This window comes from Zwartia lucis (genome assembly GCF_965234455.1).
GTDB classification, from domain to species: Bacteria; Pseudomonadota; Gammaproteobacteria; order Burkholderiales; family Burkholderiaceae_B; genus Zwartia; species Zwartia lucis.
In genome coordinates this window covers 1-57076 of record NZ_OZ248475.1, presented here as the reverse complement: position 1 = coordinate 57076, position 57076 = coordinate 1, and the positions used below count along the sequence as shown (strand labels likewise).

General features: G+C 51.5%; 51 protein-coding genes, 1 tRNA gene and 4 pseudogenes (1 of these 56 cut by a window edge). 26 read left to right on the top strand and 30 right to left on the bottom strand.

Annotation, left to right across the window (positions count from 1 at the left end):
* Window positions 1-196: the 5' portion of an FUSC family protein gene (locus AC8GE9_RS14540; RefSeq protein WP_506677876.1), read on the bottom strand. 1994 nt of this gene lie to the left of the window's left edge; only the first 196 of its 2190 coding nucleotides appear in the window; it begins with the start codon at window positions 194-196; the stop codon falls past the left edge of the window.
* A 450-nt stretch (window positions 197-646) separates the two neighbouring features.
* On the opposite strand from AC8GE9_RS14540, the pseudogene AC8GE9_RS14535 reads away from it, so the two are divergent.
* The 5 genes and pseudogenes from AC8GE9_RS14535 to pssA form a co-directional block, all read left to right on the top strand.
* Window positions 647-2371 (top strand): annotated as a pseudogene (locus AC8GE9_RS14535) (acetolactate synthase 3 catalytic subunit); the annotation flags it as partial.
* Window positions 2372-2381: 10 nt separating this feature from the next.
* The gene (ilvN, locus tag AC8GE9_RS14530) at window positions 2382-2873 is read left to right on the top strand and encodes an acetolactate synthase small subunit (protein WP_506677875.1); all 492 of its coding nucleotides are present in this window, start codon (window positions 2382-2384) and stop codon (window positions 2871-2873) included.
* Window positions 2874-2942: 69 nt separating this feature from the next.
* On the top strand, window positions 2943-3959 hold the full coding sequence (gene ilvC / locus AC8GE9_RS14525; RefSeq protein ID WP_506677874.1) for a ketol-acid reductoisomerase: 1017 nt from the start codon (window positions 2943-2945) through the stop codon (window positions 3957-3959).
* A gap of 73 nt (window positions 3960-4032) precedes the next feature.
* Window positions 4033-4692: a phosphatidylserine decarboxylase gene (locus AC8GE9_RS14520; protein ID WP_506677873.1), complete on the top strand. Its 660-nt coding sequence runs from the start codon at window positions 4033-4035 to the stop codon at window positions 4690-4692.
* A gap of 9 nt (window positions 4693-4701) precedes the next feature.
* On the top strand, window positions 4702-5460 hold the full coding sequence (gene pssA / locus AC8GE9_RS14515) for a CDP-diacylglycerol--serine O-phosphatidyltransferase (protein ID WP_506677872.1): 759 nt from the start codon (window positions 4702-4704) through the stop codon (window positions 5458-5460).
* Between the two features lie 3 nt (window positions 5461-5463).
* Here pssA and AC8GE9_RS14510 read toward each other — a convergent pair whose 3' ends face one another.
* Window positions 5464-6036 (bottom strand): hypothetical protein, encoded by a 573-nt coding sequence (locus AC8GE9_RS14510; protein ID WP_506677871.1) that lies wholly within the window; start codon window positions 6034-6036, stop codon window positions 5464-5466.
* Window positions 6037-6199: 163 nt separating this feature from the next.
* Here AC8GE9_RS14510 and rpsO point away from each other — a divergent pair, with 163 nt between their 5' ends.
* Window positions 6200-6469: a 30S ribosomal protein S15 gene (gene rpsO / locus AC8GE9_RS14505; protein WP_290239498.1), complete on the top strand. Its 270-nt coding sequence runs from the start codon at window positions 6200-6202 to the stop codon at window positions 6467-6469.
* 100 nt (window positions 6470-6569) lie between these two features.
* Window positions 6570-8741: a polyribonucleotide nucleotidyltransferase gene (gene pnp, locus AC8GE9_RS14500; RefSeq protein WP_506677870.1), complete on the top strand. Its 2172-nt coding sequence runs from the start codon at window positions 6570-6572 to the stop codon at window positions 8739-8741.
* Between the two features lie 32 nt (window positions 8742-8773).
* On the opposite strand, the gene AC8GE9_RS14495 is transcribed toward pnp, so the two are convergent.
* Together AC8GE9_RS14495 and mdeB are read right to left on the bottom strand one after the other, a co-directional pair.
* Window positions 8774-9403: a PIN domain-containing protein gene (locus tag AC8GE9_RS14495; protein WP_506677869.1), complete on the bottom strand. Its 630-nt coding sequence runs from the start codon at window positions 9401-9403 to the stop codon at window positions 8774-8776.
* Window positions 9404-9415: 12 nt separating this feature from the next.
* Window positions 9416-12052, bottom strand: coding sequence for an alpha-ketoglutarate dehydrogenase (gene mdeB / locus AC8GE9_RS14490; protein WP_506677868.1), 2637 nt, complete (start codon window positions 12050-12052; stop codon window positions 9416-9418).
* A 134-nt stretch (window positions 12053-12186) separates the two neighbouring features.
* Between mdeB and AC8GE9_RS14485 the strand changes: the two genes are divergently transcribed.
* From AC8GE9_RS14485 to AC8GE9_RS14475, 3 genes are read left to right on the top strand one after another with little or no spacing between them, the layout of a single operon-like run.
* Window positions 12187-12663, top strand: a complete 477-nt coding sequence (locus AC8GE9_RS14485) for an Lrp/AsnC family transcriptional regulator (RefSeq protein ID WP_506677867.1) — start codon at window positions 12187-12189, stop codon at window positions 12661-12663.
* A 41-nt stretch (window positions 12664-12704) separates the two neighbouring features.
* Complete coding sequence (locus AC8GE9_RS14480; RefSeq protein ID WP_506677866.1) at window positions 12705-13241, top strand: thiamine pyrophosphate-binding protein; 537 nt, start codon at window positions 12705-12707, stop codon at window positions 13239-13241.
* A 20-nt stretch (window positions 13242-13261) separates the two neighbouring features.
* Window positions 13262-13861: a thiamine pyrophosphate-dependent enzyme gene (locus AC8GE9_RS14475; RefSeq protein ID WP_506677865.1), complete on the top strand. Its 600-nt coding sequence runs from the start codon at window positions 13262-13264 to the stop codon at window positions 13859-13861.
* Between the two features lie 46 nt (window positions 13862-13907).
* On the opposite strand, the gene AC8GE9_RS14470 is transcribed toward AC8GE9_RS14475, so the two are convergent.
* Genes AC8GE9_RS14470 through AC8GE9_RS14450 form a run of 5 tightly spaced genes read right to left on the bottom strand, consistent with a single transcriptional unit; the run spans window position 13908 to window position 19218 of the window.
* A complete protein-coding gene (locus tag AC8GE9_RS14470) occupies window positions 13908-14867 on the bottom strand; it encodes an ABC transporter ATP-binding protein (RefSeq protein ID WP_506677864.1) in 960 nt (319 codons plus the stop codon).
* Entirely contained in the window at window positions 14864-15862 is a 999-nt protein-coding gene (locus AC8GE9_RS14465) for an ABC transporter ATP-binding protein (RefSeq protein WP_506677863.1), read from the bottom strand. The genes AC8GE9_RS14470 and AC8GE9_RS14465 overlap by 4 nt, the downstream gene beginning before the upstream one ends.
* Window positions 15863-15864: 2 nt before the next feature.
* Entirely contained in the window at window positions 15865-16692 is an 828-nt protein-coding gene (locus AC8GE9_RS14460) for an ABC transporter permease (protein WP_506677862.1), read from the bottom strand.
* Window position 16693: 1 nt separating this feature from the next.
* Entirely contained in the window at window positions 16694-17611 is a 918-nt protein-coding gene (locus AC8GE9_RS14455) for an ABC transporter permease (protein ID WP_506677861.1), read from the bottom strand.
* A 47-nt stretch (window positions 17612-17658) separates the two neighbouring features.
* Window positions 17659-19218 carry an ABC transporter substrate-binding protein gene (locus tag AC8GE9_RS14450; RefSeq protein ID WP_506677860.1) on the bottom strand — a complete coding sequence of 520 codons (1560 nt, stop codon included), beginning with the start codon at window positions 19216-19218 and terminating at the stop codon, window positions 17659-17661.
* A 165-nt stretch (window positions 19219-19383) separates the two neighbouring features.
* Between AC8GE9_RS14450 and AC8GE9_RS14445 the strand changes: the two genes are divergently transcribed.
* The 4 genes from AC8GE9_RS14445 to AC8GE9_RS14430 all read left to right on the top strand — a co-directional run bounded on the left by AC8GE9_RS14445 (window position 19384) and on the right by AC8GE9_RS14430 (window position 22285).
* Window positions 19384-20442 (top strand): serine hydrolase domain-containing protein, encoded by a 1059-nt coding sequence (locus AC8GE9_RS14445; RefSeq protein WP_506677859.1) that lies wholly within the window; start codon window positions 19384-19386, stop codon window positions 20440-20442.
* A 48-nt stretch (window positions 20443-20490) separates the two neighbouring features.
* The gene (locus AC8GE9_RS14440; RefSeq protein WP_506677858.1) at window positions 20491-21756 is read left to right on the top strand and encodes a DUF3300 domain-containing protein; all 1266 of its coding nucleotides are present in this window, start codon (window positions 20491-20493) and stop codon (window positions 21754-21756) included.
* Window positions 21757-21799: 43 nt separating this feature from the next.
* The gene (locus tag AC8GE9_RS14435; protein ID WP_506677857.1) at window positions 21800-22159 is read left to right on the top strand and encodes a Rap1a/Tai family immunity protein; all 360 of its coding nucleotides are present in this window, start codon (window positions 21800-21802) and stop codon (window positions 22157-22159) included.
* 41 nt (window positions 22160-22200) lie between these two features.
* Window positions 22201-22285 (top strand) — tRNA-Leu (locus AC8GE9_RS14430).
* A gap of 28 nt (window positions 22286-22313) precedes the next feature.
* Here AC8GE9_RS14430 and AC8GE9_RS14425 read toward each other — a convergent pair.
* Window positions 22314-23258 (bottom strand): LysR family transcriptional regulator, encoded by a 945-nt coding sequence (locus tag AC8GE9_RS14425; protein ID WP_506677856.1) that lies wholly within the window; start codon window positions 23256-23258, stop codon window positions 22314-22316.
* A gap of 124 nt (window positions 23259-23382) precedes the next feature.
* Between AC8GE9_RS14425 and AC8GE9_RS14420 the strand changes: the two genes are divergently transcribed.
* The 3 genes from AC8GE9_RS14420 to AC8GE9_RS14410 all read left to right on the top strand — a co-directional run bounded on the left by AC8GE9_RS14420 (window position 23383) and on the right by AC8GE9_RS14410 (window position 26202).
* A complete protein-coding gene (locus tag AC8GE9_RS14420; RefSeq protein ID WP_506677855.1) occupies window positions 23383-24360 on the top strand; it encodes a Bug family tripartite tricarboxylate transporter substrate binding protein in 978 nt (325 codons plus the stop codon).
* A 30-nt stretch (window positions 24361-24390) separates the two neighbouring features.
* The gene (locus AC8GE9_RS14415) at window positions 24391-25731 is read left to right on the top strand and encodes an arylsulfatase (RefSeq protein ID WP_506678086.1); all 1341 of its coding nucleotides are present in this window, start codon (window positions 24391-24393) and stop codon (window positions 25729-25731) included.
* Window positions 25732-25896: 165 nt separating this feature from the next.
* Window positions 25897-26202, top strand: a complete 306-nt coding sequence (locus AC8GE9_RS14410; RefSeq protein ID WP_506677854.1) for a hypothetical protein — start codon at window positions 25897-25899, stop codon at window positions 26200-26202.
* On the opposite strand, the gene AC8GE9_RS14405 is transcribed toward AC8GE9_RS14410, so the two are convergent.
* Together AC8GE9_RS14405 and AC8GE9_RS14400 are read right to left on the bottom strand one after the other, a co-directional pair.
* Entirely contained in the window at window positions 26195-26509 is a 315-nt protein-coding gene (locus AC8GE9_RS14405) for a DUF4143 domain-containing protein (RefSeq protein ID WP_506677853.1), read from the bottom strand. The genes AC8GE9_RS14410 and AC8GE9_RS14405 overlap by 8 nt on opposite strands.
* A pseudogene (locus AC8GE9_RS14400) lies at window positions 26484-26771 on the bottom strand (DUF4143 domain-containing protein); the annotation flags it as partial. The gene AC8GE9_RS14405 and the pseudogene AC8GE9_RS14400, both read right to left, overlap by 26 nt.
* A 204-nt stretch (window positions 26772-26975) precedes the next feature.
* On the opposite strand from AC8GE9_RS14400, the gene AC8GE9_RS14395 reads away from it, so the two are divergent.
* Both AC8GE9_RS14395 and hemN read left to right on the top strand, forming a co-directional pair.
* Window positions 26976-28193, top strand: coding sequence for an NAD(P)H-dependent flavin oxidoreductase (locus AC8GE9_RS14395; protein WP_506677852.1), 1218 nt, complete (start codon window positions 26976-26978; stop codon window positions 28191-28193).
* Window positions 28175-29572: an oxygen-independent coproporphyrinogen III oxidase gene (gene hemN, locus AC8GE9_RS14390; protein ID WP_506677851.1), complete on the top strand. Its 1398-nt coding sequence runs from the start codon at window positions 28175-28177 to the stop codon at window positions 29570-29572. The genes AC8GE9_RS14395 and hemN overlap by 19 nt, the downstream gene beginning before the upstream one ends.
* 43 nt (window positions 29573-29615) lie before the next feature.
* Here hemN and narI read toward each other — a convergent pair whose 3' ends face one another.
* The 6 genes from narI to AC8GE9_RS14360 all read right to left on the bottom strand — a co-directional run bounded on the left by narI (window position 29616) and on the right by AC8GE9_RS14360 (window position 39083).
* A complete protein-coding gene (narI, locus tag AC8GE9_RS14385; RefSeq protein WP_506677850.1) occupies window positions 29616-30299 on the bottom strand; it encodes a respiratory nitrate reductase subunit gamma in 684 nt (227 codons plus the stop codon).
* 10 nt (window positions 30300-30309) lie between these two features.
* Window positions 30310-30984: a nitrate reductase molybdenum cofactor assembly chaperone gene (narJ, locus tag AC8GE9_RS14380; RefSeq protein ID WP_506677849.1), complete on the bottom strand. Its 675-nt coding sequence runs from the start codon at window positions 30982-30984 to the stop codon at window positions 30310-30312.
* A 43-nt stretch (window positions 30985-31027) separates the two neighbouring features.
* Entirely contained in the window at window positions 31028-32581 is a 1554-nt protein-coding gene (gene narH / locus AC8GE9_RS14375; protein WP_506677848.1) for a nitrate reductase subunit beta, read from the bottom strand.
* Window positions 32578-36309 (bottom strand): nitrate reductase subunit alpha, encoded by a 3732-nt coding sequence (locus tag AC8GE9_RS14370; RefSeq protein WP_506677847.1) that lies wholly within the window; start codon window positions 36307-36309, stop codon window positions 32578-32580. Before AC8GE9_RS14370 ends, narH begins: the two co-directional genes overlap by 4 nt.
* Window positions 36310-36384: 75 nt before the next feature.
* Window positions 36385-37770 (bottom strand): NarK family nitrate/nitrite MFS transporter, encoded by a 1386-nt coding sequence (locus AC8GE9_RS14365; protein ID WP_506677846.1) that lies wholly within the window; start codon window positions 37768-37770, stop codon window positions 36385-36387.
* A 26-nt stretch (window positions 37771-37796) separates the two neighbouring features.
* The gene (locus AC8GE9_RS14360; RefSeq protein WP_506677845.1) at window positions 37797-39083 is read right to left on the bottom strand and encodes an MFS transporter; all 1287 of its coding nucleotides are present in this window, start codon (window positions 39081-39083) and stop codon (window positions 37797-37799) included.
* A gap of 228 nt (window positions 39084-39311) precedes the next feature.
* On the opposite strand from AC8GE9_RS14360, the gene AC8GE9_RS14355 reads away from it, so the two are divergent.
* Entirely contained in the window at window positions 39312-41249 is a 1938-nt protein-coding gene (locus tag AC8GE9_RS14355) for a type IV pili methyl-accepting chemotaxis transducer N-terminal domain-containing protein (RefSeq protein WP_506677844.1), read from the top strand.
* Window positions 41249-41914, top strand: coding sequence for a response regulator (locus AC8GE9_RS14350; protein ID WP_506677843.1), 666 nt, complete (start codon window positions 41249-41251; stop codon window positions 41912-41914). Before AC8GE9_RS14355 ends, AC8GE9_RS14350 begins: the two co-directional genes overlap by 1 nt.
* On the opposite strand, the gene AC8GE9_RS14345 is transcribed toward AC8GE9_RS14350, so the two are convergent.
* From AC8GE9_RS14345 to moaA, 11 genes and pseudogenes are all read right to left on the bottom strand, one after another.
* Window positions 41869-42591: a Crp/Fnr family transcriptional regulator gene (locus AC8GE9_RS14345; protein ID WP_506677842.1), complete on the bottom strand. Its 723-nt coding sequence runs from the start codon at window positions 42589-42591 to the stop codon at window positions 41869-41871. The two genes, AC8GE9_RS14350 and AC8GE9_RS14345, sit on opposite strands and share 46 nt — an antisense overlap.
* Before the next feature lie 6 nt (window positions 42592-42597).
* Window positions 42598-43299: an anaerobic ribonucleoside-triphosphate reductase activating protein gene (locus tag AC8GE9_RS14340; protein WP_506677841.1), complete on the bottom strand. Its 702-nt coding sequence runs from the start codon at window positions 43297-43299 to the stop codon at window positions 42598-42600.
* Window positions 43262-43447: an anaerobic ribonucleoside-triphosphate reductase gene (gene nrdD, locus AC8GE9_RS14335; protein WP_506677840.1), complete on the bottom strand. Its 186-nt coding sequence runs from the start codon at window positions 43445-43447 to the stop codon at window positions 43262-43264. Before nrdD ends, AC8GE9_RS14340 begins: the two co-directional genes overlap by 38 nt.
* Window positions 43448-43481: 34 nt before the next feature.
* Window positions 43482-45191: pseudogene (locus AC8GE9_RS14330) on the bottom strand (ribonucleoside triphosphate reductase); the annotation flags it as partial.
* Window positions 45192-45398: 207 nt separating this feature from the next.
* A pseudogene (locus tag AC8GE9_RS14325) lies at window positions 45399-45578 on the bottom strand (cyclic pyranopterin monophosphate synthase MoaC); the annotation flags it as partial.
* Between the two features lie 1545 nt (window positions 45579-47123).
* Window positions 47124-47606, bottom strand: a complete 483-nt coding sequence (moaC, locus tag AC8GE9_RS14320; RefSeq protein WP_506677839.1) for a cyclic pyranopterin monophosphate synthase MoaC — start codon at window positions 47604-47606, stop codon at window positions 47124-47126.
* Window positions 47603-48202: a molybdenum cofactor guanylyltransferase MobA gene (gene mobA / locus AC8GE9_RS14315; protein ID WP_506677838.1), complete on the bottom strand. Its 600-nt coding sequence runs from the start codon at window positions 48200-48202 to the stop codon at window positions 47603-47605. Before mobA ends, moaC begins: the two co-directional genes overlap by 4 nt.
* Window positions 48193-48666, bottom strand: a complete 474-nt coding sequence (moaE, locus tag AC8GE9_RS14310; RefSeq protein ID WP_506677837.1) for a molybdopterin synthase catalytic subunit MoaE — start codon at window positions 48664-48666, stop codon at window positions 48193-48195. The genes mobA and moaE overlap by 10 nt, the downstream gene beginning before the upstream one ends.
* Complete coding sequence (moaD, locus tag AC8GE9_RS14305; protein WP_506677836.1) at window positions 48667-48924, bottom strand: molybdopterin converting factor subunit 1; 258 nt, start codon at window positions 48922-48924, stop codon at window positions 48667-48669.
* A 23-nt stretch (window positions 48925-48947) separates the two neighbouring features.
* Window positions 48948-50171: a molybdopterin molybdotransferase MoeA gene (locus tag AC8GE9_RS14300; RefSeq protein ID WP_506677835.1), complete on the bottom strand. Its 1224-nt coding sequence runs from the start codon at window positions 50169-50171 to the stop codon at window positions 48948-48950.
* A gap of 55 nt (window positions 50172-50226) precedes the next feature.
* Window positions 50227-51219, bottom strand: a complete 993-nt coding sequence (gene moaA, locus AC8GE9_RS14295) for a GTP 3',8-cyclase MoaA (RefSeq protein ID WP_506677834.1) — start codon at window positions 51217-51219, stop codon at window positions 50227-50229.
* A gap of 179 nt (window positions 51220-51398) precedes the next feature.
* On the opposite strand from moaA, the gene AC8GE9_RS14290 reads away from it, so the two are divergent.
* Window positions 51399-51719 (top strand): DMT family transporter, encoded by a 321-nt coding sequence (locus AC8GE9_RS14290; protein ID WP_506677833.1) that lies wholly within the window; start codon window positions 51399-51401, stop codon window positions 51717-51719.
* Between the two features lie 32 nt (window positions 51720-51751).
* Here AC8GE9_RS14290 and AC8GE9_RS14285 read toward each other — a convergent pair whose 3' ends face one another.
* Window positions 51752-53185, bottom strand: coding sequence for a DUF2252 domain-containing protein (locus AC8GE9_RS14285; protein WP_506677832.1), 1434 nt, complete (start codon window positions 53183-53185; stop codon window positions 51752-51754).
* 245 nt (window positions 53186-53430) lie between these two features.
* Between AC8GE9_RS14285 and mntA the strand changes: the two genes are divergently transcribed.
* The 4 genes from mntA to istA all read left to right on the top strand — a co-directional run.
* The gene (gene mntA / locus AC8GE9_RS14280; RefSeq protein ID WP_506677831.1) at window positions 53431-53856 is read left to right on the top strand and encodes a type VII toxin-antitoxin system MntA family adenylyltransferase antitoxin; all 426 of its coding nucleotides are present in this window, start codon (window positions 53431-53433) and stop codon (window positions 53854-53856) included.
* Window positions 53846-54268, top strand: coding sequence for a type VII toxin-antitoxin system HepT family RNase toxin (gene hepT, locus AC8GE9_RS14275; RefSeq protein WP_506677830.1), 423 nt, complete (start codon window positions 53846-53848; stop codon window positions 54266-54268). The genes mntA and hepT overlap by 11 nt, the downstream gene beginning before the upstream one ends.
* 231 nt (window positions 54269-54499) lie before the next feature.
* Window positions 54500-55414: a tyrosine-type recombinase/integrase gene (locus tag AC8GE9_RS14270; protein ID WP_506677829.1), complete on the top strand. Its 915-nt coding sequence runs from the start codon at window positions 54500-54502 to the stop codon at window positions 55412-55414.
* Window positions 55415-55760: 346 nt separating this feature from the next.
* A partial coding sequence (gene istA, locus AC8GE9_RS14265; protein ID WP_506677828.1) for an IS21 family transposase occupies window positions 55761-57076 on the top strand: 1316 nt, incomplete at its 3' end.

Below are 57076 nucleotides of genomic sequence, written 5' to 3'. Positions count from 1 at the left end.
GATTTTCGTGGGCCCCCGGCTGATCAATAAAGGCGACGCACAAGGCGCCAAAGGTCGCAACGAGGCCTGCCGCGTAAAAACCGAACAAGCCGCCTAATATCATGACGGGCAGCAAGGTTCCGGTCGCGCGCCTCATGCCACTATATAAATGATGGCTATAGATAAAGCGCTGGAGCTGGCTGGCAGATTCGTTCATAAATCCTAGTTGCACCGCAGCAATTTGTGGCTAAGTCACCACTCTAGCGGAGTCCGACGGCAGTGACAACCACCTCCTGCCAACGGGCATATATTTGCGCTGCGACGCACAACACGTTAAAGTAATAGATTCAGGTGAAAAATACTTATCGTTTTTTTCGGCCGATGGCGTTCAACACTGGGTCATCACCCATTTTTGATGCGTTAAAACGTAAACTTTTGCTGCTGTCCTTGCCAAAAGCTCGGGTCAGCTGCTTCCGTTTCGATACAGTGCACCCCTGTTGGGTGCGTGCATAGCCTGATGGCGAATGCGTGCCAAGTTGGCAAGGTGGTCGGGTGGCCAAGCTCTGTGAGCTTGAAAACGTCGGCGCATGTTGCGGTTCTTGTTGCGGTTCAGCGTCTCTGACAAAAAGAGCGCAGTCATAGTGGCAAAGCCGGTAATGAAAGGAATGACATCATGGAACTCAATGGCGCAGACATCGTCACGCGCGTATTAGCCGAAGAAGGCGTAGAACATTTATTTGGCTACCCCGGTGGCGCGGTGCTCTACATTTACGACGCGATCTACAAGCAAGACAAATTCAAACATATTTTGGTGCGACACGAGCAGGCTGCGGTGCATGCTGCAGATGCCTATTCTCGCTCCTCCAACAAGGTTGGTGTGTGCTTGGTCACCAGTGGTCCAGGCGTCACAAACGCGGTCACCGGGATCGCGACCGCCTATATGGACTCCATTCCGATGGTCATCATCAGTGGTCAGGTGCCGACGCACGCCATTGGTGAGGATGCCTTTCAGGAATGTGACACCGTTGGCATCACACGACCTTGCGTCAAGCACAACTTCTTGGTGCGAGACGTCAAAGAATTAGCGGACACGATGCGCAAGGCGTTTTATATCGCCCGTACCGGTCGCCCAGGTCCTGTTCTTGTGGACATCCCCAAAGACGTCAGTTTTGCGCATTGCAAATACTCGCCCCCAAAGGCTGAGCCTGTGATGCGTTCTTATTCTCCGGTTGTCAAAGGTCATCAGGGTCAGATCAAAAAAGCGGTGCAGATGTTGCTGCAGGCCGAGCGGCCGATGATCTATAGCGGCGGCGGCGTGATTTTGTCGGATGCTTCACCTGAGTTGCAACAGTTCGTCAAAATGATGGGCGCACCTTGCACCAACACGTTGATGGGCTTGGGTGCTTATCCCTTTACTGACAAGCAGTTTGTCGGGATGCCTGGTATGCATGGCACCTACGAGGCCAACATGGCGATGCAGCACTGTGATGTGCTGATTGCCGTTGGTGCGCGTTTTGATGACCGAGTGATTGGGAATCCCAAGCATTTCGCTCAAAATCCACGCAAGATCATCCATATCGACATCGATCCTTCGTCCATCTCCAAACGCGTCAAGGTCGATGTGCCGATCGTGGGTAACGTCAAAGATGTGCTGATCGAGTTGATAGCCCAATATCAGGCTGCCGCCCTTGAAACGCGTCCAAACGCCGAGGCGTTAGCGAAGTGGTGGCAACAGGTTCAGGTCTGGCGTGGCAAAGAATGCATGAAATTTGCTGATTCCACTGAGCTCATCAAACCTCAGTCCGTGGTGCAAAAGCTCTGGGAGGTGACGGGCGGCGATGCTTACATTACGTCGGATGTCGGTCAGCATCAGATGTGGGCAGCGCAGTATTACGGCTTTGACAAGCCACGTCGTTGGATCAATTCCGGTGGCCTTGGCACGATGGGTGTGGGCTTGCCCTATGCGATGGGCGTTCAGATGGCTAATCCCGATGCAACCGTCGCTTGTATCACTGGCGAAGGCTCCATCCAGATGAACATCCAAGAGCTCTCGACGTGCCGTCAGTATCACCTGACACCCAAGATCATATGCCTGAACAACCGATATCTCGGCATGGTGCGTCAATGGCAACAAATTGATTACTCCTCGCGTTATTCAGAGTCCTACATGGATGCGCTGCCTGATTTCGTCAAACTGGCGGAGGCCTATGGGCACGTAGGCATGCGGATCGATAAGCCTTCCGATGTGGATGGCGCACTGCGCGAAGCGTTCAAGCTCAAAGATCGCCTCGTCTTCATGGACTTCATTACGGATCAAAGCGAAAACGTCTGGCCCATGGTCAAGGCGGGTAAGGGCTTGACCGAAATGTTGCTCGGTTCTGAAGATCTTTAAGGGGACCTCCATGAAACATATTATTTCTGTTCTGATGGAAAACGCGCCTGGTGCGTTGTCTCGCGTAGTGGGTTTATTTTCCGCGCGTGGTTACAACATTGAAACCCTGACCGTGGCTCCAACCGAAGACAATACTCTATCTCGTTTGACATTAGTGACGATGGGCTCGGATGATGTGATCGAACAAATCACCAAGCATTTAAATCGGCTGGTGGACGTGATCAAGGTTGTTGACTTGACTGAGGGCCCTCACATTGAGCGTGAGCTCATGTTGATCAAGGTTCGAGCGGTGGGCAAAGAACGTGAGGAAATGAAACGGATGGCGGATATTTTCCGTGGTCGTATCATCGATGTCACGGACAAGGCCTACACCATCGAACTGACGGGTAACCAAGACAAGATTCAGGCGTTTATCGACGCCTTGGATCGAAGTGCGATTTTGGAGACAGTCCGAACAGGCGTCTCTGGAATCGGTCGCGGCGAGCGTATCCTAAAGCTGTGATCTGCTACTGAATATTAAAAGTTTTTCCAATTATCCATTGCATTCATTTACAAAAATCTGGAGCCTAGAATGAAGGTTTTTTACGATAAAGATTGTGACCTGTCCCTAATTAAAGGCAAGACAGTTGCCATTATTGGCTACGGCTCACAAGGTCATGCGCACGCGCTAAACCTGCATGAGTCGGGCGTCAAAGTTGTGGTGGGTCTGCGCAAAGACGGTGCCTCCTGGAACAAAGCTGCAAACGCTGGCTTGAAAGTCGCCGATGTCGCCGATGCGGTCAAATCAGCTGACTTCGTCATGATGTTGTTGCCCGATGAAAACATCGGTCAGGTGTATCGTGAAAGCGTCCACAACAATATCAAGCCTGGCGCTGCCTTGGCTTTTGCTCACGGCTTTAACGTGCATTACGGTCAAGTGGCCCCACGTGCAGATATCGATGTGGTCATGATTGCTCCCAAGGCACCAGGCCATACTGTTCGTGGTACGTATGCTCAGGGCGGCGGCGTGCCATCGCTGGTGGCCGTTCACCAGGACAACTCCGGCTTAGCCCGCGATGTGGCCTTGTCCTACGCTTGCGCCATCGGTAGTGGCCGCGCAGGGATCATCGAGACAAACTTCCGCGAAGAAACTGAAACAGACTTGTTCGGCGAGCAGGCAGTGTTGTGTGGTGGTACGGTTGAGCTGATCAAAGCGGGTTTCGAGACTTTGGTCGAGGCTGGCTATGCACCAGAAATGGCCTACTTTGAGTGTTTGCATGAGCTCAAGTTGATCGTTGACTTGATCTACGAAGGCGGTATCGCCAACATGAACTACTCAATCTCGAACAATGCCGAGTTTGGCGAGTACGAGACAGGTCCAAAGATCGTGACCGATGCAACACGAGCAGCTATGCGTCAGTGCTTGACTGATATTCAGACAGGTGAGTACGCCAAGCGCTTTATTCTTGAGAACCAAGCAGGTGCGCCCGCGCTGATTTCGCGCCGTCGTATCAATGCTGAGTCGCAAATCGAAGTCGTGGGTGCTAAGTTGCGCTCAATGATGCCTTGGATTGCCGCGAACAAATTGGTCGACAAGACTAAGAACTGATTTGTTTTAAATCAGCAAGCATCTGAAACACGCCCCTCGGGGCGTGTTTTTTTAGGTTAACCTGCTACCTACAATGAATACACCTCTCTATCCTCACCCAATTATTGCCCGCGAGGGTTGGCCTTTTCTGGCTGGCTCGATCCTGATTGCTTTGCTTGTGACTTGGTGGTCGCCAGCTTGGTCTATTTTGTTCTGGATCATTGCGATTTTTGTATTGCAGTTTTTTCGCGACCCTGCCCGCTCTGGGTCGACCGAGCCCCGCGCGGTTATTTCGCCTGCAGATGGTCGAATTGTCGTGGTCCAAGAAACCGAGGATCCCTATGCCAAGCGCAAGGCGCTCAAGATCAGTGTTTTCATGAATGTTTTTAATGTGCACAGCAACCGATCGCCCGTGGATGGCGAAGTGCTGATGACGCAGTATTTCCCTGGCAAGTTTTTCAATGCCGCTTTGGACAAGGCCTCCCTTGAAAATGAGCGTAATGCGATGGTTTTGCGAACCCCTGCAGGACACACTGTGACCGCCGTTCAAGTAGCTGGTTTAGTGGCCAAGCGTATTCTTTGCTATACCAAACAAGGTGAAAGCCTGTACCGCGGTCAGCGTTATGGTTTTATACGGTTTGGTTCGCGCGTTGATGTTTACTTACCCCTAGGCTCACGCCCCCGCGTAGCGATTGGTGATAAGGTCAGTGCGACCACAACCGTGCTGGCCGATTTACCTGAAAAAACTGAGTGATAAAAATCCATGCCCGTTGATCCTTTGCGCGATCCAGCACAACGCCACCGCAGTATTTACTTGCTGCCCAACGCGTTCACGACCGCCGCTTTGTTTGCGGGGTTTTATGCTGTTGTACAAGCCATGAATAATCGCTTCGAAATGGCTGCGATCGCTATTTTTGTCGCAATGGTGCTCGATGGTATGGATGGACGCATTGCGCGACTGACTAAAACAACCTCAGCGTTCGGAGAACAGTACGACTCTCTCTCGGATATGACGTCCTTTGGCGTCGCACCTGCGCTCGTGATGTACGAGTGGATGCTGCATGACTTGGGGCGCTGGGGATGGCTGGCCGCGTTTGTGTATGTGTGCGGTGCGGCTTTGAGGCTCGCGCGGTTTAACACCAACATCGCCGTGGTCGACAAAAGGTTTTTCCAAGGCTTGCCTAGCCCTGCGGCCGGTGCGTTGATTGCTGGTTTTGTCTGGTTGGTCGTGGACAACCGTCTACAGGTCCCCAAAGAGTTATTGGCTTGGACAGCCTTTGTGATTACGCTTTATTGCGGCGTGGCCATGGTGTCCAATTTACCTTTTTATAGTGGCAAGTCCTTTGCTTTGGGGCGTAGCGTCCCCTTTTGGGTGATGCTGGTTTTTGTGGCTGTCTTTGTGTTTATTTCCAGCAATCCCCCCGTTATCCTGTTCGGCTTGTTTATCGTCTATGGCCTCTCGGGATGGGGGGTTTGGCTGTGGCGCTGGCACCGCGCCCGCGCCCGCGCCCACACCTCTTAAAACTTAGTGACGCCCCCCGATGCCGTTATCTAAGGTCGCCGGATCGGGAGCGGGGTGGAACCGGTTGACTAGGTTCCCTTGTGGGCCCATGTACACATACATCATCGAGGCCCAAACATTGTCTTGTTTGTATCGATAAGCCCAGACAATTTCGTGTCCCTTCGCGATGCCATATTTGTTGGCGGGCTCGCCAAATTCGCAGAGTAATTGCTGGTCAGTCCAACGTCCGTTTGCCAGTTTTTCAAAATTAGCATCTGTCAGGAGCTGCTGAAGACCGACAACCGTACCTTGGGGGGTCGTATTCGTACCCCAGGAATATTGGCCATAGGGCTGCATTGTCCAGATCAGTCGCTCTGTGCCGTCCTCTCGCTTGCAAGTTGTGGAGGGTTTGCCAAGCTTTTGAATCGCTTCGGCCACCGACATCCCAGGTTTTACGGACTGATAGTTGGCGCAACCCGCCAAAATAGCGACTGAAGCAACGGTAAGCGCTAGGCTACCAAGGCGACCAAGGCGCCGAGGCCGCTTTGTGAGGGCGTTGTCAGATTTCTGAGAGGGTAAGGCTGTCATTTTGGTCATCGCAGGGCTCTTTTCAGGGCAAATGAGGGCTCTGGATAGAGCCGCATAGGTTCATTTTAGCCAATCGGCTATAATTCGGCAGCTTTATCGATGTTCTTTATTATTTTTGTTTAATCACGTCAGGACGCCTCGGTCCTGTCGCTTGTCATCTGAGGTTATAGAAATGTCTGTTGCTGATATTAAAAAATCTGACATCGTCGCGCAATATCAACGCGCACAAGGCGATACCGGTTCTCCAGAAGTTCAAGTGGCTTTGCTGACAGCTCGTATCAATGAGCTGACAGGTCACTTCAAAACCCACATGAAAGACCACCACTCACGTCGCGGCCTGCTGCGTATGGTTAGTCGCAGACGTAAGTTGCTAGATTATCTCAAGAGCCGCAACCCAGACTCCTATCGTGCTCTGATCGAAAAACTCGGTCTGCGTAAGTGATCGGTATCCATGGGGCAGTCTCCCCGTGACTCAACCGTGGTCGATTGCGGCACTACTGCTGCAACGTCCACGGTTTTTCATTTGTAAGGAATAAATTGTCATGTTCAATAAAGTGACCAAATCGTTTCAGTATGGACAACATACTGTCGTGCTTGAGACGGGTGAAATTGCTCGCCAGTCCTCAGGTGCAGTCCTAGTAACGGTCGAAGACACCGTGATCCTTGCCACTGTTGTTGCAAAAAAAGATGCCAAATCAGGACAGGATTTTTTCCCCCTGACCGTTGATTACATCGAAAAAACATACGCCGCTGGCAAGATTCCTGGTGGTTTTTTCAAACGCGAAGGCAAGCCCTCTGAAAAAGAAACGCTGACGTCGCGTCTGATCGACCGTCCTCTGCGTCCCTTGTTCCCCGAAGGTTTTTACAATGAAGTGCAGGTCATCATTCATGTGTTGTCCTGCAATCCCGAGATCGATCCTGATATTCCCGCAATGATCGGCGCATCTGCTGCCCTTGCAATCTCAGGTATCCCATTTCACGGCCCGATTGGCGCCGCACGTGTGGGTTATATCGACGGTCAGTACCTGGTCAACCCAACAGCCACGGAGCTCAAGACCTCGCAGATGGATCTCATCGTTGCAGGTACAGAAGCCGCTGTCTTGATGGTTGAGTCCGAGGCACAACAACTGTCCGAGGAAGTCATGCTCGGCGGTGTCGTGTTTGGCCACAATGCCATGCAGGCGGTCATTGGCGCGATCAATGACCTCGTGCGCGAGGCTGGCAAGCCCGAGTGGAACTGGCAGCCTGCCGCCAAAAACGAAGCACTCATCGCTTCGGTAACGGCAGCAGCTCAGGATGCACTCTACGCCGCCTACCAGACGCGCCAAAAGCAAGAGCGTACGACGCAATTGCGTCAGGTGTATTCAAATGTTCATGCCAAGCTCGGCGAGGCCGCTGCAGCCCAAGGTGTTTCTGCACCCGATGGCGTGACGGTCGATAACATCTTGTTTGACCTCGAAGCCAAAATAGTTCGCAGCCAGATTCTGAGCGGTGAGCCACGTATTGACGGCCGTGATACACGCACCGTGCGTCCAATCGAAATTCGTTTGGGTGTGTTGCCTCGCGTTCACGGTAGCGCATTGTTTACGCGTGGTGAAACACAGGCGTTGGTCATTGCAACACTCGGTACCAAGCAAAATGAGCAAATCATCGATGCGCTCATGGGCGAGTACCGTGATCGTTTCTTGATGCACTACAACATGCCTCCTTTCGCAACAGGTGAAACCGGTCGCGTAGGTACGCCCAAGCGTCGCGAAATCGGCCATGGTCGCCTGGCCAAGCGTTCGCTCGTGCCCTTGTTGCCTGATGCCCAAGACTTCCAGTACACCATTCGCTTGGTCTCTGAAATCACCGAGTCAAACGGTTCGTCTTCGATGGCGTCCGTATGTGGTGGTTCGCTGGCCATGATGGACGCAGGCGTGCCTCTCAAGGATCACGTGGCGGGTGTTGCGATGGGCTTGATCCTCAACGAAGGCAAGTTCGCTGTCCTGACCGATATCCTGGGTGACGAAGACCACCTCGGCGATATGGACTTCAAAGTGGCGGGTACCGAAAATGGTATTACTGCTTTGCAGATGGACATCAAAATCCAAGGCATCACCAAAGAAATTATGCAAGTTGCGTTGGCGCAGGCCCGCGATGGTCGCTTGCATATTTTGACCAAAATGCGCGAAGCCATTCAAAATTCGCGTGGCGAGCTTTCAGCGTTCGCACCGCGTATGTTGAGCATGAAGATCAATCCTGAAAAGATTCGTGATGTGATCGGTAAGGGCGGCGCAACGATTCGTGCGTTGACCGAAGAAACGGGTTGCCAGATCGATATCTCTGATGACGGTACGATTGTGATTTCGAGTGCTGATCTTGATCGCGCGCACGATGCTCAGCGCCGTATTACTGAATTGACAGCGGATGTCGAAGTTGGTCAGGAATACGACGGTAGCGTTTTGCGTCTGCTCGATTTTGGTGCGATTGTTCAGGTCTTGCCAGGACGTGATGGTTTGTTGCACATCTCCGAGATCGCAAACTACCGCATCGCCAACATCAATGACGTGCTCAAGGTCGGTCAGGCTTTGCGCGTCAAGGTCATTGAGGCTGATGACAAAGGTCGTCTGCGTTTGTCGGTCAAGGCCATCGGTGGCATTGAGCAGCAGGGTGGTGCTCCAGCCGCTGACGCCGCCGCTCCTGCCGCCGCTCCAGAGGCGCCCGCTCAGTAAGCACTGACGGTCACCGCTAAAACCCTGTCTGGTCACAAGCCAGCAGGGTTTTTTTGCGCCAGTTCGTAGAGACCGGCCAAGCGAAACAATCGATCCCGACGCAACATGCCAAGCATGGGTTCTGGTTGCCTCCTCCCGCTTGAGACCAACTCGGCGACCGTGAGGTCGAGTGCCTCAGAGAGTTGTCGTCGATGCGTGGGCCACCATTGAGAAAGCAAACGATCGGGATCAATCAGTCCCAGCTGTTGGCGTCTGAGCTCAGAGCGACTGAAGTCTTTGATATTCCAAGTCAGTACACTGACTGAACCAACATGCGCGCCCATCACGGCAGCAATACCCGCAGCCGCGACATGTTTGTCTTTGCGATCTGTATGCTTGAGTGTGGTCTCGTGCATCGTGACATCCCCCATATCGGCAGCGGGAAATTGCGCTTGCATGTGTTGCCATTCGCCCTTTAATAGATCGGGATCAATGGGCCAAAGGCGGACTGCATTGCGCTGCCATTCTTGGCCAATCTTGTCAGTCCAAAGCGGATCAAATAGTCCGGCGCGAGCGAGATTAAGAAGTAGGGGGCGCAACAAACCTGACATCATGATGCAGGCATCTAATACAAAGGCTGGTCGCTTTAAATCGTTGAGATTAGGCTGAGGAGCTTCAGTCATGCAGGGTCTACATTATGTCAGAGCATGTTTCGCAGCTCGGACGATTGTTTGCGCATCTACACCAAAAAATGCTCTGAGCTCAGCACGGGTGTCGCTGCGCCCAAAACCATCTGTACCCAGTGTCATATAACGACGGCTAGAGGGTGTGTAAGCACGGACCGTTTCAGGAACCGCACGGACATAATCCGTCGCCGCAATAATCGGACCTTGGCTTTTGGAAAGTTGCTGATAGATAAATGGTACACCAGGAGCCGCCTCACCCTTGAGGGCCGCCTGTTCACAAGACAAGCCGTCACGCGCCAGTTCGCTCCAGCTGGTGATGCTATAGACGGACGCTGTGATGCCCTCGGCGCAGAGTGCTTGAGCGGCTTTAACAACCTCGGTCAAAATCGCTCCCGAACCAAGCAAGGTCACCTGGGCTGTTTCTTTTTTAGCCCGATAGACATTAAACAGATACGCGCCGCGGATAATGTCGTCGCGTACGTTTTCTGGCAAGGACGGTTGGGCGTAGTTTTCGTTCATGAGCGTGACATAATAAAACACATCTTGCTGCTCAACCATCATCTCCCGCACGCCCTGATCAATGATCACGGCCATCTCACCCGCAAAAGCGGGGTCGTAGGCTTTGCAATTTGGGATGGTGGCCGCATGGAGATGGCTTGAGCCATCCTGATGTTGCAGACCCTCACCGCCGAGTGTGGTGCGGCCAGACGTCGCGCCCAATAAAAATCCGCGAGGACGTTGGTCAGCTGCAGCCCAGATCTGATCACCGACGCGCTGGAAACCAAACATCGAGTAGTAAATATAAAACGGCAACATGGCTAAACCATGCACGCTGTAGCTTGTCGCCGCAGCGGTCCAACTGGCAATCGCGCCAGCCTCGGAAATACCTTCTTCGAGGATCTGGCCGTCGAGTGCTTCGCGGTAACTCAACACCGAGCCGATATCCTCAGGCGCGTAGCGTTGACCCACGCTCGAATAAATACCCACTTGTTTAAATAAATTGGCCATACCAAAAGTGCGTGCCTCGTCGGCGACGATCGGGACGATGCGCGGTCCCAGGACGGGGTCCTTGAGTAAATTACCGAGCACGCGCACAAACGCCATCGTCGTGCTCATTTCTTTGCCCTCTGCTTGAGTGGCAAACTGGCTATATTGCGACATCTCAGGGACAGCGACAATGTCACACGTGGTTTCACGCTTGGGTAAATAGCCACCAAGAGCTTCACGCCGCTTGAGTAAATATTGCATTTCCGGACTATCTGCGGCGGGGCGATAAAAGCTCAAAGAGGTCGCCTCTTTGTCACTCAAGGGCAAATTAAAGCGATTGCGAAACTCGATCAAATCGTTGTCGTCGAGTTTTTTCTGGCTGTGCGTGGTCATTTTGCCTTGACCCGCACTGCCCATCCCATAGCCCTTTTTGGTGTGCGCCAAAATCACCGTCGGTTGCCCCTTGTGATTGGCTGCCGCCGCATAGGCCGCATGAATCTTGACCAAATCATGTCCACCGCGCTTGAGACGATCGATCTGATCGTCCGTCATGCCCTGTGCGAGTCGAGCAAGTTCTTCGTTTTGTCCAAAAAAGGTATCACGATTAAAGCGGCCGTCTTTGGCGGCGAACGTTTGCATTTGTCCGTCGACAGTGTTGGCAAAGGCACGGGTGAGGGCACCTGTCAGGTCGCGGGCGAACAAACCATCCCAGTCACTGCCCCACACCAGCTTGATGACATTCCATCCTGCGCCTGTAAAAAGCTTTTCGAGTTCATCAATGATGCGCCCATTGCCGCGCACCGGGCCGTCCAGGCGTTGCAGGTTGCAATTGACCACCCAGACTAAATTATCCAGCCCCTCTCGGGCAGCCAGGGTCAAGGCGCTCATAGACTCAGGCTCGTCCATTTCTCCATCCCCAAACACACCCCATACTTTGCGGGACTCGCAATTGAGTAAGTTGCGATGGGTGAGATAGCGCATAAAACGGGCGTGATAAATGGAGCTGATCGGACCGATGCCCATCGAGCCTGTAGGAAATTGCCAGAAATCAGGCATGAGCCATGGGTGTGGGTAGCTCGAGAGACCTCGCGCTCCATGCGCGATGGCCTGAATCTCCTGCCGGTAATGCAGCAAATCTTGTTCTTGCAGTCTCCCTTCGAGATAGGCGCGCGCATAGACCCCAGGTGCGCTGTGCGGTTGGAAAAAAACCAGATCACCGCGGTGCTGATCAGGTCCTGTGCCGTGCCGTGCTTCAAAAAAGTGGTTGAAGCCCGTTTCAAAGAGATCCGCTGCGCTCGCGTAGCTTGCGATATGACCTCCAAGCTCTCCATAGGCTTGGTTGGCCCGTACCACCATCGCCAGTGCATTCCAGCGCATGATCGAGGCCAAGCGCTCTTCGATGGCTAAATCCCCAGGAAATACGGGCTGTTGGTCGACAGAGATCGTGTTGACGTAAGGTGTGCTGAGCTCGGGGCGCCAACCGACTTGGGCCGAGTTAGCGGTTCGTACGAGTTCATCCAGTAGGAATTTGGCTCGCTCAGGGCCCGCGGCCTCCAAGACAGCGAGCAAGGATTGTTTCCATTCTTGCGTCTCTTGGCTGTCTGAGTCGGTGATGGTATGGAGCCAAGAGGCGGGGCGGGGATCGATTGCAGCGTTCATCGTGTGGCCAGTTTAAAGATGCTTGATTAATAATCGATATTTTAGGGATTTGTTTGCAGCATGAGATGCCTTAATTAGTAGTTAAAATGATAATATGAAGCATTTAATTCTGATTTTTTAAAATAAACAGCATAATGAAATTAGATTTTATTGATTTAAAGATTTTGTCTGAGCTTCAAGCCGATGGCGCGCTCTCAAATATTGAGTTGGCACGCAGGATCCATCTGAGTCCATCACCATGCCTGGCGCGAGTGCGGGCACTGGAGTCGGCCGGTGTGATCGACCGGTATGTGGCTTTGGCCAATGCGACAGCACTTGGCTTGGGGCTCAATGTCTTTATCAACATCAGTCTTAAAAGCCAAAGTAAAGAATCGCTGGCGCATTTCGAGCAGCGCATCAGCGAACATGACGAAGTGATGGAGTGCTATCTGATGACGGGTGATAGCGATTACTTGATCCGTGTTGCGGTGACGGATATTGCCGCGCTGGAAAAATTTATCTTGGAGCAGTTGACCCCGATACCTGGCATAGAGAAAATCAGGTCAAGTTTCGCACTCAAACAGGTGCGCTATAAAACGGCCTTACCGCTTCCGACAAAAACGGACGTATAGTATCTATTCGTTACAAATACTGATCAAAGGATTCGCGAGACATGAGTGAAGTATTCACACCCACACCAGCTTGGCAAGAACAAATATTCAAGGTTCTCAAAGAAGGCGGCATTCAGCAAGTATCTTATGTGCCCGATGCCGGTCATGCGCACGTGATTCGCCGTGTCAACGAGGATCCTGCGATGCGCGCGATCGTATTGACGACCGAAGAAGAGGGTGTCGCGGTCGCTGGTGGCGCATGGTTGGGAGGTCAGCGTCATGCTCTGCTCATGCAGAGTAGCGGCGTGGGTAACTGCATCAATATGATGTCCTTGTTACAGAGCTGCCGCTTTCCGTTCTTGGCCTTGGTGACCATGCGTGGCGAGTACGCCGAGTTCAACCCTTGGCAGGTGCCCATGAGCAAAGCGACGCAGGCTTCGATGGAGCTGATGGGCATCAAGGTCTATCGCGCTGAGCGTGCCGATGAGGTCGAGGATGTTGTCGGAGCCGCACTGGACTTTGCTTTTGAGGGCGGAGAGCCCGTTGCCGTGCTGCTATCACAGCGCTTGATCGGCCGCAAAAAGTGGTTGCGTCACTAATTCATCAGATAGGAATTTCAATGAGTCAAGTTCAGTCTTCTAATAGCGTCATTGACCGTCGCGAATTTGTCAGTGCTTTGATTGCCAAGTGCCCAGAGTCTTTGATTGTGACGGGTTTGGGTTCTGCAACCTATGACGTGTTCGCCGCAGGTGATCGCGATAAAAACTTTTACCTGTGGGGTGCGATGGGTGGTGCCGCGGCCATGGGGTTGGGACTTGCCTTGGCGCAGCCAGACAAGTCCGTGTTAGTGATTACGGGTGATGGGGAGCAGTTGATGGGGATCGGTTCTTTGGCAACGATTAGTGCCCAAAAGCCAGCTAACCTCACCATCGTTGTGCTCGATAACGGTCACTTTGGCGAAACAGGGATGCAGTTTAGTCACTCGAGCCTCGGTACTAACATGTCCGCTGTGGCCCAGGCTTGCGGGATTGCCAACTCTTACCAAGTCAAGGATATGGCGGGCTTGAAACAGGTGGAGCAAAACGTCAATGCGCGTCAAGGCGTGACGTTCGCACAGATTATGGTGAAAGCCGATGATCTGCCGCGTGCTTTACCTTCGCGTGACGGCGTGTTTGTCAAAAACCGCTTTCGTGCCGCCTTGGGCCTGGCACCATTCTGAGTGACGGTTAACTGCGCGCATTGAAAACGACTCGTTTTCCTGCGCGTTATTTTTTTGTGGGATAAAGATGACACGCCACATCACCTTGTGCGTCGCGCAAGAGATGTGGATGCTCCACGGAACATTCCGGCCGACGTTGCTGGCAGCGTGGATGAAAGGAGCAGCCTGAGGGCGGATGCAACGGGTCTGGAAACGAAAGACCCAGACCCATGTCAGGGATTCCGAGGCCGGGCTCGGGCGTCAGTACAGAGGCCAACAAAGCCTGTGTGTAGGGATGCCGAGGATGTTTGAAAAGTTCAGCTGTTTGAGTGAGCTCGACAACGCGCCCCAAATACATCACAGCGACCTGGGTCGCGATGTGTTCCACGACGGCCAAATTATGACTAATAAAAACATAAGTCAGATTGAATTCTTTACGCAAGTCCAACAATAAATTCAAAATCTGGGCTTGGACAGAAACATCCAGCGCTGAAGTCGGTTCGTCGCAGATCACAATCTCAGGATTGATCACCAAGGCGCGCGCGATTGCGACGCGCTGTCGTTGACCGCCAGAAAGTTGTCCGGGCGTATTGTCCGCATAGCGTGCGGGCAAGCCCACGCGATCCAACATCTCGATGGCTTTTTTACGACGTTCGCTTTTTGTGCCTACGCCAAGTACATCCAGCGGAAAGGACACAATGGAGGAAATCGTCCGACGCGGATTCAGAGAAGAATAAGGGTCTTGGAAAATAGGCTGCACGCGACGCGCCAGATCGCGACGATCGATCTTGCTGATATCTTGCCCATCAATCAGGACGCTACCACGCGAAGGGGGCGTCAGACCCAATAACATGCGCGCAAGCGTTGATTTGCCACAGCCCGATTCGCCTACGATGCCCAGCACATCTTTGCGTTGCACCGACAGGTCGACGCCATTGACAGCATGCAGTGTCTGGCGAGGTTTAAACAAACCAGCGCTGACTGAAAAGGTGCGTTGCAGATCTTTTGTTTCAATCAGGGCAGTCATTGGCCTGCTCCGCTCTGTTGTGTTTCATTCATGATGCAGCGCCATTGTTGACCCTGGCGAGTCTGATGCAAGGGGATGGTCTCGCTACAACGCGCTTGGGCGTATTCGCAACGATCTTTAAAGGCGCAACCCTTCATTTCGCCGATCAGCGAGGGCACAACGCCTGGGATGGTGCCAAGCTTGCCACCCGGAACTGTTTTGCCTGGAATAGGGATGCAGCTGATCAAGCCGCGCGTGTAGGGATGTTGCGGTGCTGCGAAAATATCCTCGGCCGTACCCTCTTCGACGATTTGTCCAGCGTACATCACGGCGACTCGATCGGCGATCCGAGCAACCACGCCTAGATCATGGGTGATGAGCACCATGGCGATACCAAGCTCTTTCTGCAAATCGGCTAACAAGCGCAAAATCTGCGCTTGAATCGTCACGTCCAATGCGGTGCTTGGTTCGTCGGCGATGAGCAACTCTGGACCACACATCAGCGCCATCGCGATCATGACACGCTGTCGCAAGCCACCAGAGAGTTGATGCGGATACTGCCCGAGTCGCTCGGCAGCAGAGGCGATACCTACCTTTTCCAAAAGCTCGACAGCACGCAGGCGCGCATCTTCAGCTGAGGCCTTGAGGTGATGACGATAGTGCTCAGTGAGTTGATCTCCGATGGTATAGGCGGGATTGAGGGCCGTCATCGGTTCTTGGAAAATCATCGCCATACGATTGCCACGCAAATCGTTGATGCGACTTTTGCTCGCGCGCGAAAGATCCTCGCCAAGAAATTCAAACACACGACTGCTGCGCGACGCGGTTTTAGGCAACAAACCCATCAAGGAAAGCGAAGTGATGGATTTGCCACACCCCGACTCGCCCACGATACAGAGCGTTTCGCCGCGTTTGACCTGGAGAGAAATATCGCGCACGACATGGAGGGTGCCACGTGGAGTAGAGATATCCACAGTCAGGTTTTTTACATCCAGAACAATTTCGTCAGTCACCATGATTAAGCTCTCTCGCCTGGTGTCAGGAGCTGATGGAGACCATCACCCGCCAGATTGATGGAGAAAATCAATAAAGCCAAGGCTGTACCGGGAATCGCAATTAGCCAAAAGGAAAAGAACATGTAGGACTTTGCCTCGGAAATCATCAGGCCCCAGGAGGGCAATGGAGGTTGGACGCCAAGCCCCAAGAAGGAGAGCGCAGCCTCAAGCAAAATCGCGCTGGCCGCCTCGAGCGTCGCGATCACGATCAAGTGCGGCATCACGTTTGGCAGCACCTCGGTGAGCATAATCCTCAAGGTTGAGGCGCCTGCAGATTGCGCGGCAGAGACATATTCCATCGAGCGCACTTGCTGCGTGGCACTGCGCATGACGACAGCGAAGCGATCCCATTTCAAGAGACCTAGCACCATGATGACGACCCATAAGGAGCCGCCGACCAGAGCAACCGTCGCGAGTGCCACTAAAATCACAGGTAACGACAGCCTTGTCGTCACCATAAACGACACAAACATATCGATGCGGCCACCAAAGTAGCCAGCTAGCATCCCCATCGTCGTACCGATGAGACCTGAGATCAAAGCAACACTCAGACCAATGAGCAGAGAAATCCGCGCCCCGTAAATCAAACGCGATAAATAGTCCCTACCAAGTTGATCGGTCCCAAGAGGGTGCACCCAGCTCCCTTTTTCATACCAGAAAGGTGGGACGGTGCGATTGGTCAAATCCTGAGCATAAGGATCATGGGGTGAGATCAAGGGTGCGAAGATTGCACAAAAAACGATGAAAAGTAGTAGGCCGCAACCCACATAAAGCGCTGTATTTTTTTTCATCTCAAGCAACCCGAATACGGGGGTCAAGCCAGGCGTTGGCAACGTCGGAGGCCAGTGTCAGCAAAATATAGATGACTGACAGCAGCAGGACGATCACTTGCGTGACGGGGAAGTCTTTTTGAATAATGCTTTGGTAGGCGAGATAGCCCAGACCATCCAAGGCAAAAATAGTCTCGATCACGACGGAGCCACCCAGCAAAAAGCCGAGTTGAACAGCGGCGAGAGCCACGACGGGGACGATGGCATTACGCAGTGCATGCTTAAAAACCACGCTGCTTGTTGGCAGGCCCTTGGCACGCGCGGTACGAATATAGTCGGCGCTGAGCACTTCGATCATGCCAGCACGGATGAGGCGCATAAAGGCAGGTGCTGCGTAGTAGCCGAGGGCAATCGAAGGCATGACGAAATGTTGCCAGGTACCGCTACCGGACACCGGCAACATCCGCCAGGTAATCGAAAACAACATAATCAAGATCAAGGCGAAAAAGAAATTAGGCATGGCCTGACCCACGACGGCAACGCCCAGGCACAGACGGTCGATCCAGCTGTTTTTGTAGATCGCAGCCAAGACACCCAGAGGCACTGAAATGATGAGTGCAAAAGTCAGTGAATACACGGCGAGCAACATGGTGGTTTGAAGCTTAGTAAAAATCAGCGTGCCCACTTCGGTTTTGAAATAGATCGACTGACCAAGATCGCCTTGGACGACCTTAAGCAGCCAGTTACCAAATTGCACAATGATCGGTTGATCAAAACCGTAGGTTTTACGCACCATATCGATGTCGACCTGACGCGCGCCCTCTCCGGCGATGGCTAAGGCCGGGTCGCCAGAGAGGTAAAGCAGCATAAAGGCAAGAATAGAGACGGTCAGCGCGACCAGGACGGCGAGTCCCAGTCGCTTCGTAATATATGCCAGCATAATGCCTTACCTGAGATACAAATAATTAAAAAATCATAAAGAAAGGATTACTTCCAGCTCATTTCCCAGAAACGCACTAACTCGTCGTGGTAGGGCTTGAAGTTCACTTCTTTGCTGGCAACATAATAGACAGGTAAGGTCCAGAGTGGCACGGCGTAAGCTTGATCCGCAATGATGGACAAAGCCTTTTGATAAACCTCTTGGCGCTTCTTCATGTCAACCGTGCTGTCACCTTCGTTCAATAGCTTGATGACCTCAGGGTTGCGACTGACGTCATCCGCGCCGCCACCAAAGTACACAGGCGTGGAGGCTGACAGGTCATTGACCAAGTTCGAGCCCCAAGTCTGATGTGTGAGGGCGGTTTTGTTGCCGCGCGCCAGATCGCGCATCGCTGCGTATTGCATGAAGCCTAACCTTGGCTTGATGCCGACTGCGCTTAGGTAGTTGATCATGGCTTCAGTTTGTGGACGCTCACGATAAGCCATCAGATCCACTTCAAAACCATTCGGATAACCCGCTTCGGCCAATAGTTTTTTAGCCAGTGCAGGATCGTACTTATAGACTTTTACGCCTTGGCTCGTGCAACCAACTTGTGAAGGTGTGCAAATGGAGTTGAGAATCTCGCCACCCCCCACGATATTTTTCAAAATCGCTTCGCGGTCAATCGCGTGAGCAATCGCATGACGTACGCGAATGTCCTTGAGCTGTGGTGCAGGCGTACCGTCACGGGAATTCATTTGCAGGAAGACGATGCGCATCGTGTTACCGCTTTGTACCTGTAACTGAGGAAAGGACTTGAGCTTATCAGCCTGGTCCTTGGGTACGTGCATGATGAAGTCTTCACCGCCAGACATTACTTCGGCCATCTGAGTTTGACGGTCAGGGATGAAGCGGATGCGGACTTTACCGATTGTTGGCTGTGCCTTTGGGGACTCTTTGAAATAATCCTTGTTGCGCTCAAGCGTCAAAGACTTACCAGGGATATGTTCTACCACCTTGTATGGACCAGAGCCGATTGGCTTGAGGTTCATCCCATTCGGACCGACTTCTTTGTAATACTTGGCGGGATGAATCGCAATCGCAGTGGCGAGATAGTCGATCGCAGCTGGGAAAGGCTGCTTGCTGATGATGCGGACTTTGTATTTGCTGATCTTTTCCGCTTTCTCAATCCAGCCCGTCACAGTCTGTTGTCTGGCTTTGTTGGCAGGGTCGGAAACGAAATTCAGTGTGAAAACAACGGAATCCGCGTCAAACTCTTCGCCATTATGGAACTTGATACCTTCGCGCAGATCGAATTCCAATGTACGGTCGTCAATTTGCTTCCAGCTTTTAGCCAATTGACCTTTGTATTCGCCCGTCAGGGGGTCGCGATAGATCAGCGTGTCCCAGACGTTGGCGGCAATAATCACGCCAATGCGTACGTTGTTGTAATAAGGGTCGATGTTTTCAGGCGTTTGGTCGTAGGCAAAACCAAGGGTGTCGTTCTTTTTTCCTGCGTGGGCGGGCAAGGTAAAGGCCACGGTAGCGGCGATGGCACAAGCCAGCAGACCCGCACGCAAACTAAATTTAGCCAAAGGGGCTTTTAAAGAGGTGCTCGAGTAGTTCATAGTATTCCTCAAGATCGGTTTGTCACGACAGATAGCAAGCATAATTCTTTTAACAGGTAAAACATCTTAGTGGCAACAGCTTGCCATCAGTAGTTTCACCCGGTTGACCAATCTATAGGCAATTACTGTGCCAAAATTACAGTATTAACTTTTACAAGGTGATGTATGCAGAACCCCGCGCTTGAACAAGCTGTGCAGTTTGCGAAGGATCATGAAAGTACTTGGGACCGCGACTGCACGAGTAGCAATTGGGGTGTGCATCACGGAGACCCTGCGCCCTACAACAAACTCTATGGTCCCGTGCACTCACGTGGCCCCAACTCTGGCACTATTTTGTTGCGCGGGAAAACCCTGACCTCATGGGGTGAGCCCAAACGTGCCGATCTGACCTTTAGCGTCGCCAAGACTTGCCTCGCTCTGTTGGCGGGTGTGGCCTTTGATCGCGGCCTCATCAAGGACTTGAACGAGCCGATCGGTAGGCAATTGAAGGGAATCGGTTTCGACCAAGGTAACAATGCGTTGGTGACCTGGGAACAGATGTTGCAGCAGACCAGCGAGTGGGAAGGCACCTTGTTTGGTCTGCCTGACCAAGTGGATCGCTACCGTGCCGTGACCTTTGCCAAAGCACCGGATGGTGTGAAGGGTGATGCGCGTCCCCTGCAGCCTGCAGGCACTTATTGGGAATACAACGACGTTCGCATCAATCAGTTGTCGCTCGCGTTGTTGCATGTGTTCCAGCGACCTTTGCCTGAGGTCTTTCGTGAGGCGATCACTCGCCCAGTTGGCGCGACGGAAAACTGGAACTGGGTGGGTTATGACGATGCGTGGGTGGAGGTTGCTGGCAAGCGTGTTCAATCCGTTCCTGGCGGAACGCATTGGGGGGGCGGGATGTCCATCAGCAGCGAAGATCAGGCCTTGATCGGTCAGATGATGTTGGATCAGGGCATGGCCAATGGCAAACGCGTGTTGTCCGCTGAATGGATCAAGCGCATGCAAGTACCATGCACGTTGGCACCTTTCTACGGGTATTTGGTTTGGCTCAATGATCAGCAAAAGGTCTTCCCAAGCGTGCCGGCCTCAAGCTATTTCGCGGTGGGGGCGGGCAGCTCGTTTACCTGGATCGAGCCGGAGATGGGCATGGTCGTCATTATCCGTTGGCTCAACTCCGCACATGCGGATGCAGTGTTTGGAAAGATTTATCAAGCCGTCAAGGCGATTGCCTGACGCGGTGTCGTCGAATCACTTTTTTAAACCCTTTTATGGGAAAACATGATGCAAAAAACTTTAATGCGACAATTTTCTTTTTCGGCTGCGACCACGGCGTTGGTGCTGACGTTGGCGACGGGTGGGATGCTGGTCGGTGGATCCCTGAGTCAGTCCGCGTTTGCGCAGACAAGCGCACAGTCAGCGACTCAGACCTTACCGCAACTCGAGTCACTGGTATCCTCGATTGCCTTGTATCCAGACTCACTGTTGTCCCAAATGCTGATGGCTTCGACCTATCCGCTCGAGGTTGCCGAAGCGGCTAATTGGTTGCGCAGCAATACACACTTGAAAGGCGACGCCTTGCAAAATGCGCTCAAGCCGCAGACGTGGGACAACAGTGTCAAGTCTTTAGTATCGTTTCCAGATGCTTTGAACTTGATGGGCAATCAGTTGAGCTGGACACAAAGCTTGGGTGATGCCTACCTCGCGCAGCCCAAAGACCTGATGCAAGCGGTGCAGGCCCTGCGCGCCAAGGCCAGACAGGCCGGCAATCTTAAATCCAACGAGCAGGTGGCGGTCTCGAGCGATGCCCAGTCCAACATCATCATCGTTCCCGCGAATCCTCAAGTGGTGTACGTCCCCACCTACAACCCTATGATGGTGTATGGAGCCTGGCCTTATCCTGCTTACCCACCTTATCCTGTTTACAACCCAGGTTGGGGGTTGATGAGCTTTGGTATTGGCATGGCAGTGGGCGCTGCGTTGTGGTCTACACCACACTGGGGTGCGGGATCGATCTCCATCAACAACAATACTTTTAACAATTTTAATAATCGTTTTAATTCAGGATCAAATCTGAGGTCCGACTATTTAGGTAATAACAGCAACTGGAGTCACAATCCAGCGCATCGTGACGGCGTGCCCTACGGCAATTCAGCATTAAACAACCGTTATGGCGAGGGCAATCGTAGTGACATTACACGTAACGATGTCGCACGCCAGCAAAATGCTGTGAATGATTGGAAAAATAACGCCTCACCTGCGGACAAACAGCGTGCTGACCAAGCCCGTCAAAACGCGCAAAATACCTTTAATCGCAGCGCGACCCCTCAGGAGCGCAGTCAAGCCAGTCAGATGAACCAGCAGGCGCGAAGTGATGCGACTCAAGATCGTGCAAACCCAAGTCGGGCGCGCGAGGCCAGCCAGGAAAATCAGTTGGGCCGCCAGGGACGCAGCGACTTTAGTGCTGATCGTTCCGGAGGGGGTGACCGCTTCGGTGGCGGTGGTCGTAGTTTCGGTGGCGGTCACTTTGGTGGTGGATTTAGACGCTAATTGTCCCTCCAGGCCAACTTCCTTTATTTATTTGGATACAGTCATGATTAAAAAATTATTAGCGACCGCGTTGTTTATGGCATTGCCTTTTGCTTCGGGTGCGCAAAGTACCCCTCCGTCTGATGTTTCGCTCGGTGCCATGATCAATCTTTGCCAGAGCCGCACTGATCTCGAAGCACAAACCTTTTGCTATGGTTTTGGCGAGGGTGTGTATCAGGGCTCAGAGTTAACAAAGGACCCCAAAGCCCCTAAAACCGTGTGTTTGCCTGCGGGTGGCGTAGCCCGTGACGAAGTGTTGGCGGAGTTCATTCGCTGGGCCATCGCCAACCCCCAATTCCATCAGGAAAAGGCGGCTGCTTCGATTTTGCGCTATCTCCCCATCCGCTTTCCTTGCAAGGGCTAAATGAGTTCGGCGCTTTTGGATACAATAGCGCCTCACTACCTGCCCCGATGATGAAATTGGTAGACATAGCAGACTTAAAATCTGCAGCCTAAGGGCGTGCCGGTTCGATTCCGGCTCGGGGCACCACTTGCTCGCCCAGCAAATATTCATTTGTCTATGGCGTCTTGCCGATGCCAGTCGAGAGATCGGTAAAAATCCTACGGAATTTGCTCACTTGAGTATTGTCTTTGGCCGAGGTCCTGAGGATAAAGCTCACAGGCATTGGTTTCAGATCGTTTGGTATATCGATGACTCTGATGTTGCCCAGCTTGACATGCATGTCTGCGGCACTCTGCGGAATCACGCTGCACAAATTTGAACCTGACAGCATAGTCAGGCTTTGAAAATAATTCGTTGTTTCAATGACAGGCTCTGGCAGCATCAAGCCTCGCCGTAGAAAAGAGTCTGTCAATTGTTGACGCAGGCTGGAGTCTGCTCTTGGCAGGACCCAGTCACGTTTCGCTAAGTCTTCAAACGTGTTTTTTCTTTTTTTCGCTTCTTTCGTTCCCTCAACAATGCAGATGTTTTCTGAATAAAGAGGGAAAAAAATTAATTCGTCCGTGTTGTGCATAGAGGGCATGGCAGCCCCAGACAATCGCCCGATCACGCAATCCAGTTTGCCTTCAAAGAGCTGGAGCAGCAGGTGTTTAGCTGTGCCTTCTTGTATAGAGACTGCTCCACCATCGGCCTCTCGGAAAAGCTCAATCACGCGAGGCAAGTAGGCAAACAGTGCCTGCGGGACGACGCCGACTCTGAGCAGTGGAGAGAGGTTTTTATTTAATTGTTTGACCTCATGTACGAGCGCGTCAAACTCATTCAGTATGGTCTGCGCACGATTGACCAATATGCTAGATGCCTCAGTTGGAACAACGCCTTGCGTTGTTCGCAGAAAAAGAGTCAACCCAAGTTGTTTTTCAAACTCTCTGAGCATGGCGCTCGCAGCTGGCTGACTAATACTCAAGTGCTTAGCTGCTTTATGCAGGCTGCCAAACTCAACAAGATGTTGCATCAGAATCAAATGTCTAAATTTGATGTGCGAGAGTGAGGGTTCAGAATGCATATTTTTAATCAATTATCATTAAATTTATGATAATCAAAGGTTATCACGAGATATAAATAATTGAATATTTAGTTCTTACGGTCGCTCCTATACTTCAGTCACCATTCAGTGATAAGGAATTTCCGTGATCAAAACAGCCCCATTCGCCTTGAGCGTATTTATTAGCGCTTTTTTCGCACTGCTGACTCCTGCGGCTCAGGCAGCCTGGCCCAATGACCAGCCGATCAAAATCATTGTGCCGCAAGCCGCTGGCGGCACAAACGATACCTTGGCCCGGATGGTAGGTGCTGAATTATCAAAAATCCTTGGACAAACTGTCGTGATTGACAATCGACCTGGTGCCTCGGGTGCGATTGGCATGCAGGCAACGGTGCAGGCACCACCTGACGGTTACACAATCGCTCTGGCTTCTGATTCAGCTGCGCTGATTGATGTGCTACGTCCGAATCTACCTTGGAAATTTAAAAGCGGTTTACAGGGTGTTGTGATGATTGGTGAGCAGCCAATCAGTATTGCGACATCCTCCAAGACCTCCTTCAACACTTTTCAACAAGTGATTGATGCTGCAAAAGCAAAGCCTGGAAGTCTGGGCTACGGCTCATCAGGCATTGGCTCATCTCAAAACATCGTCGGTGAGTGGGTGGCTAGCTTGGCAGGTATCAAGCTTGTGCACGTGCCCTACAAAGGCGGCGGACAAGCTGCGAACGATGTCGTGAGCGGGCAGATCCCTTTGGCGGTCTTGGGGCTTGCGCCAATGCTCAAGCAGCAACAGGCTGGCAATGTGCGTATTCTGGCGGTGACAACGCCGGAGCGCTCAACGGCGCTTCCAGACGTGCCGACCTTGACTGAGCTAGGTTATCCACAAATCGCGCTTGCACAATGGGCCGGTTTAGTGGCACCGGCTGCGACCCCACAGCCGATCATTCAAAAACTCTCGGATGCCTTGCTCAAAGTGCTTGCAGAAAAATCCATCAGTGAAAAGATGATCGCGGCAGGTATTACGCCCAAACCATTAGGCTACCAGCAGTTTGATGCGTTTTTGAAAAAAACAGTGGACACCTGGCAGCAGGTCGTACCAACACTCAATATTCAAATTCAATAACGTCAAACAGTTTCGCAAACCAGGCACATGATGAAGAAAACCAATATTGTTTTAATCCTTGCAGATAATCTAGGCTGGGGGGAGCTTGGCTGCTATGGCGGGGGCGCGATACGCGGGGCCCCCACGCCTCGCATCGACGCGTTGGCGAAGCAAGGCATTCAGTTGCTTAACTTTAACGTTGAGAGTGACTGCGTGCCGACACGCTCCGCCTTGATGACGGGACGCCATCCTATTCGCACAGGCGCCTTGCAGTCCGTGCCTGCCGGCTTGCCACAAGGACTGATTCCCTGGGAAGTCACGATCGCGGAGCTGTTGTCCCAGGCCGGGTATGCGACAGGCATGTTTGGAAAATGGCATCTAGGCGACAAAGAAGGCCGATACCCCAAGGACAAAGGGTTTGACGAATGGTATGGCATTCCAAGAACAACGAATGAAAGTATGTTCACTGAGCAAGTCGGCTTTGATCCTGAGGTTGTTGATGTCCCTTATGTGATGGAAGGGTTCAAGGGACGTCCGGCTGAAAAGAAAGAAATATACGATTTAGAAATGCGCCGACGTATTGATGGCGTGCTGACTGAAAAAAGTTGTGATTTCATCCGCAGAAAAGTCGCTGCAGATGAGCCCTATTTTTTATATGTTCCTCTCACCCAATTGCATTTCCCAACGTTGCCGCATCGAGACTTTGAAGGTCAGACGAAGATGGGCGATTTTGCGGATTCGATGATTGAGTTAGATGCGCGAGTGGGTCAAATCATTGATGCCGTTCATGCGACAGGGACGCAGGACAATACTTTGTTTATTTTTGCGAGTGATAACGGTCCTGAATATCGACGTCCTTGGCGAGGAAGCGCAGGAATGTGGACAGGGACTTATCACACCTCGATGGAGGGCTCCTTAAGGGTTCCGTTTATTGCGCGTTGGCCAGGCAACATCCCTGCTGGTGCCGTCTCTAACGAAATTTTTCATGTTGTGGATATTTACTCAACCTTGGCTGCGGTTGCAGGGGTACAAGTGCCCCAGGATCGTCCCATCGATGGTGTCAATCAAGCGTCATTCCTAAAGGGTGAAACACCGAGGTCAGCACGCGAGGGATTTGTTTATTTCATTAAGAAAGAAATGCGTGCGGCAAAGTGGCGAGACTGGAAAATGCACTTTGTTTGGGAGAAAGAACCGAATGAAGGCGCTAACCATTTGGAGACCCCTTATTTATTTAATCTCGTTCAAGATCCAAAAGAAGAAACAGACGTGAGTTCGACGCAGGGCTGGGTGAGGGGACCCATTCGAAAAATGATTAATGCTTTTCAGGCGACCCTAAAAGATACGCCACCGATTCCGCCCGGCGCACCGGATGATTTTTTACCTAAAGCTTGATGGTGGTCGCACCATGACAACTGCACGAACGCTTTCTGGTTCGAGGCACTACCAGCTCGTTCAGTCAGTGAATTGTTGCAATTGCTTTCAATTTTTAATCAATTATTCAGCGTTTTCGTACCATTCCGAATAGAAATCATTCAAACTCAAAGCTATGATTTTTGGATGGAAAAACGCGTGTACACACTTGAATTAATTGTTGAGCAAAACGGTAAGTTGATTGAGCGGCTTGACCGCAGTATTGAGCGTCTTGATCACAGCATGGCCAAGCTCAGTCAGGCAGTTTCTGATCTGAGGGTCGACATGATCCAGGGACAAGCCGCCCTGCGTCAGGACATCTCAGATGTGCGGACCGAGTTACGCTCAGAGATCGATCGGAAAACTTTCTGGCTCATGACTGCGCATTACGGTGCCTTGCTTGCGTTATTAGGTTTTTTAGGCAAGCACTTTATTGAAAGCTACTTTAAATGAACTGCGCCAAGCTTGAATGACTAGCCCCAGAGCGTTGAAATGGGTGCTGCCCACAGGCCATCATCCACAGGTAACGTCTCTTGACCGTCATAAAGTAGAACACCCATTTTGAATTGATTTCCAGCCAGGGCGGCGAGTTTTTTAGCCCATTAAAGTCACTCGCTTTGACTGTTGCCGCAGCTTTGACTTCTACGCCAACCAACTGTCCCTTCGCATTTTCTATGACGACATCTACTTCAACCTTTTCCGTGTCTCGGTAATACATCAAACTGTAGCGATCATCAGAAGTTGCGGTGTGTTTGAGCAACTCTCCAAAAACAAATGTCTCTAGAACATGCCCGAACGTTCACCCGCTTCAGTAGATACATCTGCTCAAAGATGTTGATGTACTTTGCTGCTGTCTTGCCGTCGAGCCCGACTTCTTCACCTAGCTTTGCGTAGTTGCACATCTGACCTGAGGTCTGCGCTAACGCTCTGAGAAATCGGGGTAACTCATCTAGCTTGTTAATGCCAGCAAAGTCACGGACGTCCCTTTGGATGATGGCTTCTAAATACTGCGTTGCCCAAGCCTGCCTTCTTTTAGCCTAAGTTTCGGAATTATTTCTGTAAATTACGGAATTTAAGACCGTGAATTACGGAAAATTTCTCTAGAAATTGTTGGGTTAAAACCATTAACCCCCTAAGCTTTGTCCTAGATCAAACATTGCTCACTGACATCTCCCCTGCGAGCGCCTCGTCAGGCTAACGTAGTCGTCATGCAAGGAAAGATCCTCATGACAACGACATTAGCTTCAGCTTTATCCGTTTTCTCAAACTGGCTGCCCTCCACGGACAGGTGGTTTAAGACCCTCGATATTCTTGGTCGCGCTCTATCACCTGTCGTTCAAGGCGGTATGGGTGTGGGCGTTTCCGCTCATCGACTGGCGGGAGCCGTTGCGCGAGAGAACGCGATCGGAACGATTGCCAGCATTGATTTGCGTCATCATCACCCCGACTTGCTTGAACAGACTGAGAAATCACGTGACCGGGACTTGATTGACCGTGTCAATCTGATCGCCTTGGACCGGGAGATTCAGGCTGCATTGCTTCACGCCCAGGGGAGGGGGCTCATCGCCGTCAACGTCATGAAAGCCGTGCGCGACCATCCCGCATTGGTCAGGCAGGCCTGTGAAAGTGGCGCGCATGCCATCGTGATGGGTGCTGGGTTGCCGATAGATTTACCGGAAATGGTGGCGGACTATCCCAAGGTCGGACTCATCCCGATCCTCTCCGAGTCACGTGGCGTGTCGATCGTGATGAAAAAATGGCTTAAAAAAGGTCGTTGTCCTGATGCGATCGTGATTGAGCATCCAGGTCATGCCGGTGGACACTTGGGCGCAGTCAAAATCGAAGACATTCATGCCGAGCGCTTTGAGTTTGAGCGTGTGATTGCGGAGTGTCACGCCATTTTTACCGAACTTGGACTTGGGCAAGATACGCCACCGCTGATTTTGGCAGGCGGGATCGATAGTCATGAAAAAGTCCGTTATTGGCTCAATGCTGGCGCTGATGCCGTGCAGCTGGGTACGGCGTTCGCTGTGAGCGAAGAGGGCGATGCGCACATTAATTTCAAACGCGTGCTGATGAAAGCAAGCCCTTCAGACATGGTGGAGTTGATGAGTGTGGCCGGTCTACCGATGCGAGCGGTTTCAACGCATTGGCTGAGTCAGTATCGGCGACATGAGTCGAAGATGCAGGCTTGCGCGAAAGCAGATCCCCGTCGATGTTCCCAACGCCTGGACTGTCTAACCCAATGCGGCTTGCGCGATGGCAATAGCAAGGCAGGACAGTTTTGCATTGATTTGAAACTTGTGGCCGCACTCAAAGGTGATGTGCAAAAAGGATTATTTTTTCGAGGGGCAGGGAGGCTGCCGTTTGGTGAGGTGATTCGTCCTGTTAAAGAGCTAATTGAATATTTATTGCACGGATATCCATGTCAAACACCAGCTTAGCTAACGTGGATTTTGATTCAAAATTAATTGCTCAACATGATTGCAGCGGTCCGCGCTATACCTCTTATCCCACAGCGGATCGCTTCATAGAGGGCAATATCGCCTCGATCTATCTGGAAGCAATAAAGTCCAGGCAAGTCGAGCGGCCTGCCGAAGACTTGTCACTCTATGTACACCTGCCGTTTTGCGATACCGTCTGCTATTACTGCGCCTGTAACAAAATAGCGACTAAAGATCGTTCACGTGCAGACACCTATCTTGACTATCTCGCGAGAGAAATTTGGCTGGTGCGCAAGCTGTTCGCACAGACTCCGCGTGTCAGTCAGTTACATCTTGGTGGTGGTACACCGACTTTTCTGACGAATGAACAGCTCGAACGTTTAATGGTGTTATTAAAAGCTTTCTTCGCGTTTACATCGGATGCAGAATGCTCAGTTGAAATTGATCCGCGGCGCTTGAACGAAGGCACGCTCGCGCTCTTGGCGCAACACGGCTTTAACCGCATGAGTATCGGTGTGCAGGACCTTGATCCTGACGTACAAAAGGCCGTCAACCGGATTCAGCCTGCTCGGATCACTGAGGAGGTGATGACGCAGGGGCGAGCGCTAGGCTATCGCTCCATCAATATCGACCTGATTTATGGCTTACCCAAGCAGTCTGTTGACACGATGCGTGCCACGCTTGCCACGGTGTTGACGTGGCGCCCAGATCGCATTGCGCTCTACAGCTATGCCCACTTGCCTGAACGCTTTATGCCGCAACGCAGGATTGAATCTGGCGATCTGCCGATGCCGAGTCAAAAACTCGCCATGCTCAAGCTCGCTGTGACGAGTTTGTTGGATGCCGGCTATGTGTATATCGGCATGGATCATTTTGCCCTGCCAGAAGATGAACTCGCCATAGCAATGGTAGCCGGAACTTTGCAGCGTAATTTCCAAGGTTATGCGACCCAGGCTGATTGCGATTTGATTGCCTTAGGTGTTTCTGCAATTAGTCGAATTGGCAATGTGTATGTCCAAAATCATCGCGTGTTGGAAGAGTATTACGCCGCACTTGATCGTCAAACATTGCCATTGGTGAAAGGCTTGCTCATGACGACAGATGATTTGATTCGATGCGCGGCTATTCATGAGCTGCTGTGTCAGTCAGAAATCATGATCCCAAAGTTTGAATCGCAATGGTCTGTTGATTTTGAAAGCTATTTTGCGCCTGAGCTTGAACGCTTGCATTCGCTCGTGCAGGACGGCCTGGTTGAGCTCACCACGCAACGTATCACCATCACTCCGAAAGGGCGTTTTCTGGCGCGTATTGTCGCAATGAGTTTTGATCGTTATTTGCGCGAAGCTAAAACGACTGCGCGCTACTCCAAGGTCATTTAGGGCTATTTAGTCACCCAAGAGCCTGACTCCAGACTGGCTTGGCTTAGCGCTTGCGCACTAGTTGCCAAGGCCGTAGTAAGTAGGTGACAGAGGCAAAGCCGCTCCAGACGTGTACAAGCCGTGTAAATGGAAAAATCACGAACAGTGTCATCCCCATCATCATATGCAGTTTAAACAACCAGGGTGCATCCAGCATAAAGCTTGCCGCATCCCCCTGAAAGGTAAGTAGATGTTGTGCCCACATCATTAAACGCACCATCAACTCACCGTCACTGTGTTGTGCGGATTCGGTAATGGTGAGTAACCCTAATAGCAGGGCACCCAAAATCCAACCAAGCAATAGCCAATCTCGTCTGCGTGTAGTGGCGCAGATGCGGGCATTGGTTAGGCGTCGGTAAAGCAAAATGGAAAGTCCCGCTAGGCAGATTGTGCCCATCGTGCCACCAGCGATCAGTGCCACCAGCTGTTTAAGGCTGTGTGTGACGCCTAAGCTGTCCCAAATCCAAAGGGGTGTGAGTAGGCCAAATAAGTGACCAAAAAACAAACCTAGTATGCCTACGTGAAAAAGAATATTCCCCACGCGTAACTGGCCGCGATGCAATAGCTGAGACGACTCGCTTTTCCAAGTGTACTGTTCGCGCTCAAAACGAATCAGGCTACCAAGTAAAAAAATGGTCAATGCAATATATGGATATATGCCAAAGACCAGTTGATTAAAGTATGTCATGTTGGGCCTCTTAAGTTCCAGAGCAAGATTGAGTGGACTGACGACTTGGTACTGAGTCGGGTGCTGGCTTTGATTGGAACCGCATCGTGTGTGTCATGGTAGGGCGCAAAAGAGGTTCGACCCCATCGACGCCTGCACCAAAGATTTCAAGCGCCTCATCCATGTCGCGAACAGGTGGTTCAGTGAACGCTTGTGGTGCAGTCGTGCAGTGGTTGCGAAGCAATATAAAGACGCAAGCGTAAGGACTTTGAGCGACATCTAACTTATTGCCAATCATTGCCAACACATGAATCGCATCGCCTAACAACGCTTGTATTTTGTTTTCTGGCAGTTGGGCGATGAACTCTAAAAACAGCGGAACATAGTCGGGTAGCTCTGTGGTGGATAGATCGAACCCGTGCTTGCGATATTCTTCAAGCAAATCGACCATCGCTTGACCGCGATCACGACTTTCACCGTGAATGTGTTCAAACAAATGCAGACTGTGTGAGGTGCTACGGTCAAAGGTGGCAACGTAGTTCTCTTGTAGGTGTATGAGCGAGGTACTACCTAGATAGTCAAGCAGTGGCGCTAGTGTTTGTCGAGTTTCCTCTTGTTCAAGTAGGTCGCGAAGTTCTGGTAGCGCTGCGAGTAGTTCTGGTTCGGGGTAACACAGCAGGGCAGATAATAATTTAAAACTTTGCATGAGCTATCTCCATCTTGCGTGCAGCGCACGCAAGATTTAAGCGTTAAAGAGTTTCGGTACGTGCTTTGCGCGACTTTGGCATCTCGATAAAAATATCGCTACCTTGCTTCTTTTTGCCAAAAAGAGAGGGCTCAGAAACACCGTCTGAGCAGCCATTGCCAAAGCTAAACCCGCAGCTTCCCTTTTCGTTAAAACTGTCTTCAGCCATTTCTTTGTGGTTTGAGGGCACGACAAAGCGATCTTCATAATTAGCAATTGCCATAATCTGATACATGTCTTCGACTGTTTCGGCATCCAAACCAACTTGTTCGAGTACTGCCGTATCAACGTGTTGATGCACGGTCTGTGCACGCTTAAATGCGCGCATCGCTAACAGTCTTTCAAGCGCGAGTAAGATAGGCTCTTCTTTGCCTGCAGTTAAAAGATTTGCTAGATAACGTATAGGAATGCGCAGACTTTTGACATCAGGGATTATGCCGTTCATACCCATGTGCCCAGCCTGCGCTGCGGCTTGTATAGGCGACAAAGGGGGTACGTACCAGACCATCGGGAGAGTGCGATACTCGGGATGTAGCGGGAACGCAACCTTCCACTGGACCGCCATCTTGTAGACCGGCGAGGCCGCAGCGGCATCTACCCACGCCTCTGGGATGCCTTGCTTGAGGGCTTCGGTGATCACGTGCGGATCGTGCGGATCAAGAAAGACATCGAGCTGACTTTGATACAGATCTTGTTCGTTGGGTGTGGCGGCAGCCGCTCCGATTTTATCCGCGTCATACAGTAAGACACCCAGATAGCGAATACGTCCAACACACGTTTCAGAGCACACAGTTGGTTGTCCCGCTTCGATACGTGGATAGCAAAAGGTACACTTCTCGGCTTTGCTGCTTTGCCAGTTGTAATAAATCTTTTTGTAAGGGCAGCCCGAGATGCACATCCGCCAGCCGCGACACTTATCCTGATCGACCAACACGATGCCATCTTCTTCGCGCTTGTAGATTGACCCTGATGGGCAGCTTGCCACGCAAGTCGGGTTGAGGCAGTGTTCACACAGTCGGGGCAGATACATCATGAAAGTATTTTCAAACGTCGAATACATTTCTTTTTGAACGCCTTCGAATAAGGCGTCCCGACTGCGTGAGGAAAACTCACCCCCTAGATCGTCTTCCCAGTTTGGCCCCCACTCGATCTTTTCCATCTTTTTTCCCGTCAGAACAGAGATGGGACGCGCGGTGGGTGGTGTTTCGCTCAACGGGGCATTTTGTAAATGCTCGTAATCAAACGTAAAAGGCTCGTAGTAGTCGTCAATCGCTGGCAAGTTTGGATTAGCCAGCATATTTGTCAAAATCTTCAGGCGTCCACCTTGGCGAGGCTCCAGCTTACCGGCTTTGTTGCGTATCCAGCCACCCTGCCATTTTTCTTGGTTCTCCCATTCTTTGGGATAGCCAATGCCGGGCTTGGTTTCAACGTTATTGAACCAAGCGTACTCAACCCCATCCCGGCTGGTCCAAACGTTTTTGCAAGTGACGGAGCACGTGTGACAGCCGATACACTTGTCCAGATTTAACACCATACCGATTTGTGCGCGAATTTTCATAATGAATCTCCCACCTCGACGAGCGGGCCTTCTAGCCACTCAATTTTGTTCATTTTGCGAAGTACAACGAACTCATCGCGATTACTGCCCACCGTGCCGTAGTAGTTAAAGCCCCATGCTTGTTGGGCATAGCCACCGATCATGTGCGTGGGCTTGAGCACAGTGCGTGTGACAGAGTTATGAATACCACCTCGCATACCACTGGTTTGCGCGCCGGGCGTATTGATATTTTTTTCTTGAGCGTGATACATCAAGCACGTCCCATCTGGTATGCGTTGACTGACCACCACCCGCGCAGTCAAGGTACCATTGACGTTAAAGACTTCAACCCAATCGTTGTCAACGATACCTGCCTTACGGGCTTCTTTTTCAGAGATCCAGACATGTGGGCCACCGCGACTGAGTGTCAGCATGCGCAGGTTGTCTGAATAGGTTGAATGAATACCCCATTTTTGATGGGGTGTGAGCCAGTTCAGCACCAGCTCGGTTTCGCCATTGGGCTTGAATCCTAGAACCGGCTTGATGGTCTTCGTGTCGATTGCAGGCTTATACACACATGAACCTTCGCCAAAATCCAGCATCCAGCGATGATCCTGATAGAACTGCTGGCGGCCAGTGAGCGTGCGCCAAGGTATCAACTCGTGCACATTGGTATACCCGGCGTTGTAGCTGACTTCTTCGCTTTCGATTCCAGACCAGGTAGGTGCTGAAATAATCTTACGTGGCTGAGCCTGCACATCACGAAATCGAATCTTGTCATGCTCACGACCTTGGGCCATATGACTATGATCGCGCCCAGTGATCTTTGACAAGGATTCCCAAGCCTTGACTGACACATGGCCATTAGTCTCTGGCGCAAAGGTCAAAATCATTTCGGCGGCGTCAATGGCGGTCTCTAAGCGTGGCCGCCCTTTGCTGATGCCTTCTTTCGTCACGGTCTTGTTGATGCCTTTTAGTTCGTGGACTTCGTGCTCAGTATTCCAGCTAATGCCTTTGCCGCCATTGCCGAGCTTTTCAAGCATCGGGCCAACAGACGTAAACTTGGTATAGATCTGGTTATAGTCTCGTTCAACGACCGTCATGTTGGGCGCGGTTTTGCCGGGAATCAAGTCACATTCGCCGTGTTTCCAGTCTTTAGGTTCAAAGGGTTGACCGAGCTCGCCAGGCGTGTCGTGCATCAGAGGTGTCAGCACCAAATCTTTGCGTGTGCCCAGATATGGCCCGCCAATTTCACTAAACTTTTTAGCTAATAGCTTATAAATTTCCCAATCGGTTTTGCTTTCCCATAAGGGTTGCACGGCCTCGCTGAGTGGATGAATGAAGGGGTGCATGTCTGAGGTGTTCAGGTCATCTTTCTCATACCAGGTTGCTGTTGGCAAAACGATATCGCCGTACAGACAGGTCGTGCTCATTCGGAAGTCAAGCACGACCAGCAAATCGAGTTTGCCTTCGGTCGCCTCTGCGTGCGCTTTCACTTCGCTGGGTTTGATGGCATCGACTTCGTCTGCAAACAAGGCGTTTTGCGTGCCTAGCAAATACTTTAAGAAGTACTCGTGGCCTTTACCGCTAGAGCCAAGAATATTTGAACGCCACACAAACATGTTGCGCGGAAAGTTCTCTGGTGCATCGGGCTCGTCGCAACTCATGTTGAGTAAGCCGTTTTTTAATTGTTCCGTAGCAAAAGCCACCGGGTCTTTTCCTGCTGCTTCAGCAGCCGCGACCACCTCAAGCGGATTAGTTTTTAACTGAGGAGCTGAAGGTAACCAACCCATGCGTTCAGACTTTGCATTTAGATCTAGGATACTGAGCTGTTTGTATTTGTTTGCCTCAGCGGTAGGTGACAAAATCTCATCGAGATGGAGTTTCTCGTGGCGCCATTGATTGGTGTGTGCATAAAAGAAGCTCGTGCCATTCATTTGACGCGGCGGTCGTGACCAGTCTAGTGCGAACGCGAGCGGTGCCCAACCGAACTGAGGCCGTAATTTTTCTTGTCCGACATAATGCGCCCAACCTCCGCCACTCTTTCCAACGCAACCGCACATCATCAACAAGTTGATGATGCCGCGATAGGTCATATCCATGTGGTACCAGTGGTTGAGTGCTGCGCCAACGATAATCATCGACTTGCCCTCGGTGTCGTGGGCATTTTGTGCAAACTCGCGCGCGACCTGAATCACTAGTTCTGGCTTAACAGTCGTATGTTTTTCTTGCCAGGCAGGTGTGTAGGGGATATCGTCATCGTAGCTTGAGGCAACATTTGCACCGCCTAAACCTCGATCAATGCCGTAGTTTGCCATTTGTAAGTCGTAGACCGTGGCAACGCGCGCGGACGTGCCATCAGACAGAGTAAGCGTTTTGACGGGTACGTGACGCACTAGCAATTCGTCATGTTCACCCCCAAAGTATGGAAATGCTACGCCAACGATTTCGTCGTGATTTTCAAGAAGCGTTAGCGTTGGATCAATAGCACGACCCGATGCCGCATCTTTTTTCTCTAGATTCCAGCGTCCAACTTGGGCCCCGTCGTTGACCTTGCCTTCGCCCCAGCGCAAGCCTATCGCGCCGTTCGGCACGACTAGTTCGCCACTGAGGGCGTCAAGCAGCAGTGTTTTCCAATCAGGATTATTGGCCTCGCCATGATTTTGCGTTAAATGTGATGCGCGCAAAAAATGGTCGGGCGCCCACTGACCATCGTGCTCTTTTAATAAAACCAGCATTGGCATGTCGGTGTATTGCTTGGCATAGTCGCTAAAGTATGGAGACTTGCCGCTTAGGTGAAACTCTTTTAGAACGACATGCCCCATGGCCATGGCCAAGGCAGCATCAGTGCCTTGTTTAGGTGCTAGCCAGATGTCGCCAAACTTGACCATCTCCCCATAGTCGCTTGAAATGGCTACGGTTTTGGTGCCCTTGTAACGTACCTCGGTATAAAAGTGTGCATCAGGTGTTCGAGTTTGCGGTACGTTTGAGCCCCATACCATTAGATAGGTTGAGTTATACCAATCGGCTGATTCGGGTACGTCGGTTTGTTCGCCCCATACTTGAGGGCTTGCAGGCGGAAGGTCGCAGTACCAATCGTAAAAGCTTAGGCATACTCCGCCGATTAGGCTGAGGTAACGCGAACCCGCAGCGTACGACACCATCGACATCGCTGGGATGGGCGAAAAGCCGATCACGCGATCCGGACCGAATTCTTTAATAGTAAAGGCATTGGCCGCTGCGATCATTTCGGTGACTGTCTCCCAGTCTGCGCGCACAAAGCCCCCTAAGCCTCGCACGCTCTTGTAGTGCTTCGCCCGCTCGGGGTGTTGGCTAATGTGTGCCCAGGCTGGGATTGGATCCATGGTGAGGCGCGCTTCGCGCCACATCTCCATGAGGCGGCCACGCATCATGGGGTGTTTGACGCGCTGCGCTGAATATACATACCAACTATAAGAGGCTCCACGGGGACAACCACGCGGTTCGTGGTTTGGAAGATCTGGGCGAGTGCGTGGGTAGTCAGTCTGTTGAGTTTCCCAGGTAATTAAACCGCTTTTGACGTAGACCTTCCACGAACAAGAGCCCGTGCAATTCACCCCATGTGTTGAACGGACTATTTTGTCGTGCTGCCAACGCTGCCTGTAGGCGTTTTCCCATTTGCGGTCTTCGCTTACGACTGCGCCATGGCCATTGGAAAACGTCTCGGTGGTGCGTGAAAGAAAATTTAAGCGATCTAAAAAATGACTCATGACTGCACTCCAATAATTTTACGAATGACATCTGCTAAATACAGGATTAGTGGGTATCGATGTTGAGTCTGGTTGCTAGCAGGGCATCGGTGCTTTGGCGCGCGCATACCAAATCCACGTGACCGCGACGCAGCTAAAATAAAACAACACAAAGCAAAATAAAGCGGCGTGGGGTGTACCTGTAAGGTCGATTGAGGTGCCAAAGCTCTTTGGAATAAAGAACCCACCATACGCACCAATTGCGCCTGAAAATCCCAAGACGGCTGCAGCCTCTTTGCTGCCATCAATCAATGCTTGCTTTTGTGAAACAGAATCAGGCTTTGCGCATCCCTGTCGATCGTTCAGAAAAATGACAGGAATCATTCGAAACGTCGACCCGTTACCTATCCCAGTGAGGGCAAACAAAATAATGAACAGAGTCAGAAAGCCAGTGAAATTTCCGGTGTTGCCCTGACTAGGTAAAAAATACATAACGCCAAGCACCGCGAGCATCATCCCAATGAAAGTCCAGAGGGTGACGCGGGCGCCGCCGATTTTGTCAGACACCCAGCCGCCTGCCGGCCGCACCATTGCGCCAACCAGCGGTCCGAGAAATGCATATTTAGTCGGGTTGACATTGGGGAACTGGGACTGCGTCAGTAACGCTAGGCCTGCTGAAAACCCGATGAAGGAGCCAAACGTGCCAAGATACAACCAGCACATCAACCAATTATGTTTGCGCTTGAAGATCACGGCCTGATCAACAAAGGAGGCTTTGGCGTCTGCGATGTCGTTCATACCAAACCAAGCGGCGACTGAAGAAAGTGCAATAAACGGTACCCAGATAAAACCAGCGTTTTGCAACCAAAGTGTGTGTGTCGCTTCGTTGGTGGTGTAGTCGTGGCCTGCGCCACCAAAGACACCGAAGGCTCCGATCGCAATGACTAAGGGCGTCACGAATTGCACGACAGAGACGCCTAAGTTGCCAATGCCTGCATTCAATCCTGTGGCCAGACCTTTTTGTGCCTTCGGAAAAAAGAAGCTAATGTTTGCCATTGAGGAACTGAAGTTGCCACCGCCTAATCCACAAAGCAAAGCCAGCACTAGAAGAGTGGGGTAGCTCGTACTGGTGTCGCGTAGTGCAAACCCCATACCGAGCGCGGGCAGAAGCAGGCTGGCGGTGGATAGAGCAGTCCAGCGCCGTCCTCCGACGATTGGGACTAAAAAAGAATAAAAAATACGTAACGTGGCTCCAGATAAAGCGGGCAAGGCTGTCAACCAAAACATTTGATTTTTGCTGAAATGAAAACCCGCTTTGTTCAAATTCACCACTACTACCGACCACAGCATCCAGACGCTGAAGGCAAGCATCAGTGCAGGAATTGAGATCCAGAGGTTGCGCTGAGCAATGCGGCGCCCTTCGGTTTTCCAGAACTCTTGTTGTTCGGGCTCCCAGCGGGTAAGCAGATAGCGTGAGGACATGGAAAACTCCGATGATGGCTGTAGGCTTATGGGTGAATGGAAAGTTCAGCGGTTGCGGGGATCTTGTTTGATGTGATGGCGCTAGGACCCACGCTGTCTTTTCTAAAACTGAAGTGCATCCAGACCAGAGAAACGCAGACGGTCCCGTAGAGCAACATGAAACTTGACGAGCGCACACCCGTGAGATCCACCATGGCGCCAAACATAATGGGCAGAACGAAGCCGCCGAGCCCACCTGCAAGACCTACCACACCAGACACCGCTCCGATATTTTCTGGAAACTCATCTGAAATAAATTTAAAGACAGATGCTTTGCCAATGGCCATGGCGATGCCGACCACAAAAAGTAGTGTGGTGAACAGAGGGGGAGTCAAGCCAATAAAGAAATCACGCGGCCCGTTAATGGTCATGACGGTGAAATTGGTTTGTGGGTAGCTTAGTAAAAAGAACGCGACCCAGCACACCCACATGACCCACCACGTGGTGTGATAAGCACCATAGCGGTCTGACACCCAACCGCCGACCGCGCGTAGTGCACCACCGGGCAATGAAAAGATCGCAGCGAGTAGTGCTGCTTTTTGCATATCGAAACCATATTCACCGACGTAATACTTTGTCATCCATAGCGCTAACGCAACATAGCCGCCAAACACGACGGAGTAGTATTGGCAATAGCGCCAAACTCTCGGGTTTTTTAGCATCACGAGTTGTTGTGAAAATGTCGTGCCAGCAGTGATGTGATGAGCGGGATTGGTGCTGGAAAAGATCCAGAACAGAACGGCTGTGATCAGCATTGCGACCGAGTACACTTGTGGGACAATCGTCCAAGAACCGGCTGCGGAGGCAATCAGAGCAGGGGCTACAAATTTAGTCAGTGCAGAACCCGAGTTGCCTGCACCAAAAATTCCCATTGCTAGACCTTGACGGTTTTTAGGAAACCAGCGAGCCACATAAGGAGTGCCGACAGAAAACGAGCCGCCCGCCAGACCGACAAAGCAACCAATCGCCAAGAAATGCCAGTACTTGGTGGCATAGGACATCAGCCAGATCGGTGCAACAGTACTTAACATCAGTAGAAAAAATACAATTCGTCCGCCGAAACGATCGGTCCAAATCCCTAGCGGAACGCGTATCAACGATCCTGTCAGAACGGGCATGGCAGCGAGCAAGCCAAACTCAGTCTCGTTAAGCCCAAGTTGCTTTTTGATTGGGATGCCTATGACTGCAAACATCATCCAAATAGCAAAGCAAATCGTGAAGGCAAGCGTACTAGAGGTAAGCACCATCGTGGAGGTGCGAGTTTGGAGGCGCATCGTTTGGCTTAAATATTATGTGGGCGATAAGCCTAAGACTAAAAGTTCAAGAGACTGATGCCTATTCGCCTCTGGTTGGGGCCAGAGTAGTCATCGGTGAGGGGCGTTCTAGTTCTTTCGCACTAGATAGGGCTTGTTCATACCCCGTTCAAGCAGTCATCGGTGATAATGAGTCAATGGTGTGCTTTCAGTGCATGCTTCATCGAATGTCTTTACAGAGGTCTACGTTTGGCATTGACTTGGTCTCCCTCTATCGGACGAAATCACAAACTCGGTGTGCGCCTCGTGTCGGTTTCGCTCGCCGGCCTAGTGTTTGGTTTGGCGATGGTGTTGGGCACCTTATGGTTGTCGTGGGCGTTGGAAGGCGCTGCCGCTGCAATCAATGACACTGGTAGCTTGCGGGTGCAGTCGGTACGACTAGGCCTGACTCTGAGCCAGTTACGTGATCAAGCCGCACCAGAAACTGATTTGGTTCGTCGTCAAAAACAAGCGCTTGACCAGACGCTTGCAAACTTACGTGAGGGTGATCCGCAGCGTCCGCTACGTATGCCAAGTAGTCATGCTGTACAAGAGCAGTTCGCTCGCGTGACGACGCTCTGGAGCGCAACGTTGTCACCATCCTTGGTGGCGGTGATTGATGGCGCATCAACTCAACCACAGGCCCTATCTGTTTATCTGCGAGAATTACCTAAGTTTGTCGAGCAAACGGATCAGCTCGTGTCACGTATCGAAAGCGAAAACAGTCGTACGACCACCTACTTGCGAGGTTCTCAGCTCGCACTGATCGTTCTGATGCTGGTGGGTAGCGTTGCGATTATTTATCTGCTCTATGGCTGGGTGATTCGGCCGGTGCAGGCATTGCAGGCGGGTATCGTACAAATGACGGCCAGAAACTTCTCGGTGCAAGTGCCTGTCGAGGGGCGCGACGAATTTGGCGAACTTGCCTCAGGCTTTAATGATATGGCCGCTCAACTCAAAGCCCTTTATGCAGATCTTGAAGATCGGGTCTCGCAAAAAACGTTAGAACTTGCGCAACAAAATCGTGCGCTTAGCACGTTATATGACTTCTCTTCTTATTTGAGTCAGCCTGGCGAGTTTGAGCAGCGTTGCGCTGGTTTTTTAAAAAAATTGGTTGAGTATTTTGGTGCCGATGGTGGCACAGTGCGCATTTTGGACCCCCGACAAAATAATCTGCACTTGACCGTACACCAAGGGCTTTCGCCAAGCTTTGTCCGAGAAGAGCAATGCGTACATGCAGGCGACTGCTTGTGCGGGGAAGCGGCTGTACTGGGCGAAACTCAACTACATGATTTTCGTCAATTGCCAGTAGAGCAACGCTATTTGTGTCGGGAAGAGGGCTTTAATTCAATTGCAATCGCGCAGATCACAAACGGTGCAGTACCCTTAGGTAGCTACACCTTACATTTTTCTGAGCCACGCGAGTTCTCTGGCGACGATAGACGATTATTTGATTCGGTCGGTCAGCATCTTGGTGCCGCAATCGAGAGCCAACGGCTACTGGCGCGTACCCGAGAGCTTGCGGTGGCGCAAGAGCGTAATTTGGTGGCGCAGGGCTTGCATGATTCGATTGCACAGGGGCTAAACTTTCTGAAATTGCAGGTTCAAATGCTCGAGGACTCACTGAAGCGTAAAGACGATACTGAAGTGACTGAAAGTATCCAGATGATTAAAACGGGATTGCGCGAAAGCTACGATGACGTACGTGAGCTATTGCTCAATTTCAGAATCAAACTCGAGGAGGGGGATTTGAATCAGGCCTTGCGTCACGCAGCCGAGCGCTTTACGCGTCAGACGATGGTTCCAGTTTCAATTCAAGCGGTGGGGCAGGGCGCACCCTTGCCGCCTGAGCACCAACTGCAGTTGCTCTTTATCGTCCAAGAAGCACTGTCCAATATCCGAAAGCATGCAAAGGCAAAAACCGTAAAAATTGTTCTGACTAATGCGCAAGATTTTGACTTGAGTGTGCAGGACGATGGCTGTGGTTTCGACATGATTGCCCCAAGTTTTGAGCCGGAGCAGCATGTCGGCTTAATCATTATGAAAGAACGTGCTGCCCGACTAGGCGCAGAATTAGCTGTTGCAAGCGATATGACGGGCACGCGTGTGATGTTGCATCTTGCGCATCACGAGCGCGTGGCGGCTTGATGACGAACACACCTATTCGTATTTTGCTTGTGGATGACCACACGCTGTTTCGTAGCGGCATTCGTTTGCTATTGCAGCGTAATCGAGATTTCGAGGTCATCGGTGAAGCTGTGGACGGGCTCGAGGGGGTCAAGCGCGCTAAAGAGCTCAAGCCTGATATTGTCTTACTAGATTTGCATATGCCTGGACTGTCTGGATTAGACGCTCTTGGGTTGATTTTGCAAGAAAGTCCCGCTTGCCAAGTCGTGTTATTGACTGTTTCAGAGGATGCAGAAGATTTGACCTTGGCACTCAAAAAGGGTGCTGCGGGCTACTTACTTAAAAATATCGATGCTGATTACTTGCTTGAGTCTTTGCGCAAGGTGATGCAGTCTGATGCGGTGATTTCGCCCGAGATGACTTCGAAGCTTGTCGCAGGTTTTCGTAAATCTGAACCGGCAGTGGCAAGCGAGATCAAAAAACTTACGCCTCGCGAAGGTGAAATGCTGGCTCAATTGGCACTTGGCTTATCTAATAAAGAGATTGCCCGAAAACTAGATGTAGCCGAAAGCACAGTAAAAATTCATTTGCAAAGTATCTTGAAAAAGCTTGGTGTAAATAACCGAGTGCAAGCAGCAATTTACGCGGTTGAACACGGTTTGACCGATCCCAGGTCGCCTAAGTGATTTGCTTGATTGAATTGCAACAATCCCTGTGCATTCAGAATCTCGACATATGAGCCTTGAACCGAAATGAGGTGCGCGCGTGTTAAGCGCTGTAATGCGCGCGACAAACTCTCGGCCTGTAAGCCCAAGCGCGAGGCGATCAGGCATTTACTGAATTTGAGTTGTGTTTGAGTGCCTTGCCTAGGTTGCTTCAATAAATAGTCGGCAACACGTTCGCTGGCGCTATGGGTGCTAACTGTCTCAATATCGTGCAAAAGAGTTTCAAAGCGAAGCGAGAGATTTTTCAGCATCTTGAGTGCAAACTCGGCTTCAAGCGAAAGAATTTTTTCGATGTCTCGCTTATCGAGACAGACGACGACGCTGTCATCGAGCGCCTGTGCGTCAACGATATGCGGATGGTTTAACAACATCAGTGTTTGGCCAAATGAATCACCTGGGCCAAACATCTCAATGACCTTGCCGTGACGGCTCCTCACAACGGGGATCGAGGCCTTGATCCAACCCACTGCAACGAGATAGACGCCGGAAGCAGCTTCGCCGCGTCGATATAGAAATTTATTCTTAAGAAGACGATGGACCTGAGCAGAGTTCGCCAAAATTTCGCACGATTTGCGATTAAGCGAGGAGAAAAGTGGCGCGTGCGCCAATAGTTCGCAGACATCAAGTGGTTTGGCCATGAAGACTCACCTATAAGAAAATGTTTGAAACAGACCTTGTAGCGTGGTGCGTCCTATGCGGCTTACTTCAGCGACGGGCAAAGAACGGGTTGTGCTACGAGAGCGCTGAACAGCATATTTCCGCACGCCTTGAGCCGAGAGGCTTTGTGCCAAATCAAGTAAAGCTTTTTCTGTGAGCCAGTCGGGATGCCAAGTGGTACGGCATTCAAAGGGCCCGCCCCATGCTATTAACGTCTCAAGGCACTGCTGCACCGGCTCTGCGCTTTGCTGGCGTCCAGTTAAGCCAGGATAGCCCCCTGGCGTCGTCTTAATGTCTAGGCCAACCCAATCCAAGCTGGGGAGCGCCTCGCGCAGGCGCAGTGGGTAGATGCCTGCCGTGTGAACAGCCACCTTAAAACCCAGCACTTTAACTTGACGAATCAATTGCGTACAAAGTGGGTCACTAAAGGGCTCTCCCCCTGAAAACACCACGCCGTCTAAGAGACCTACGCGCTTTTGAAGTGTCAGCAGGATGTTTTTCCATGATAGGGCTCCGCCTCGTTGTTGAAGGTGCGGGTTATGGCAGTAATGACAAGCCCATGGGCAACCTGCGATAAAAACTACAGCAGCAAGCTCACCGGGCCAGTCAACCGTTGAAAAGGGGACGAAGCCTCCGATACTGGGCGTACGCTTACCGTGATTGAGGTTCGTTAAAAAACAGTCGCTCATTAAATTCTCCCTGCTTGCCGGTGTTAAAGGATGTCACGGGACGGTGATAGCCCATCACGCGGGTCCAGACTTCGCATCGAGTACGGCGGGCTTGATCTAGCGCAATAACAGGTTGTTGAAAATGCAGAACTTCAGCAAGATTGGTCATGGTGATAACTCCGGTTTACAAAGTGGATAAATAGTTAAGCGTTTACTTCAAGATGTTGCTTGTACAGAAGAGATTCATCACACTTAGGACAAAACTCGTGTTGGCCCGATAAATATCCATGCGAGGGACATATCGAAAACGTTGGTGTGATGGTGATGTAAGGCAGCCGAAATCCTGCTAACGCACGATGGACTAACTGTTTGCAGGCTTGAGCCGACGAAATGGCTTCGTTCATGTACAAGTGCAGCACCGTGCCGCCGGTATAGCGTGATTGCAAGGCTTCTTGCATCTCTAGCGCAGCGAACGGGTCGTCGGTAAAGCCTACAGGTAACTGACTTGAGTTGGTGTAATAAGGCTGCTCTGGTGTACCTGCCTGACTAATATCGGGCCAGCGTTTCTTGTCTTCGCGGGCGAAGCGATACGTGGTGCCTTCGGCTGGTGTCGCCTCGAGGTTATACAAATGTCCTGTGGCTTCTTGAAACTCAGTCATCCGGGCTCTGACATGGTCGAGCAGTTCAATCGCGAGAGCGTGCCCAGTTGGTGTCGTGATGTCATGTTGATCGTGGCTAAAATTTCGTATCATCTCGTTGATGCCGTTGACTCCTAAGGTACTGAAGTGATTGCGTAGGGTGCCGAGGTAGCGTTTGGTGTAGGGGTAAAGTCCTTTATCGATGTAGTGCTGGACGACGACGCGTTTCTTTTCGAGGACGTCTCGCCCTAAATCCAGTAGGGCATCGAGTTGTACAAACAAGGCAGGCTTGTCGCCTGCATGCATATAGCCTAGGCGTGCGCAATTGATTGTCACCACACCAATGCTGCCTGTTTGCTCGGCAGAGCCGAATAAGCCATTGCCGCGCTTAAGCAATTCGCGCAGATCAAGTTGCAAGCGGCAGCACATCGAGCGCACCATGTGCGGTTCAAGATCTGAATTTAAAAAATTCTGGAAATAGGGCAAACCATATTTGGCTGTCATTTCAAACAGCAGGTCCGTGTTGGGGTGATCCCAGTCAAAGTCATTGGTAATGTTGTAGGTTGGGATCGGAAACGTAAAGACGCGCCCGAGCGCGTCACCCGCCATCATCACCTCGATGTAGGCGCGATTAATCAAATCCATCTCTGCTTGCAGCTCCCCATAGCAAAAGGGCATCTCTTCGCCGCCGATATAGGGTACTAGTTCTCGTAGATCGGCCGGGCAGACCCAGTCAAAGGTCAGATTGGTAAAGGGTGTTTGGGTACCCCAGCGACTTGGCACGTTCAGGTTGTAAATCAGCTCTTGGATGCATTGTTTGACCTGTGCGTAGGTCATCTGATCTTTGCGCACAAAGGCCGCCATATAAGTATCAAATGAACTAAAAGCTTGGGCACCGGCCCACTCGTTTTGTAACGTTCCGAGGAAGTTGACGATTTGTCCGACCGCGGCAGACATGTGTCGTGCCGGCTTGGCTTCGACTTTGCCGGGCACGCCGTTAAAGCCCTCGAATAACAATTGTCGCAATGACCAGCCTGCGCAATAGCCAGACAGCATATCGAGATCGTGGATGTGCAGGTCGCCCTCGCGATGCGCACGACCTGCTTCTGGGCTGTATACATGCGACAGCCAGTAATTGGCGGTCACCTTGCCGGCGACATTCAAGATCAGCCCGCCCAGACTGTAGCCCTGATTGGCGTTGGCATTGACGCGCCAATCGCGTTGGTCCAGATACTCTTCCATCGAGCTCTCTACATCTACGATCGTCTGCGTGGCTAAGTGGGCTTGAATCTTCATTAAACACCTCATATTGTGTTGTTTGATGAATCCTAACAGCACATGTTGTGTTTTTAATGACTTGCATAACGCTACTTTTGAAACCGTTGATAAAGATCAAGGGTGAGCAGGGCGCTCAAAAAGAGGTGCTGGTCAAATGACGCGCGAAAATTTTGCGATCGATGTCGCTTCGCGCAAGTGACGATCCTAGCTGTTCGCCACCCAGCTACCGCTTTTTCCACCATGCTTTTCAAGCAGTTTGACCCCATCAATCACCATGCCACGGTCAATGGCTTTGAGCATGTCGTAAATTGTCAGTAACGCGATTGAGGCAGCGGTGAGTGCTTCCATCTCGACACCGGTGCGTCCGACTGTTTCGGCATTTAAATCAATGCACTACAAGGTATAAAATTTTCTTTGTCCTGATCCTTCTTGGTTAGTGAAAGGGTACTGCTGTGCATAATACTATCACCTGTTGGGACAGGATTGGGACAAAATTAGGACAATGATTTTTTGCGACTGTAGTCCCAGCGGTTGAGCTTGTCGAACGGTTAGTGTAAAAATGTCGACGGTTATTTCAACGCCTACCCCACCCCTTAACGATTTCAGCCAAACGACACCCCACCGTACCCCCACCCCCCCTAAACAGCCCGTCATCTTTGGCTAAAGCTACGCACAGTATTTTGCTTAAACGATGCTGCTCGGGCATTAAAAAGTCACCCGAAGGTGGCTAGTAACCAAGTGGGTATGGGTTTGCTGTCTGCAATAGCTAGAGGTAGGGTCGCTGATGGGGTTACTAGGGATCTAGAAGGGAGCATGAAAGAACGGCCATCTTTGTTGACAACTACCGCCATAAAGTAATATTGTCTCCTATGGTTTTTTAGTTTTCTGAAGATAACACCTACGCGTTCGGCAAACTCCAGCACTTTCTATAGTTTTTCCGTCTAAACACTAAACTTTACCCTTTAGGTGAGCCACTATTCAAGACAAAGATGAAATCCCTCACGCTCCAACTGTCCAGTCCCCGCATGCACGGCGCCTGCCCTACACCCCGCCATCCATTACCATCCTACTTTCTCCCTTGCATAGATATACCGGTGGTGGCCCATTTGCCTCCATCAACGAGAGTATTGGTGGTGCTGCCTCATCGTGAGCGCAAAGCCCCCCAAGGTCACATTACTGAAGATTTTTTACGCCTACCCCATCCGTGAAACTTCATTGATGCCATGTATAGCGAGAGTCACTTCGTTTTTCGCTTACACGGAAATTTGCCTCCCTAAGGGACGTCTCACACATGCTGCATGAGCCTGTAACTCAACGTTTGCCTTGAGTTGCTGCCACGCTTAAGACGACAGAGATGTAATCGCATTTGTCAGATTCAGTGCCATAGTGTCTGCGAACTATCTTTCTTCACCAATCCGCCAGAACTTTACACAGAATTATTTACAGGCTCGGCTGCGTTCAAATGTGACCCACCCTTTGTCGATTTCAGCCAACAGAAACCCCACCATACCCCCACCCCCGTAAATCGACGGCTTTGTTGTGCAGACCTATGCACTGTATTTTGCACAAACGAGACTGTTCGGGCTTCGCCCCCGGGGGGTGTCAAAACGGTCGGGAACTGGTCAGACAGCGTTTAGGGAAATACCCCCCCCTTCGTTTTCTGTTGAAAAAGGGTGGGGGTAAATATTTTTTTCTGTTTTTGTACACTGCTCTGGCATTTGATGCGGGCGTTAAAAAGCCACCGGAAGGTGGCAAGTACCCACGTGGTTACGGGTCAGCAATGGCTATCACTTGCGTACAACTCGAGCTTGCCATTTACCGCCGCGGTTACGTAAAGTTGCCATGATTCAATCCTCAGTGGGACAGAATTAGGACAAGAGCGTTTTTATACCTTGTGCAGCAGCAGACTTAAAGCCCGGAAGTTAGTGACTACTTTTCCGCCACCCAGCTACCGCTCTTACCGCCATGCTTTTCCAATAGCTTGACACCGTCAATCACCATGCCTCGGTCAATGGCCTTGAGCATGTCGTAAATTGTCAGCAAAGCGATTGAGGCAGCGGTGAGTGCTTCCATCTCGACACCGGTGCGTCCGACTGTTTCGGAGGTCGCTGTACAGGTGACTGATGAGCTTTCTGAATCTATAACAAAATCAATTGTGACACTGGTCAGTGGAATTGGGTGACATAAAGGGATCAGAGCACCTGTCTGCTTGGCCGCCATGATGCCGGCTAATCTTGCCACACCCAAGACATCCCCTTTTTTCGCATCGCCCTGGGACAGTTTGATAAAAGTCCTAGGTTGCATCGTGATGCGTCCTTGTGCCACGGCACGACGATGAGTTTGTTCTTTAGCTGAAACATCAACCATGTGTGCCTGACCGGACGCGTCGAAGTGTGTGAGATCTTGAGTCATGAGGGTTTCCGCAGAGCCTGTAAGGCCTCAGGTGTATTGAAATTCGCGAAAGCTTCTGCGATGTCGAAACGCACTGGTATCGCACCTATAGCGTCTAGCCAAGTTTGTACTGCACCGTGGCCAGCATCGAGTTGTTTGCCAAGCGCGCCTGCGACGGAGGGCTTGAGCAGACAGCAGAGTGGTTGCGCGCTTTCGGATGTGAACGCATAGGCGGCCAGGGCTTGTGTATTGACTGTGAGCGTTTCTTGTAACTTTTCGTATAAGTCAGCAGGCAGTAAAGGCGTATCACAGGGGATGACCAAAAGATTATTTTTTTTACATCGCATCAAACCTGCTTCAATGCCAGCCATAGGTCCCATGAAGTCAGAACGCTCATCCATGACCACTGGATGTCCGGTTTGCTGGTAGGCGTCCACGTTGCGATTTGCACTAATGAGGATGTGTGCGGGAGGTGGGGTTTGTTTAATGAGTACTGCAAGCGCATGCTCGATAAGCGGCAAACCATGCCACATGACCCAGCCTTTGTCTTTGCCGCCCAAACGGCTTCCTCGACCACCGGCCAAGATCAATGCATCATATGAGTGTTTTATTTCCATCGTGCCGCTGCCTTATCGTCGCTGTCTCGCGCTTCAATCCAGCGCGGACCTTCGGGAGTCCATTCTTTTTTCCAGAATGGTGCTTCGGTTTTTAAATAATCCATGATGAAGTTGTTCGCCTCATAGGCATCGCCGCGATGTGCGCTCGCCGTGAGCACCAACACAATTTGATCTCCAGGATACATTTTTCCAATTCGATGCACGATGCGCGCGCCTTGTAACGACCAGCGCTCTGTCGCTGCATCCAAAATTTTACGCAAGGACTTTTCTGTCATTCCTGGGTAGTGCTCGAGCTCAAGGGCCACTACATCGTCGGCCAGATTCAGGTCGCGAACCGTACCCACAAAGGCCACGATGGCTCCGATGCCACGGTCTTGTGCCAATAGCGCGGTGTATTCACGACTCAGATCGAAGTCCGCGGACTGAACGGCAACGGATAAACGTGGGGTCGACTCAACGGTCATTTAGCCTCCCGTCACAGGTCTAAAAATGGCGAGCTCAGCGCCTTCGACTAACGGTGTGTCGAGCTCAATCATTTCCTGATTCATCGCGACGCGAAAGGCCCGGGAGCCATCAAAAGTTTGTGCCCAGACACCGCCCCGACTTGAAAGATGTGCGATGAGATCGCGCACGGTATGAACAGACCCGGGCGCCACGATGCTCTCGTCTCCAATGCCGAACTTTTCTCTCAGTTGTGCGAAATAAAGAACGTTGATTTTCATGGTCTTTAGAGCATCGCTCAGGTTCAGTAGAGGAGCTCTGCAAGAGAGAGGTAGCGCAGTACATCACCACGCGCGATTTTTGTATCAGGTGCGAGATCCACGAGTCCATCGGCCCAGGCCAAACTGCTCATGACGCCAGAGCCTTGGTTGGGCCAGAGATCGAGGACTGGAGCGCCTGAGGTGTCGGCTGTGATTTTGACACGCAAAAACTCTCGGCGCCGATCGGGCTTGGGCCAATCAAAATTCGCCGTCGCAGTCAGGTATTTCAAGCCCGTATCTGTCGCACCCATGCGTTTAAGCAAAAAAGGTCGAGCCATCAATAAAAATGTGACGAACGCGCTCACGGGATTGCCTGGCAAACCGATAAAGTCCGTTTGACCGACACGCCCATAGGCAAGCGGTTTGCCGGGTTTCATGGAGATTTGCCAAAGATCGAGGCTCCCAAGCGCCATCACGGCGGCTTTGACATGGTCCTCTTCGCCGACGGACACACCACCACACGTGATGATGACATCATTTTCACTGGCGGCTTTGCTAAGTGCTTCGCGGGTGGCAAGCGCAGAGTCGCGCACAATGCCATAGTCATTCACAGAGCAACCCAGCTGCGCGAGCAAGCCGTTGATCGCATAACGATTGCTGTTGTAAATAGCGCCGGGGGCTAAAGGCTGGCCGGGCTCCGTCAGTTCATCGCCCGTAAAAAAGACACCGACTTTCAACAGATTGAAAACTTTAACGTTGGCCACACCAATTGACGCGAGCATCGCCAGTTGTGGCGCACCCAGACGTTGACCGGCTGCCAGCACGAGGCCTGCGGCTGCGATATCTTCGCCCCGGCGACGAATGTGTTGTGCCAGCTCGATAGAGTGAGTGAGGGCGATCGCGCCATCATGGTCTTGCGTGTGTTCTTGGGGCACCACGACATTGGCACCCTCGGGCACTGGTGCGCCCGTAAAAATGCGTGCCGCGGTATTCGGTGCAAGCGCAGTGCCTGTCTGGCCCGCTGCGATCCGTTGCGTCACGGGGAAAAGCTCAGGTAGCTTTTGTATGTCCTGAACATGGAGTGCATAGCCGTCCATGGCTGAGTTATCAAACCCAGGGACGTTGATCGGTGACATGACGTCTTGCGCAAGCGTGCGCCCCTGAGCGTTTAACAAAGGGAGTGTTTCAGTTGCACTCAGTGGCATCGCACTCGCCAACAAAATTTGGCGAGCATCTTCAAAATTTAGGAGGTTGGCTCTGGGTTTCATGCTGATACGCTTTGGGAAGACTCAATCCAGACTTTAACCTACCTTCGCGGAGACATTAACCCCCGGTTTGAGACATAAAGCGGATAATTTTTGTGGGCGCTTCGCGAAACTCATGGCGCTCGGGTTTGAGTTCGATACCTTCACGAAGCGCTTGCTCGAGCTCTGCATCAGAAATACCGGCGCGTAACAAGGGACGAAGCTCAAGTTTCTCTTCTTGTCCAAGACACAGATACAAGGTGCCATCGACAGATAAGCGCACCCTGTTGCAGGTTTCGCAGAAATGCTGACTAATCGGGGTGATGAGACCAATTTGTCCGCGACCATCCGCGGTGCGCCAATAGCGGGCAGGACCTCCGCCCATTTCTTTGATTTCTGGGATGAGCTCAAAGCGTTCACGCAAACGCTCGAGCACAGGCCCGAGAGGCGTGTAGCCTGAGGCTAGACCAGTGCTTCCCATCGGCATGGTTTCAATCAGACGCAAAATAAAGCCGCGGTTAATACAGAACTCGGTCATGGCCTCGACTTCGTGTTCATTGACACCGGGCATCACAACCATGTTGAGTTTGATAGGGGAGAAACCGTGCTCTTGCGCCGCGTCAAGACCCGCCATCACATCATCAATGGAGTCACGCCCCGTAATCTGCGTGACACATTCGCGATCCAAGCTGTCCAAGCTGATGTTCAAACGTGACACACCTGCCGCACGCAAGGCTGCGGCGTGTTTGGGCAGTTGGGTACCATTGGTTGAAAGGGAGAGGTCGCGGATGCCGGGCAGGGCGCTGATTCGTGCGGCGAGCTCGGGCAAATTGCGACGCAAGAGTGGCTCGCCACCCGTGAGACGAATACGCGAGGTACCCAAACGACCAAACGCACCTACTACGCGTTCGATTTCATCGAAGGTCAGCCAATTTTTAGGCTCTTGATAACCCTTGAAACTTTTGGGTAGACAATAGGTGCATTTCATGTCGCAGCGATCCGTCACCGACAGGCGCAGGTACTCGATGCTTCTACCAAAGCGGTCAATGAGAGGTGATGATGTTTGCGTCATTAAAGTTATATCCAGCCAAACATAACGAAAGTTTACTTAATGTACTCTTATTTTGAAGGCGGATGCGCAACTTCCCCATCGTTTCAGTTAGATAATGGAACGAGTCAAGCTTGGGTTGCCCGGCGCGACCTTGGGGAATGATCATAAACTATTGTTTTTATTGATTTTTTGGTGGATGCATGAATATTTACTGGACCGCGTTGCTGGTTGCAGGTCTTTTTGAGATAGGTTGGCCGCTGGGTCTGAAAATCACCGCGCTCCCTGGCATGAAGTTCTGGGGCATCGGGCTGGCGATCGTCAGCATGGCCTTGAGTGGAGCGCTTCTCTGGTTTTCTCTGCGAGGCATCCCGATTGGTACCGCTTACGCAGTCTGGACCTCGATCGGCGCCGTCGGCACCTTTGCGGTCGGCGTGTTCTTTTTTGGAGATCCGAGCCTGCCCATTCGCTGGGCAGGTGTCGCGTTGATTATTCTCGGGGTGATATTGCTCAAAATGGGTTAGGTTAAACGCGCGCAGTTGAGCGCGCGTTGGTTTTATGCATCCCTTTGAGCTTGAATCTTACCTTGCCGAATTGACTCAATAAATGTCAGGAAGTCCAAGTTATTTTGCTCGGCATATTGCACGGCAAATTCACCGATCGCCTGATCAAAACTTTTGCTTGTACCAAGGTAACCCGCAATCATGGCTGGGTCGCCTGAGCGCGCATGCGCACGTGCCAAGGCATGCCCACACATTTTTGCGTAAAGTCGAAGCGTTTCAGTATCCCAGTCTTCGATAATCGCGGAAAGCTTGAGGTCACGAAGCTGTCGTATATAAAAATCGCGCCCATTGATGCCACGTGTCCAACCTAAAAACACATCCGAGGCGGTTTGAATCAGACGTTGGCCATGTACCACGCGTTGCCCTTGGTTGGCATAGGCACTTTTACCTGTGTAGGGCTCAAGTACTGACTGTCGTGCTTCTTTGACCTGCAGGAAAAGAGGGTCCTTTTCCCCGGCCATGAACAAGGCCACACCACACATGGTCCCCACACTGCCGACCCCGACAACTTTTAGAGCGAGATCGCAGTAGTGAAAGCGATTAAAAAGCATGCGAACATGTTCTGGCAGACTTTGACGGTAGGCTTCAATCACAGTCGCATAGTTAGATTGAGCGCCGGGTGTCAGCATCTCCGTCGAATGAAAAATCAGTGGAGGTTCGTCCTTGATTTTGGGTTCACCCCCTTTGTGGACAACGAGTTTCGGATACATGATGTCCGGATGAGATTTACGCTGTTCTTGCGCAATTCGCTGGTCAAGACGTTTGCGGGTACGTTTGAGCACCTCAGGATCTGTCGAACGATGTGTGTAGTTTTGCAAATCAATTTTGTCATACCAGACATCGAGTGCGCGCATCCCAGCATAGTCAGACATTTTTTCACGGTATTCCCGTACCAGGTCGTTGACAATACTCGTAGCGTCAGTTGATGGCAGTTCGATATGCTTGGCTGCGATCACAACGCTTGCAGCGAGTCGCTTGACATCCCACTCAAAAGGTGCCGGCAAAGTTTCATCTAAATCATTGATATCAAAAACAATATTTCTTTCTGGTGTCGCAAATCCGCCAAAATTCATGAGATGCGCGTCGCCACATGCTTGGACGTAGAGGCCGCTCGTGGGCGTCTTTGCAAGATCCGACGCCATGATCGCTGCCGCACCTCTGTAAAACGCGAACGGAGACTGCGACATCCGTCCAAAGCGGATGGGGACAAGATGCTCAATCCGGCCGTCGTTCGACGCGGAAAGAATCTCGACTGGATCGTGGCGATTTTTTGGAGCATGCCATTGCGCTTGGGCACTACGCGGCGCCTTGTTACGTAGATTCTTGCCCTGTGTCGCTCGCGCCTCTGCACTCAGGTAGGGCAGGGAAGGTGTCTTAGAATGCTTGGCAGGCTTGATATCTGGTTTTTGAGAAGAATTTTTGGGCATGTTTTAGCTTCACTGGATTACGAGCCACGAGGGGTCAACGTGGAGAGGAAATAGGGGCGGTTCATCATATTGGAGTCATGGCTGAACATGCAAACTAAACTTGACTGCGTTCAAGAGCATTCTGTTCTGCAATAATATTGGATATTTATGGTCTGTCACTTGACCCTCTAACCTATGTTAGAGTCTTCGAAAGTGTCAGCTAACCCGCTGATTCACAACGTTCTTCGCTGCCTTTGCGTGAGCTCATGATGCATTCACGACTGATGACAATGCTTGCGCCAGACGGGGCCATCTTAGCCTCAGTGCTTGCAAAAATACCAAATCTAATGGCGCTCTATGTCTTTGGGAGCCATGTCCTCGGCACGCCCCGACCAGAGAGCGACCTTGATTTGTCGGTGTTGGCACCAGGCCTCATCGACCCGAACATGTTGTGGTCGCTATCAAACGACATTGCAAGCCTTGTGAATGGCGACGTCGATCTGCTCGATTTACGCGCAGCTTCGACCGTGATGCAGTATCAGGTTCTTTCAACCGGGAAAGCAGTGTGGGATATTGGATTGCAGGCGCGCCTGTTTGAAGTTTACGTTTTGAGTGAAAAGTTAGCACTTGACGAGGCGCGCGAACCACTTCTCAAAAACATTACTCGCGAAGGGCACGTGTATGCGCGATGACGTTCTGATTAACAAAGCCGCGACGATTGAACGATGTGTGGCACGTGCTCACGAAGAGTTTGATTACGATCCAACAACCTTCGGAACCAATTTTTCAAGACAAGATGCTGCCGTCATGAATATTCAGCGCGCCTGTGAGGCGGCATTGGACATGGGCCACCATATCATCCGCCGCGACCGTCTAGGTGTGCCTCAAAGTGCACGTGATGTCTTCGATATATTGGCACAGGCAAAGTGGATTGATCCGGCGCTTTCCGAATCACTTAAACGCATGGTTGGTTTTAGAAATATCGCCGTGCATGACTATCAAAAGTTACTGATGCCAATCACGGTAAAGGTGATTGCCGAGCATTTGGTTGAATTTCTTCAATACTCTGAGCAAATGCTCAAGCATGACGACCAGTCGCTCTAATTTTGGCGGAAGCGGTGTCAGAGTAAGTGCTTGTAATGCCTTGGTTGGCGTCAGCAAGCCTTAGTCTCCCCTGATTATTATAAGCCTTTGTATTTGCACACGTTGTTCCGCAGTAACTACTTATTGCGTGGCTTTGAACCGACCAAGATATTACGTTACTGACTAATGCCTCACAAGACCAATCACCATACTTCTGTGGGGACGATTGTGGGGATTTTCAAAGGAAACGTAATGAAAAACAGCCTGACTGACTTGTTTGTTAAAAACCTAAGCAAACCCGGTCGCTACACTGACGGCGATACAAAAGGTTTGAACCTGCAGGTCAAAGCGGATTTGAAGAAGTACTGGGTCTACCGCTACACCTTTGACGGTAAAAGGGTTGACCTAAGCTTTGGCTCCTATCCTGAAATTTCGCTTAAAGAGGCTCGCAAGCGAGCATTAGACGCCCGCAATAAGGTTAACCAAGGCACAGACCCTAAGCCCATTAAAAAGAGCGTAGTGGTCGCCAATGAACACAGCGAGTCGCCAGCCCTCACTTTCAAAGATTTCGCTGATTCAATCGTTGCCACCAAGCGGGCAGAGTGGCGAAACTTAAAGCATGGAGATCAATGGGCCTACACCTTAGAAACCTTTGCATACCCAACTATCGGTCATAAGGCATTAAATGAAATCGAGACCGAAGATATTTTGACTATTCTTAACCCGATTTGGATCACTAAGACAGAGACTGCTTCAAGATTACGGGGCAGACTAGAGTGGATACTGGCGGCGGCGACGACACGCAGGCTTCGTGTGGGGATCAACCCTGCAGCGTGGAGGGGGCATTTGCAAACCATCCTGCCCGCACCGGGAAAGGTCGCAAAAGTTGTTCACCACAAGGCGATGCCGTATCGGTCTTTACCAGAATTTATTGCAAGATTAAGAGAATTGAACTGTCCAGCCGCTTTGGCACTTGAGTTTTTAATATTGAATGCGTCTCGCACGGGTGAAGTAATCAATGGATTAAAAGTCGAGGTCAATGGCAATACTTGGAAAATTCCTGCGGAGCGCATGAAAGCCTATGTGGAACACGAAGTTCCGCTGTGTGAGCGTTCTTTGGAATTGTTGATGGGCCATAAAAACATCTTTGGTGACCTTGGAGAGTGAGTCTTGTGGCGGCTTAAGAAGGAGCCATTGTCGGGAATTCAATGACTTGTAGGCGAGCCTTTCCATCTGTGTGAATAGTGCTAGAGAGATGGATGACATAGGGGGGATATAAGTGGCTTTGAGGGGAGCGGGGGGTGGTTGTGGGGGTGTTTTCATATGCGAAGCTCCTGACGTGAGTGGAGGAAGAGAAAGCGTTCCCCGTTGGCCGGTCAAATTCCCCCATCTCTGGCCAGGTCAAACTCCCCCAGCTGAGCGGGCTGTAAATTAGGGCCAATCGCCCAAGTTTTAGCCGCAGTTCAGCCCCTGGCAGGACGTTATCTTTACCCCTCGACTGAGGGGAACTGGATTGAACGTCTTGAAACCGCACTTACAAACGACGATTTACACCTTGCTGGCCGCTAAAACGAGCCAGCATGAGATTGCGCGCGTCACCGGTATCGACCGCAAAACAATCCGAGGCTATGCACAACGTTGGCTGGCCGGGGATTCAAATTCCCCCGGGGTGGCCACCGGCTCCGAAGTTCAAATTCCCCCACCCCGGCCACCGGCTTTGGCGGGCTCTGGTTCGAGCTCGGCGTGCGAGCCGTACCGCGAGTTCATCACCGCGCAATTGCGGCTACGTCGCAATTACACCGCCATCTATCAAGACTTGGTCGATCAGCTTGGGTACACCGGTGGCTACAACAGCGTCAAGCGCTTTGCGGGCAAGTTACGCGAAGTCGATCCGGTTCAGTTCGATCGGCTTGAGTTTGCGCCGGGCGAAGAGGCGCAGGTAGATTATGGCGAAGGCGCGCCGACCAAAGTGCCAGGCACGCAGCGGTATAAGCGGCCACGCCTGTTTGTGATGACGCTACGGTATTCGGGGCGCAGCTTCCGGCGCGTCGTCTGGAAGTCCAGCAAGGAGGTTTGGGCGCAGCTACATGAACAAGCTTGGCGCTACTTTGGCGGTACCACGCAATATGTAGTGCTCGACAACCTCAAAGAAGGTGTCATCACACCGGATCTGTATGAGCCCGAACTCAATCGAGTCTACGCAATGGCGCTAGCTCACTACGGTGTCGTGGGTGACCCTGCTCGAATCCGTGATCCAAATCGTAAAGGTAGTGTCGAGAATGCAATTGGCCACACTCAAGCCACAGCGCTTAAAGGACGGCGGTTTGAATCCCTTGAGGAGCAAAACGAATTCCTCGAACACTGGGAAACCCGTTGGGCTGCACAGCGAATCCACGGCAGTCACAAAAAGCAGGTCGAAGCCATGTTCCAGGCAGAGCGCCCCTATCTAAAAGCGTTACCAATTACAGGGGTTCGTTACTTCAAAGAAGAGCAGCGCTCAGTGTGTGATGACACCTGCATTCGGGTGAATCACAGCAGTTACGCTGCACGCCCAGCTAAGATTGGTGATCGTGTGCTGGTTCGATTGTTTGACCACCATCTCGAGATCCGTGATCTAACAACGCAAGTGCTGCTGCGTACGCATACCCTTGTCGATCGCCCTGGCACGGTGGTGCTGCCAGACGAAGAGCGGATCTTTAATCCCTCACGCGAGACACGGGCTATCTTGCGTCAGGCGCAGGCAATTGGGCCTGCGACCCACGAACTGTGCGAAACATTATTCAAACAAGAAGGCCGTGTTGGGCAGCGCAAACTCTGGGGAATCGTGGG

What these genes read in the sequence shown, in the direction of transcription:
- ilvN (WP_506677875.1), top strand. Translation starts at nt 2,382, where the DNA reads ATGAAACATATTATTTCTGTTCTGATGGAAAACGCGCCTGGTGCGTTG.
- ilvC (WP_506677874.1), top strand. Translation starts at nt 2,943, where the DNA reads ATGAAGGTTTTTTACGATAAAGATTGTGACCTGTCCCTAATTAAAGGC.
- AC8GE9_RS14520 (WP_506677873.1), top strand. Translation starts at nt 4,033, where the DNA reads ATGAATACACCTCTCTATCCTCACCCAATTATTGCCCGCGAGGGTTGG.
- pssA (WP_506677872.1), top strand. Translation starts at nt 4,702, where the DNA reads ATGCCCGTTGATCCTTTGCGCGATCCAGCACAACGCCACCGCAGTATT.
- AC8GE9_RS14510 (WP_506677871.1), bottom strand. Translation starts at nt 6,036, where the DNA reads ATGACCAAAATGACAGCCTTACCCTCTCAGAAATCTGACAACGCCCTC.
- rpsO (WP_290239498.1), top strand. Translation starts at nt 6,200, where the DNA reads ATGTCTGTTGCTGATATTAAAAAATCTGACATCGTCGCGCAATATCAA.
- pnp (WP_506677870.1), top strand. Translation starts at nt 6,570, where the DNA reads ATGTTCAATAAAGTGACCAAATCGTTTCAGTATGGACAACATACTGTC.
- AC8GE9_RS14495 (WP_506677869.1), bottom strand. Translation starts at nt 9,403, where the DNA reads ATGACTGAAGCTCCTCAGCCTAATCTCAACGATTTAAAGCGACCAGCC.
- mdeB (WP_506677868.1), bottom strand. Translation starts at nt 12,052, where the DNA reads ATGAACGCTGCAATCGATCCCCGCCCCGCCTCTTGGCTCCATACCATC.
- AC8GE9_RS14485 (WP_506677867.1), top strand. Translation starts at nt 12,187, where the DNA reads ATGAAATTAGATTTTATTGATTTAAAGATTTTGTCTGAGCTTCAAGCC.
- AC8GE9_RS14480 (WP_506677866.1), top strand. Translation starts at nt 12,705, where the DNA reads ATGAGTGAAGTATTCACACCCACACCAGCTTGGCAAGAACAAATATTC.
- AC8GE9_RS14475 (WP_506677865.1), top strand. Translation starts at nt 13,262, where the DNA reads ATGAGTCAAGTTCAGTCTTCTAATAGCGTCATTGACCGTCGCGAATTT.
- AC8GE9_RS14470 (WP_506677864.1), bottom strand. Translation starts at nt 14,867, where the DNA reads ATGACTGCCCTGATTGAAACAAAAGATCTGCAACGCACCTTTTCAGTC.
- AC8GE9_RS14465 (WP_506677863.1), bottom strand. Translation starts at nt 15,862, where the DNA reads ATGGTGACTGACGAAATTGTTCTGGATGTAAAAAACCTGACTGTGGAT.
- AC8GE9_RS14460 (WP_506677862.1), bottom strand. Translation starts at nt 16,692, where the DNA reads ATGAAAAAAAATACAGCGCTTTATGTGGGTTGCGGCCTACTACTTTTC.
- AC8GE9_RS14455 (WP_506677861.1), bottom strand. Translation starts at nt 17,611, where the DNA reads ATGCTGGCATATATTACGAAGCGACTGGGACTCGCCGTCCTGGTCGCG.
- AC8GE9_RS14450 (WP_506677860.1), bottom strand. Translation starts at nt 19,218, where the DNA reads ATGAACTACTCGAGCACCTCTTTAAAAGCCCCTTTGGCTAAATTTAGT.
- AC8GE9_RS14445 (WP_506677859.1), top strand. Translation starts at nt 19,384, where the DNA reads ATGCAGAACCCCGCGCTTGAACAAGCTGTGCAGTTTGCGAAGGATCAT.
- AC8GE9_RS14440 (WP_506677858.1), top strand. Translation starts at nt 20,491, where the DNA reads ATGCAAAAAACTTTAATGCGACAATTTTCTTTTTCGGCTGCGACCACG.
- AC8GE9_RS14435 (WP_506677857.1), top strand. Translation starts at nt 21,800, where the DNA reads ATGATTAAAAAATTATTAGCGACCGCGTTGTTTATGGCATTGCCTTTT.
- AC8GE9_RS14425 (WP_506677856.1), bottom strand. Translation starts at nt 23,258, where the DNA reads ATGCATTCTGAACCCTCACTCTCGCACATCAAATTTAGACATTTGATT.
- AC8GE9_RS14415 (WP_506678086.1), top strand. Translation starts at nt 24,391, where the DNA reads ATGAAGAAAACCAATATTGTTTTAATCCTTGCAGATAATCTAGGCTGG.
- AC8GE9_RS14410 (WP_506677854.1), top strand. Translation starts at nt 25,897, where the DNA reads ATGGAAAAACGCGTGTACACACTTGAATTAATTGTTGAGCAAAACGGT.
- AC8GE9_RS14395 (WP_506677852.1), top strand. Translation starts at nt 26,976, where the DNA reads ATGACAACGACATTAGCTTCAGCTTTATCCGTTTTCTCAAACTGGCTG.
- hemN (WP_506677851.1), top strand. Translation starts at nt 28,175, where the DNA reads ATGTCAAACACCAGCTTAGCTAACGTGGATTTTGATTCAAAATTAATT.
- narI (WP_506677850.1), bottom strand. Translation starts at nt 30,299, where the DNA reads ATGACATACTTTAATCAACTGGTCTTTGGCATATATCCATATATTGCA.
- narJ (WP_506677849.1), bottom strand. Translation starts at nt 30,984, where the DNA reads ATGCAAAGTTTTAAATTATTATCTGCCCTGCTGTGTTACCCCGAACCA.
- narH (WP_506677848.1), bottom strand. Translation starts at nt 32,581, where the DNA reads ATGAAAATTCGCGCACAAATCGGTATGGTGTTAAATCTGGACAAGTGT.
- AC8GE9_RS14370 (WP_506677847.1), bottom strand. Translation starts at nt 36,309, where the DNA reads ATGAGTCATTTTTTAGATCGCTTAAATTTTCTTTCACGCACCACCGAG.
- AC8GE9_RS14365 (WP_506677846.1), bottom strand. Translation starts at nt 37,770, where the DNA reads ATGTCCTCACGCTATCTGCTTACCCGCTGGGAGCCCGAACAACAAGAG.
- AC8GE9_RS14360 (WP_506677845.1), bottom strand. Translation starts at nt 39,083, where the DNA reads ATGCGCCTCCAAACTCGCACCTCCACGATGGTGCTTACCTCTAGTACG.
- AC8GE9_RS14350 (WP_506677843.1), top strand. Translation starts at nt 41,249, where the DNA reads ATGACGAACACACCTATTCGTATTTTGCTTGTGGATGACCACACGCTG.
- AC8GE9_RS14345 (WP_506677842.1), bottom strand. Translation starts at nt 42,591, where the DNA reads ATGGCCAAACCACTTGATGTCTGCGAACTATTGGCGCACGCGCCACTT.
- AC8GE9_RS14340 (WP_506677841.1), bottom strand. Translation starts at nt 43,299, where the DNA reads ATGAGCGACTGTTTTTTAACGAACCTCAATCACGGTAAGCGTACGCCC.
- nrdD (WP_506677840.1), bottom strand. Translation starts at nt 43,447, where the DNA reads ATGACCAATCTTGCTGAAGTTCTGCATTTTCAACAACCTGTTATTGCG.
- moaC (WP_506677839.1), bottom strand. Translation starts at nt 47,606, where the DNA reads ATGACTCAAGATCTCACACACTTCGACGCGTCCGGTCAGGCACACATG.
- mobA (WP_506677838.1), bottom strand. Translation starts at nt 48,202, where the DNA reads ATGGAAATAAAACACTCATATGATGCATTGATCTTGGCCGGTGGTCGA.
- moaE (WP_506677837.1), bottom strand. Translation starts at nt 48,666, where the DNA reads ATGACCGTTGAGTCGACCCCACGTTTATCCGTTGCCGTTCAGTCCGCG.
- moaD (WP_506677836.1), bottom strand. Translation starts at nt 48,924, where the DNA reads ATGAAAATCAACGTTCTTTATTTCGCACAACTGAGAGAAAAGTTCGGC.
- AC8GE9_RS14300 (WP_506677835.1), bottom strand. Translation starts at nt 50,171, where the DNA reads ATGAAACCCAGAGCCAACCTCCTAAATTTTGAAGATGCTCGCCAAATT.
- moaA (WP_506677834.1), bottom strand. Translation starts at nt 51,219, where the DNA reads ATGACGCAAACATCATCACCTCTCATTGACCGCTTTGGTAGAAGCATC.
- AC8GE9_RS14290 (WP_506677833.1), top strand. Translation starts at nt 51,399, where the DNA reads ATGAATATTTACTGGACCGCGTTGCTGGTTGCAGGTCTTTTTGAGATA.
- AC8GE9_RS14285 (WP_506677832.1), bottom strand. Translation starts at nt 53,185, where the DNA reads ATGCCCAAAAATTCTTCTCAAAAACCAGATATCAAGCCTGCCAAGCAT.
- mntA (WP_506677831.1), top strand. Translation starts at nt 53,431, where the DNA reads ATGATGCATTCACGACTGATGACAATGCTTGCGCCAGACGGGGCCATC.
- hepT (WP_506677830.1), top strand. Translation starts at nt 53,846, where the DNA reads ATGCGCGATGACGTTCTGATTAACAAAGCCGCGACGATTGAACGATGT.
- AC8GE9_RS14270 (WP_506677829.1), top strand. Translation starts at nt 54,500, where the DNA reads ATGAAAAACAGCCTGACTGACTTGTTTGTTAAAAACCTAAGCAAACCC.